This window comes from Psychrobacter sp. NPDC064578 (genome assembly GCF_044901245.1).
Classification (GTDB): domain Bacteria; phylum Pseudomonadota; class Gammaproteobacteria; order Pseudomonadales; family Moraxellaceae; genus Psychrobacter; species Psychrobacter cibarius_C.
The window spans coordinates 115,343-171,947 of sequence record NZ_JBJDPI010000009.1 but is presented as its reverse complement, the minus strand read 5'-3'; the positions used below and the strand labels follow the sequence as shown (position 1 = coordinate 171,947).

44 protein-coding genes and 2 riboswitches (1 of these 46 only partly in view) are annotated in these 56,605 nt (G+C 43.5%); of the genes, 22 read left to right on the top strand and 22 right to left on the bottom strand.

The window, feature by feature from the left end:
• Nucleotides 1-104: 104 nt before the first annotated feature.
• Nucleotides 105-854 carry a cupin domain-containing protein gene (locus ACI2JM_RS11895; RefSeq protein ID WP_201604615.1) on the bottom strand — a complete coding sequence of 250 codons (750 nt, stop codon included), beginning with the start codon at nt 852-854 and terminating at the stop codon, nt 105-107.
• Nucleotides 829-1,569 (bottom strand): gamma-glutamyl-gamma-aminobutyrate hydrolase family protein, encoded by a 741-nt coding sequence (locus ACI2JM_RS11890; protein WP_404644404.1) that lies wholly within the window; start codon nt 1,567-1,569, stop codon nt 829-831. The genes ACI2JM_RS11895 and ACI2JM_RS11890 overlap by 26 nt, the downstream gene beginning before the upstream one ends.
• A gap of 467 nt (nt 1,570-2,036) precedes the next feature.
• Between ACI2JM_RS11890 and ACI2JM_RS11885 the strand changes: the two genes are divergently transcribed.
• The 6 genes from ACI2JM_RS11885 (at nt 2,037) to ACI2JM_RS11860 (ending at nt 10,056) form a co-directional block, all read left to right on the top strand.
• Nucleotides 2,037-3,380, top strand: coding sequence for a glutamine synthetase family protein (locus tag ACI2JM_RS11885; protein WP_404644402.1), 1,344 nt, complete (start codon nt 2,037-2,039; stop codon nt 3,378-3,380).
• A 1-nt stretch (nt 3,381) separates the two neighbouring features.
• The gene (locus ACI2JM_RS11880; protein ID WP_404644400.1) at nt 3,382-4,758 is read left to right on the top strand and encodes an NAD(P)/FAD-dependent oxidoreductase; all 1,377 of its coding nucleotides are present in this window, start codon (nt 3,382-3,384) and stop codon (nt 4,756-4,758) included.
• Between the two features lie 203 nt (nt 4,759-4,961).
• Nucleotides 4,962-6,455 carry a Na+/H+ antiporter NhaC family protein gene (locus ACI2JM_RS11875; protein WP_020443104.1) on the top strand — a complete coding sequence of 498 codons (1,494 nt, stop codon included), beginning with the start codon at nt 4,962-4,964 and terminating at the stop codon, nt 6,453-6,455.
• A 117-nt stretch (nt 6,456-6,572) separates the two neighbouring features.
• Nucleotides 6,573-7,445, top strand: a complete 873-nt coding sequence (gene aguB / locus ACI2JM_RS11870; protein ID WP_404644408.1) for an N-carbamoylputrescine amidase — start codon at nt 6,573-6,575, stop codon at nt 7,443-7,445.
• Nucleotides 7,446-7,497: 52 nt separating this feature from the next.
• On the top strand, nt 7,498-8,634 hold the full coding sequence (aguA, locus tag ACI2JM_RS11865) for an agmatine deiminase (protein ID WP_404644398.1): 1,137 nt from the start codon (nt 7,498-7,500) through the stop codon (nt 8,632-8,634).
• A 48-nt stretch (nt 8,635-8,682) separates the two neighbouring features.
• Entirely contained in the window at nt 8,683-10,056 is a 1,374-nt protein-coding gene (locus ACI2JM_RS11860; protein WP_404644396.1) for an NAD-dependent succinate-semialdehyde dehydrogenase, read from the top strand.
• 97 nt (nt 10,057-10,153) lie between these two features.
• On the opposite strand, the gene ACI2JM_RS11855 is transcribed toward ACI2JM_RS11860, so the two are convergent.
• The 3 genes from ACI2JM_RS11855 to ACI2JM_RS11845 form a co-directional block, all read right to left on the bottom strand.
• Entirely contained in the window at nt 10,154-11,596 is a 1,443-nt protein-coding gene (locus ACI2JM_RS11855) for an APC family permease (protein ID WP_404644394.1), read from the bottom strand.
• Between the two features lie 310 nt (nt 11,597-11,906).
• A complete protein-coding gene (gene gabT, locus ACI2JM_RS11850) occupies nt 11,907-13,169 on the bottom strand; it encodes a 4-aminobutyrate--2-oxoglutarate transaminase (protein ID WP_055123915.1) in 1,263 nt (420 codons plus the stop codon).
• 183 nt (nt 13,170-13,352) lie between these two features.
• A complete protein-coding gene (locus tag ACI2JM_RS11845) occupies nt 13,353-14,828 on the bottom strand; it encodes an NAD-dependent succinate-semialdehyde dehydrogenase (RefSeq protein ID WP_404644391.1) in 1,476 nt (491 codons plus the stop codon).
• 262 nt (nt 14,829-15,090) lie between these two features.
• Here ACI2JM_RS11845 and ACI2JM_RS11840 point away from each other — a divergent pair, with 262 nt between their 5' ends.
• Complete coding sequence (locus ACI2JM_RS11840) at nt 15,091-15,855, top strand: IclR family transcriptional regulator (RefSeq protein ID WP_404644389.1); 765 nt, start codon at nt 15,091-15,093, stop codon at nt 15,853-15,855.
• Between the two features lie 62 nt (nt 15,856-15,917).
• On the opposite strand, the gene ACI2JM_RS11835 is transcribed toward ACI2JM_RS11840, so the two are convergent.
• From ACI2JM_RS11835 to ACI2JM_RS11825, 3 genes are all read right to left on the bottom strand, one after another.
• Complete coding sequence (locus ACI2JM_RS11835; RefSeq protein WP_404644387.1) at nt 15,918-16,967, bottom strand: histone deacetylase family protein; 1,050 nt, start codon at nt 16,965-16,967, stop codon at nt 15,918-15,920.
• 117 nt (nt 16,968-17,084) lie between these two features.
• The gene (locus ACI2JM_RS11830; RefSeq protein ID WP_404644385.1) at nt 17,085-18,284 is read right to left on the bottom strand and encodes a CaiB/BaiF CoA transferase family protein; all 1,200 of its coding nucleotides are present in this window, start codon (nt 18,282-18,284) and stop codon (nt 17,085-17,087) included.
• A gap of 250 nt (nt 18,285-18,534) precedes the next feature.
• The gene (locus tag ACI2JM_RS11825) at nt 18,535-19,719 is read right to left on the bottom strand and encodes an acyl-CoA dehydrogenase (RefSeq protein ID WP_404644383.1); all 1,185 of its coding nucleotides are present in this window, start codon (nt 19,717-19,719) and stop codon (nt 18,535-18,537) included.
• 175 nt (nt 19,720-19,894) lie between these two features.
• Here ACI2JM_RS11825 and ACI2JM_RS11820 point away from each other — a divergent pair, with 175 nt between their 5' ends.
• Nucleotides 19,895-20,722, top strand: coding sequence for an IclR family transcriptional regulator (locus ACI2JM_RS11820; RefSeq protein ID WP_404644381.1), 828 nt, complete (start codon nt 19,895-19,897; stop codon nt 20,720-20,722).
• Nucleotides 20,723-20,795: 73 nt separating this feature from the next.
• Here ACI2JM_RS11820 and rtcR read toward each other — a convergent pair whose 3' ends face one another.
• Together rtcR and ACI2JM_RS11810 are read right to left on the bottom strand one after the other, a co-directional pair.
• The gene (gene rtcR, locus ACI2JM_RS11815) at nt 20,796-22,505 is read right to left on the bottom strand and encodes an RNA repair transcriptional activator RtcR (RefSeq protein WP_404644379.1); all 1,710 of its coding nucleotides are present in this window, start codon (nt 22,503-22,505) and stop codon (nt 20,796-20,798) included.
• A complete protein-coding gene (locus ACI2JM_RS11810) occupies nt 22,495-23,499 on the bottom strand; it encodes a DUF4062 domain-containing protein (protein WP_404644377.1) in 1,005 nt (334 codons plus the stop codon). Before ACI2JM_RS11810 ends, rtcR begins: the two co-directional genes overlap by 11 nt.
• A 332-nt stretch (nt 23,500-23,831) precedes the next feature.
• Here ACI2JM_RS11810 and ACI2JM_RS11805 point away from each other — a divergent pair, with 332 nt between their 5' ends.
• The 5 genes from ACI2JM_RS11805 to ACI2JM_RS11785 all read left to right on the top strand — a co-directional run bounded on the left by ACI2JM_RS11805 (nt 23,832) and on the right by ACI2JM_RS11785 (nt 30,818).
• Nucleotides 23,832-25,064 carry an RtcB family protein gene (locus ACI2JM_RS11805; protein ID WP_404644375.1) on the top strand — a complete coding sequence of 411 codons (1,233 nt, stop codon included), beginning with the start codon at nt 23,832-23,834 and terminating at the stop codon, nt 25,062-25,064.
• A gap of 39 nt (nt 25,065-25,103) precedes the next feature.
• Complete coding sequence (locus ACI2JM_RS11800) at nt 25,104-26,735, top strand: LA2681 family HEPN domain-containing protein (protein ID WP_404644373.1); 1,632 nt, start codon at nt 25,104-25,106, stop codon at nt 26,733-26,735.
• Nucleotides 26,736-26,816: 81 nt separating this feature from the next.
• Nucleotides 26,817-27,920: an RNA 3'-terminal phosphate cyclase gene (gene rtcA, locus ACI2JM_RS11795; protein ID WP_404644371.1), complete on the top strand. Its 1,104-nt coding sequence runs from the start codon at nt 26,817-26,819 to the stop codon at nt 27,918-27,920.
• Between the two features lie 207 nt (nt 27,921-28,127).
• Nucleotides 28,128-29,930 carry an FMN-binding glutamate synthase family protein gene (locus ACI2JM_RS11790; protein WP_404644369.1) on the top strand — a complete coding sequence of 601 codons (1,803 nt, stop codon included), beginning with the start codon at nt 28,128-28,130 and terminating at the stop codon, nt 29,928-29,930.
• A 72-nt stretch (nt 29,931-30,002) separates the two neighbouring features.
• Nucleotides 30,003-30,818: a phosphodiester glycosidase family protein gene (locus ACI2JM_RS11785; RefSeq protein WP_404644367.1), complete on the top strand. Its 816-nt coding sequence runs from the start codon at nt 30,003-30,005 to the stop codon at nt 30,816-30,818.
• Between the two features lie 122 nt (nt 30,819-30,940).
• On the opposite strand, the gene ACI2JM_RS11780 is transcribed toward ACI2JM_RS11785, so the two are convergent.
• The 5 genes from ACI2JM_RS11780 to ACI2JM_RS11760 all read right to left on the bottom strand — a co-directional run bounded on the left by ACI2JM_RS11780 (nt 30,941) and on the right by ACI2JM_RS11760 (nt 36,365).
• Nucleotides 30,941-32,137, bottom strand: coding sequence for a globin domain-containing protein (locus tag ACI2JM_RS11780; protein ID WP_201502300.1), 1,197 nt, complete (start codon nt 32,135-32,137; stop codon nt 30,941-30,943).
• Nucleotides 32,138-32,570: 433 nt separating this feature from the next.
• The gene (locus ACI2JM_RS11775; RefSeq protein ID WP_404644364.1) at nt 32,571-33,794 is read right to left on the bottom strand and encodes a VWA domain-containing protein; all 1,224 of its coding nucleotides are present in this window, start codon (nt 33,792-33,794) and stop codon (nt 32,571-32,573) included.
• Between the two features lie 86 nt (nt 33,795-33,880).
• Nucleotides 33,881-34,744 (bottom strand): MoxR family ATPase, encoded by an 864-nt coding sequence (locus ACI2JM_RS11770; RefSeq protein WP_045451389.1) that lies wholly within the window; start codon nt 34,742-34,744, stop codon nt 33,881-33,883.
• Nucleotides 34,745-35,095: 351 nt separating this feature from the next.
• Nucleotides 35,096-35,737, bottom strand: a complete 642-nt coding sequence (locus ACI2JM_RS11765; RefSeq protein ID WP_404644361.1) for a hypothetical protein — start codon at nt 35,735-35,737, stop codon at nt 35,096-35,098.
• Nucleotides 35,738-36,044: 307 nt separating this feature from the next.
• Nucleotides 36,045-36,365 carry a YcgL domain-containing protein gene (locus ACI2JM_RS11760; protein ID WP_045451381.1) on the bottom strand — a complete coding sequence of 107 codons (321 nt, stop codon included), beginning with the start codon at nt 36,363-36,365 and terminating at the stop codon, nt 36,045-36,047.
• Between the two features lie 235 nt (nt 36,366-36,600).
• A riboswitch (glycine riboswitch) is annotated at nt 36,601-36,738 on the top strand.
• A gap of 54 nt (nt 36,739-36,792) precedes the next feature.
• A riboswitch (glycine riboswitch) is annotated at nt 36,793-36,952 on the top strand.
• Nucleotides 36,953-37,140: 188 nt separating this feature from the next.
• Between ACI2JM_RS11760 and gcvT the strand changes: the two genes are divergently transcribed.
• From gcvT to ACI2JM_RS11730, 6 genes are all read left to right on the top strand, one after another.
• The gene (gene gcvT, locus ACI2JM_RS11755; protein ID WP_404644359.1) at nt 37,141-38,328 is read left to right on the top strand and encodes a glycine cleavage system aminomethyltransferase GcvT; all 1,188 of its coding nucleotides are present in this window, start codon (nt 37,141-37,143) and stop codon (nt 38,326-38,328) included.
• A gap of 69 nt (nt 38,329-38,397) precedes the next feature.
• Complete coding sequence (gene gcvH / locus ACI2JM_RS11750; protein ID WP_198330513.1) at nt 38,398-38,778, top strand: glycine cleavage system protein GcvH; 381 nt, start codon at nt 38,398-38,400, stop codon at nt 38,776-38,778.
• A gap of 259 nt (nt 38,779-39,037) precedes the next feature.
• Nucleotides 39,038-39,820: a nitroreductase family protein gene (locus ACI2JM_RS11745; RefSeq protein WP_404644357.1), complete on the top strand. Its 783-nt coding sequence runs from the start codon at nt 39,038-39,040 to the stop codon at nt 39,818-39,820.
• Between the two features lie 75 nt (nt 39,821-39,895).
• Nucleotides 39,896-42,793: an aminomethyl-transferring glycine dehydrogenase gene (gene gcvP, locus ACI2JM_RS11740; protein WP_404644355.1), complete on the top strand. Its 2,898-nt coding sequence runs from the start codon at nt 39,896-39,898 to the stop codon at nt 42,791-42,793.
• A 337-nt stretch (nt 42,794-43,130) separates the two neighbouring features.
• Complete coding sequence (locus ACI2JM_RS11735) at nt 43,131-43,751, top strand: hypothetical protein (RefSeq protein ID WP_060491436.1); 621 nt, start codon at nt 43,131-43,133, stop codon at nt 43,749-43,751.
• Nucleotides 43,752-43,861: 110 nt separating this feature from the next.
• On the top strand, nt 43,862-44,551 hold the full coding sequence (locus ACI2JM_RS11730; protein ID WP_404644353.1) for an esterase/lipase family protein: 690 nt from the start codon (nt 43,862-43,864) through the stop codon (nt 44,549-44,551).
• A gap of 39 nt (nt 44,552-44,590) precedes the next feature.
• Here the strand turns inward: ACI2JM_RS11730 and ACI2JM_RS11725 are convergent, their stop codons facing one another.
• The 4 genes from ACI2JM_RS11725 to ACI2JM_RS11710 form a co-directional block, all read right to left on the bottom strand.
• Nucleotides 44,591-45,925, bottom strand: a complete 1,335-nt coding sequence (locus ACI2JM_RS11725; RefSeq protein ID WP_270896966.1) for an HRDC domain-containing protein — start codon at nt 45,923-45,925, stop codon at nt 44,591-44,593.
• Nucleotides 45,926-46,255: 330 nt separating this feature from the next.
• On the bottom strand, nt 46,256-46,849 hold the full coding sequence (gene recR, locus ACI2JM_RS11720; protein ID WP_238035459.1) for a recombination mediator RecR: 594 nt from the start codon (nt 46,847-46,849) through the stop codon (nt 46,256-46,258).
• A 119-nt stretch (nt 46,850-46,968) separates the two neighbouring features.
• Entirely contained in the window at nt 46,969-47,298 is a 330-nt protein-coding gene (locus ACI2JM_RS11715) for a YbaB/EbfC family nucleoid-associated protein (RefSeq protein ID WP_045445429.1), read from the bottom strand.
• A gap of 80 nt (nt 47,299-47,378) precedes the next feature.
• Complete coding sequence (locus ACI2JM_RS11710) at nt 47,379-48,668, bottom strand: O-succinylhomoserine sulfhydrylase (RefSeq protein ID WP_404644350.1); 1,290 nt, start codon at nt 48,666-48,668, stop codon at nt 47,379-47,381.
• 479 nt (nt 48,669-49,147) lie between these two features.
• On the opposite strand from ACI2JM_RS11710, the gene ACI2JM_RS11705 reads away from it, so the two are divergent.
• The 3 genes from ACI2JM_RS11705 to dusA all read left to right on the top strand — a co-directional run bounded on the left by ACI2JM_RS11705 (nt 49,148) and on the right by dusA (nt 53,496).
• Nucleotides 49,148-50,788, top strand: coding sequence for a phospholipase D family protein (locus ACI2JM_RS11705; protein WP_270896975.1), 1,641 nt, complete (start codon nt 49,148-49,150; stop codon nt 50,786-50,788).
• 305 nt (nt 50,789-51,093) lie between these two features.
• Nucleotides 51,094-52,395, top strand: coding sequence for an MFS transporter (locus ACI2JM_RS11700; protein ID WP_045451556.1), 1,302 nt, complete (start codon nt 51,094-51,096; stop codon nt 52,393-52,395).
• Nucleotides 52,396-52,524: 129 nt separating this feature from the next.
• Nucleotides 52,525-53,496 (top strand): tRNA dihydrouridine(20/20a) synthase DusA, encoded by a 972-nt coding sequence (gene dusA / locus ACI2JM_RS11695; RefSeq protein WP_404644348.1) that lies wholly within the window; start codon nt 52,525-52,527, stop codon nt 53,494-53,496.
• 66 nt (nt 53,497-53,562) lie between these two features.
• Here dusA and ACI2JM_RS11690 read toward each other — a convergent pair whose 3' ends face one another.
• The 3 genes from ACI2JM_RS11690 to sppA all read right to left on the bottom strand — a co-directional run.
• Nucleotides 53,563-54,351 carry a lysostaphin resistance A-like protein gene (locus tag ACI2JM_RS11690; RefSeq protein ID WP_404644346.1) on the bottom strand — a complete coding sequence of 263 codons (789 nt, stop codon included), beginning with the start codon at nt 54,349-54,351 and terminating at the stop codon, nt 53,563-53,565.
• Between the two features lie 249 nt (nt 54,352-54,600).
• Entirely contained in the window at nt 54,601-55,491 is an 891-nt protein-coding gene (locus tag ACI2JM_RS11685; RefSeq protein ID WP_404644344.1) for an alpha/beta fold hydrolase, read from the bottom strand.
• 135 nt (nt 55,492-55,626) lie between these two features.
• Nucleotides 55,627-56,605: the 3' portion of a signal peptide peptidase SppA gene (gene sppA / locus ACI2JM_RS11680; protein WP_404644342.1), read on the bottom strand. It continues 77 nt past the right edge of the window; only the last 979 of its 1,056 coding nucleotides appear in the window; its start codon lies off the right edge, out of view; it ends in the stop codon at nt 55,627-55,629.

The following is a 56,605-nucleotide window of genomic DNA, read 5'->3' as shown; positions in this document are numbered from 1 at the left end:
AAATAGTTCAATGAGTCTGGTTTGTTTGTACCAACTTAATCTGCTCTTTCTCATATGACTATCCTAGATTATTTTACTTATCTAGGACAGCCCCAAACGTTAATTTAGTAGGTCGTCGGGGTGTGCGCACTAACAATGCGAGTCACGCCATCAGTAGGATTGATAAAAGTATGCGGGCGAATGGTATCAATCACGTAGCTATCCCCTTGGTTTAATAAATACGTCGTCTCATCGATACGGATAAGAATCTTGCCTTCAATAACGGTGCCAATCTCTTCACCTTCGTGGGCAATTTTTTCTTCCGTTGAGCTGTTCGGTTGATACACCTCAATCAAAAAACCCAAATTCTTGGTGGTACTACAGTTATATACCTGTCTTAGTGACACTCTGCTACTCGGTTCGCTCAGCTCCAACAAATCCTTTGGCGTTACCACGACTCTCGCCTTTGGTTCTTTCCATTCATCACTAAAAAACGTGGTTAAATCAGAACCCAATACCGCTAAAATTGCCTTTAGCGTATTCACTGCTGGACTGACTTTATTGCGCTCAATGGAGCTGATAGAAGTATTGGTTAATCCTGACAATTTCGCAAGCTTACGTTGCGAGTAGCCTTTTGCGAGACGCAGCTGATTGATCTTTTTACCGATATCCTCTTCTGGCGACTCGTCATTTTCGGCTGACATCGCTGTCTCAGAGTCTGTCAGCTCATCTTCACTGATATCATCATCTGTATCGATATCAGCCGCTTTATCGCTGGCAACATCAGCGTCAATGCCGTTATTAATATCAATGTCAGTGCTGGCATTGTCTACATTGCCTTCAGTAGTGCTATTCAGTTTGGGGTTTGCTGGCATAGTGAATGAATTCCGTGAATAGAAATTTGGACAAGTCGTCTTGTGCATAATTTAACTCAGGATGCCATTGTACACCAATCATAAATGGATGTTGCAACAAGCTGATGGCTTCGACCAAACCATCAGGCGCTAGAGCCTCAACGAATAAACGCGCGCCTACTCCATTGATTGCTTGTTTATGTAGCGAGTTAACGTGCCATTTTTCACCAAAGGCGGCAAGCCTGCCATTTGCTTGAATAATCACGTCATGAACTGGCTGATACTGCACTTCAAGTGGCTGAGTATTGTCCTCTAAATGTGGCTCATAAAACCCCTCTACTTCCCTCCAATCAGGATGTAGCGTGCCACCAAAATGCACATTCATCTCTTGCAATCCTCGGCAAACCGCCAGTAATGGAGTGCCAGTCTTGTCTGCATAATCCAATAACTTAAAGCTCAGCTCATCACGACCCAAGTCTTGTTTCGCTTCGATATGCGTCGCGCCATAACGCGTTGGTGCCACATTACTATAACTGCCCGTTAACAAAATTCCATCTGCGATATCCAGTAGCGCCTCAAAGTTTTCGCTATCGGCAGCAGTGTTTGGCAGCATTATGGGATTGCCACCATAAAAATTCACGGCATCGATATATTTTTGATACACCGCTTGTGCTGGCTGCCCATCAACCATCTTATGACAAGAAACAATAGCAATAATAGGTCTAGAATTTTTCATACCGTCTTCCCTAGTTATAACAAATAGACCTCATCGTCTATATTGCTCAATCCTTTATTTAGCTGAAATTTAACACAGCACCTCATAAAATGTAAACTATAAACTTCAGTATTGCTGATATTAATAATAAAATCGAATAAATGTATTAATTTAAGATAATTTTAAATAAAAATTGACAACTATATTTTTCACACCTATATTGGAAGTCATCAGCGAGACATTAGACAAGGGTTGACGTTTATATCTCGATGTTAAGAGCTAAGAACAGCGAAATCTAAAGAATTCATATTATTAATAAAATTTGTTTTAAGAAACATAAAGAGACACATGAAGACTGTTTAAATAAGAGGTAATCAATCGCTGTTTTACCAAGCATTGGTCAGAAATATCACTAAAAGACGATGCGCCAGCAGTATCCGTATTGACAATAATCCCAGTAATTCTAAAAATTCATAGGAAGAATAGACATGACGACAACCAATGGAATGGTCGAATCTGCAAACAACACCGAATACGTTTATGTTGCGGCAGGTGATATTAATGGCTTACTTCGTGGTAAGCGCATCCCTTTCAATCAAATGGAAAAAGCAGAAAACAGTGCGATACGACTGCCTTTATCTATCTTGGGCGTTGATATTTGGGGTGCTGATGTCATCGAGTCTTCTCAATGTAATGGCGATATAGATGCCATTGCCCGTCCTACTGGTCGTGCCGCCTATCCACTTCTCAATACTAGTGCGCCTTCATCGCTATTGCCCGTTTGGCTTTATACAGAAAACAACGAACCTTATTACGGTGATGCCAGACACGTTTTGGATTACATTAGCAAAAAATTCAAAGCGCTTGGTTTGACTCCAGTGATGGCCACTGAGCTGGAATTTTATTTGGTTGACTATACTGAAGGCGAAACGCCAAGACCACCTATCCGTCCAAAAAGTGGGCTAAGACTGAATAAAACCTCAATTTTGAGCATCAATGATCTATTACAATTCGATGAATTTTTAGACGAAGTTTATGCACAGTGCAAAAATCTCGATATCCCAGCAGATGCCGCTTTGGCAGAAAATGGCTGTGGTCAGTTTGAGATTAATTTATTACACGTAGACGATCCACTAAAAGCCGCTGACGATGCGATTTTGTTCAAACAGGTCGTCAAGGCCGTCGCTGCTCGCCGTAAACTCACTGCGACATTCATGGCAAAACCTTTTGGTCTACAGTCGGGTAATGGTTTTCATGTGCATTGCAGCTTATTAGATGAAGACGGCAATAATGTCTTTGATGATGGGTCAGATGAAGGCTCAGATATCTTGCGCCATGCAGTCGCTGGATTGTTAAAGACCATGTCAGATTGCACGTTGTTATTTGCCCCACATGTGAATTCTTATCGCCGCTTTACACCTGGTACACTAGCGCCAAACAATGTGTCATGGGGTTATGAAAACCGCACGGCGGCAGTACGTATCCCTGGTGGTGACTCAAAAGCACGCCGTATCGAGCACCGTGTCTCTGGCGCCGACGCCAATCCTTATCTGGTCTGTAGTGCGGTACTGGCAGGTATGCTGTATGGCATCGAAAACAAGCTAGAAGCGCCAGAACCTATCAATAGCATTACTTATGACGAAGCCGAACTTAAGACCTTGCCACTAGACTGGCTCTCAGCCATCCGCAAATTTGAAAGCAGTGATGTGATTGATTCGCTGTTCCCAAGCGAGATGATTGAGCTGTTGATCGCCGTCAAAAAGCAAGAAGCCAAACGCTTTGCTCAGCAAGTGACCAACCTTGAATACCTCACCTATTTACAGGATGTTTGATATGTCAAATAGCAACTCAAGTAGCAATTTACACGGCAACACAGCAACGAACCAAAACCAGCCGCCTAATAACACGCGCAATATCCCGCATTATTCAGACAATGGGCAATATCCTGATAGCTATTATGCAGCCAGCCGTAATCCTAAGCCGGATAGACCAACGCTAAAGAATGACATCCAAGTGGAAATATGTGTGGTGGGTGGCGGCTATAGTGGTTTGTCAACAGCGCTACACCTTATCGAAACCGATCATGAAGTCGTGGTACTGGAAGGCGCGCAAATTGGTTGGGGCGCATCAGGGCGTAATGGTGGTCAAATTGTCAATGGTCTAAATGCTAGCCTACAAAAAATCAAAAAGTCTTATGGTCAAGAAAATGCAGATTTCGTTGGTCAGCTTGTGACCCGTGGTGGCAAAATCATTCGTCGTTTTGTTAGAGACTACGATATCAGCTGTGATCTCAAAGAAAAAAACATCTTTGCGGCATTAAATAATGGACAGCTAAAAGACTTGCAAGAAACGCATGCACTGTGGGAGAGCCATGGTATGCATGATAGAGAGATGCTCGATAAGCGCGGTATCCAAGAGCATATAAAATCAGATGCCTATGTGGGCGGGGTCATCGATCACTCCGGTGGACACTTCCATCCATTGAATCTTGCCCTAGGTGAAGCAGCGGCCATTGAGCAAGGCGGCGGCACCATTTATGAAAACACCTTAGTGGTTGATATTGAGTATGCTGACGATGCTATCAAAGTCATCACCGAGTTTGGCACCGTGACTTGTAAACAAGCGGTGCTATGCGGCAATGCCTATCTCAATAAAGTCATCCCTAAACTGACTGACCGTGTCATGCCTGTATCGACGCAAATTATCGCCACCGAGCCGCTGGGTGATTTAGCAGACCAGTTACTGCCAACCGATGTTTGTGTCGAAGATGTCCGCTACATTTTGGATTACTATCGCCTCTCAGCAGACAAGCGCATGTTATTTGGCGGCGGTACAGTCTACGGTGGTCAAGACCCCGCCGACATCACAGCTAAAATTAGACCAAACATGACTAAGATTTTTCCAGAGTTACGTGATGTAAAAATCGACTATGCGTGGAGTGGGAACTTTGCGTTGTCTTTTTCTCGCGTACCACAAATGGGCAAACTACATGAGCGAGTATACTTCGCCCATGGCTATAGTGGTCATGGCGTGACAGGCTCGCATCTATTTGGACAAATATTAGCCGATGCCATCAATGGTAAAACCAAAGAGTTCGATGCTTTTGCACAAATTCCTTGGATTCCATTCCCAGGTGGTCGAGCGCTGCGAGTCCCTTACTCTGTCATGGGCTCATGGTGGTATGCGCTAAAAGATACCACTGGCATGTAAACGCATAAAAACTTTGAATAATAAACATTGAATAAGGTGTTTTTATTTTAAAAGCGGTCGTTACATTGACCTATCATAGCAACGGATTGTTGTGATGGGGCGCGATAGACAATTGATTCGCTACTGTCCTACTGTCTGTCGCGCGTCAACCATAGAATAGAGCTTGTTTAAAAAAACAATGAGGTTTTACAGGGAGCGTAAATATGAACATGAAGCTCAATGATGCGGTCGAAGGACAGTATCATAATAAGCGAGTATTTCTCACCGTCATAGTAGCCGTCGTTATCTATCTGGCTTTTGCTTGGCTATCTACCAGCCGTGCCCCAGACCAATCTTGGGGCGCCTTATCTTTACTACCAACATTACTAGTATTAGTAACGGCCATTGTCTCTAGGCGACCATTCGAATCCATGATCGCAGGCTGTGTCGCTGGCCTTGTGATGCTCAATCCATTTGATTTGGTCTCCCCTTTTGCAGACAACATGTCGATGGTGCTGGGGAATGAGACCATTATTTGGATTGTTCTCGTCTGTGGTCTAATGGGCGGTCTCATTCAACTGCTTGAGATCAGTGGGTGTCTAGATGGCTTTAGTGAATGGCTACAAAAAATCATTAAGTCGCGCCGTCAGTCATTATTGGCCACCTTTGCTTTGGGCGTGGTGGTTTTCATTGATGATTATTTAAACTGTCTAGCCGTATCAACCTCCGTCAAAAAACTCACTGACGTCTATAACGTTTCTCGTGAGAAGCTTGCTTATATCGTCGATTCAACCGCCGCACCGATGTGTATTATCGTGCCTATTTCTACTTGGGCGGTCTACTTTGCAGGTCTTTTAGAAGAAAACGGCGTGGCTGGCGATGGTGAAGGTATTGGGCTTTATATCAGCGCGATTCCTTATATGGCATATGCTTGGTTTGCACTTTTGATTGTATTCTTGGTCGCCTATGGCATTTTGGGTGACTGGGGTCCGATGAAAAAAGCCGAGGCACGCGCCAAAGCAGGTAATCCTGTTCCTGAAGCCTTTGTCGAAGAGCAACTGATCTCAAACGTCCAAGCCAAGCGTAAACTATCGTTCAAAGCCAATATCGCAAACTTTGCTTTCCCAATGATTTTGTTAATTGTCTCGACGGTCTACTTCGAAATCGATCTATTACGCGGTGCATTATTGACCTGTTTTGTGACCGTCGTTGTCTATTGGATGCAAGGCATTTTAAGTTTTGAGACACAAGTTGAAGCCATCTTTAAAGGCTTTAAAGTCATGCTTTATCCGCTCTCAACCGTCATCGGTGGTTTTTTCTTAAAAGCCATCAATGATGAGCTTGGTATGACCTCATATGTGATTGAGGCTATCACGCCTTATATGACGATTATTATTTTCCCTGCCGTCATATTTGCCGTCATGGCTTTTTTAACTTTTGCCACATCATCAAGCTGGGGACTGTATGTCCTTGCCATGCCGATTGTCTTTCCAATCTCTATTGCACTAGGCGTTAGCACTCCCCTTATGATTGGCGCATTGTTATCAGCATCATCATTTGGTAGTCATGCTTGCTTCTTTAGTGATTCATCGCTACTTGCCGCGCAAGGTGCTGGCTGCTCCCCCATGCAGCATGCCTTTACCCAGTTCCCATATGCCATGCTCGGCGCGGGCTTATCCGTCGTCACCTTCTTAGGATTGGGTTATATGATGGCTTAAGCCAACCTTAGCGCTATTATTTTAATCATTGACTAACGGGCAATGAGAGATGGTTCGTTAGTCAATAAAAACAGCCCTTTTATGTGGTACTCACTAATAAATACGATAAGGATTTAGATCATGCGAAATGTTACCGTTGCTACGACTCAAATGGCATGTGGTTGGGATATACAACAAAATATTGCCACTGCGACTGAGTTGGTCACTAAAGCCGCCAACGCTGGCGCCAATATCATTTTGCTACAAGAGTTGTTTGAAACGCCTTACTTCTGCCAAGTTCATGACTTTGATTACTTTACCCTTGCGACCTCAGTTGAGGATAATGCGGCCATCAATCACTTCAAGCAGTTGGCTAAAGAGCTGCAAGTGGTATTACCGATTAGCTTTTATGAAAAATCAGGCAATACCTTTTTTAATAGCGTGACTGTGATTGATGCCGATGGCGAGATACTTGGCACTTATCGTAAAACGCATATACCAGATGGCATTCCTTATGCCGAAAAATTCTACTTTACCCCCGGCGACACAGGATTCAAGGTTTGGCAAACCAAGTATGCCAAAATCGGTGTCGGTATTTGCTGGGATCAATGGTTTCCTGAATGCGCTCGTAGCATGGCATTGATGGGCGCAGAAATACTGTTTTATCCGACTGCGATTGGTGATGAGCCAACATTGGACATCGACTCAAAAGGCCATTGGCAACGCTGTATGCAAGGTCATGCTGCCGCTAATCTTATGCCAGTCATAGCAGCCAATCGTATTGGCAATGAAACCATCAGCCAGAATGGCAACGATAGCACCATGCAATTTTATGGTGGCTCGTTTATCACGGATGGCCGCGGTGAGATCATCCAAGAAGCATCTAAAGATAAAGGAGAGATACTTAGTACGACTTTTGACTTAGATCAACTGGCTATCGAACGTCAGCAATGGGGTATTTTCCGTGATCGTCGTCCATCGATGTATGGCACGTTGCTGACTCATGGATAAAGTTTGTTAACAAGCAAGCTCACTCGCGCTATCGTCAAATAAGGTGCTCTATATGTCATTATTACCTAACCAATCAATCACTGGCTCAACACCACAGCAAGACGGCTTTTACATGCCAGCAGAATTTGAGCCTATACAAAAAATATGGATGGTATGGCCATACCGTGCTGATAACTGGCGACAACAAGCTATTCCTGCTCATAAATCTTATGCTGATGTTGCATTGGCAATCAACAGATTTTGTGAGGTTGGCGTACTGGTCAATCCTGATGATTATCAATCATGCCGCGATAACCTACCTGCTGACATCGACGTCATATCCATGCCCAGCAACGATGCGTGGGCACGTGATACCGTCCCGACATTTTTAATCAATGAAGCAGGTGAGCTACGCGCCTGTGATTGGACATTCAATGCATGGGGCGGCGACTATGACGGGCTATACTCGCCGTGGGATGACGATGATAAGCTGGCTGAACGCTTATGTGACCATCTAGATATCAAACGCTATCGAACGGATGACTTTGTGATGGAAGGCGGTGCATTTCATGTCGATGGTGAAGGCACGGTTCTGACCACGCGCATGTGTCTGCTAAGCCCTGGACGTAACCCGCACCTAACCGAAGATCAAATTGAAGACAAGTTAAAAGCCTATCTCAATGTACAAAAAGTACTGTGGATTGATGACGGTATCGATCCTGACGAAACCACTGGTCATATTGATGATATTGCCTGCTTTGCACGCCCTGGTGAAGTGGTTTGTTTATACACTGATGATTCTGAGCATCCGTTTTATAAAGCAACACAAAAAGCCTATGAGCAGCTCTCAGATAGGACCGATGCAAAAGGTCGCCGCCTAAAAGTCCATAAGCTTTGCTGTACCAAGCAACTTGTTACTTTACCTGAGAACTATGATATTGAGCAGTCTGACGATGCTAAGGCGCGTCATACTGGCGATGTTTGTATCGCTTCATATGCCAATTTTTTAATTTGTAATGAGGCTATCATCGTACCACAATATGATGATGAAAATGATTTATTAGCCATTGAGCAGCTTGAAAAAGTATTTCCTCAGCATCAAGTAGTGGGAGTACGCACAAAGGAGATTGTCTTTGGCGGTGGTAATATTCACTGTATTACTCAGCAGCAGCCAAAATCATCAATTAAAAGCACGCGCATAAAAATATAGACCCAAATGGATGTTGAACCCAATAATATTTTAAAAAAGGACATAGCTATGAGCGATTATCAAGTTAATAACCCAGCCACTGGCGAAGTAGAAGCCACCTACCATACGGCAACTGAGCAGGACATCCAGAACGCTATTGCACAAGCCGATACCGCTTATCAAGATTGGCGTCAGGTTTCATTGGATGAGCGCAGTGCTATACTTCATAAAATTGCCGATATCTATCTTGAACGTCAAGACGAGCTGGCTCGCATCGTTGCCAATGAGATGGGCAAGCCCGTTGCACAAGCAAAAGGTGAAATCGGTCTAGTTGCCGATATCTATCGCTATTATGCAGACAACGCTGAGCAGCTACTAGCACCCAGTACCATTGATGTTGACTCAGGGTCAGCTTCAGTAGAAAAACGTCCTGTGGGCGCTCTATTAGGTATCATGCCGTGGAACTACCCGCACTATCAAGTGGCACGTTTTGTCGCGCCAAACTTTATGGCGGGCAATACCGTTATTCTAAAGCATGCACCGCAATGTCCTAAGACTGCAGAAGCCATCGCTGATATCCTAAAAGATGCCGGCTTACCAGAGGGTGTCTATAACAATGTGTTTGCCACCAATGAGCAAGCGGCAACAATCATCGAAGACAGCCGCGTACAAGGCGTTTCGCTAACAGGTTCTGAGCGAGCTGGGCAAGCAGTTGCTAAAATAGCAGGCGGCGCGCTGAAAAAAGTCGTGCTAGAGCTTGGCGGTTCAGATGCCTTTATCGTTGCAGCTGATGCAGATATCGAACAAGCTATAAAAGGGGCTATTTCTGGTCGTTTTGGCAATACAGGACAAGCATGTAATGCTGCCAAACGCCTTATCGTCGTCGAATCTGTGTATGATAAATTCGTTGAAGGGTTTACTAATGCCGTCAGTAACATGACACTTGCTGATCCACTTGATGAAGGTACTTTCATTGGTCCAATGTCTTCAAAGGCAGCCGCAGTTAACTTGCAAGAACAGCTCGATAGCGCCATTCAAGCAGGCGCAACCGTATTGGTCGAAGGCGGTATGGTCAAGGACAAGCCGGGTGCGTGGTTTAAGCCTGCGGTATTGACAGATGTAACTGAGTCCATGGATGTTTATCGCGAGGAGCTATTTGGTCCCGTGGCAGTCGTTTATAAAGCTTGTGATATCGATCATGCCATCAAGATAGCTAATGATGTGCCTTTCGGACTTGGTGCTTCTATCCAAACACAAGATGCTGCGCTAGCCGCTGAGATTGCTGACAAATTAGAAGTCGGTATGGTCACTATCAATGCGCCTTCTGGTAGCGAAGCCAATACCCCGTTTGGCGGCGTCAAACGCTCAGGCTTTGGTCGCGAGCTTGGCACCCTTGGTATTACTGAGTTTTTAAACTATAAGTTGATTCGTGATAAGTCGTAATCGATAGAGTCATTTTTAGAAAAATAAAAAGCCTAACATGGACTGTTAGGCTTTTTTTTGAAAGTTGATGTTATTAAAAAATAACCCATCGAAAAAACTATTGCTTAGGTGGATTGTCTTTTAACCATAATTGATTGACGATTTTTAATTCACGTAGTTCTTCTGCCATAATTGACTCGCTAATACCTGGATACTTCACCCTTGCATAGCCATATAACGCAATGCCTAAGACCGTCCAGCCAAAGAAAATCCACCACTCTATAGGGGTTAGTGCGGATGGCATACCTGGCATATACAGCATGAGTATTCCAAAACTTAGCGCAATCGTGACCATGCCAACCAGCTTACCTGCTGGTATTCTAAATGGGCGTACCATATCAGGCTCGCGGTAGCGAAGTACTAAGAATGAGATAGCAACACAGGTATAAGCAATAACGATACCAAAACCACCAGCATCTACGATCCACACCAGCATTTTACGACCAAACAAAGGTGCTAGTGTCGCCAAACCACCGATCAATAAAATGGCATTCGACGGTGTCTTATACTTTGGATGCAGCTTGCTTAAAAATGCGGGCAACATACGTGCTTTTGACATGGCATAAAGTAGGCGGCTACCACCAATCAAGAAGGCATTCCAACTTGATAAAATACCAAGCACACCGCCAATGACTAATAAAATACCTGCCCACTTGCCATGCCAAGCATTGGTCATCGCATCCGCAGTGGAGAGCGTTGAGTTTTCGGCTTGTAAGAGTGGCAAGGTCGTGCCAACACTCCAAGCGATACCCACATACCACATTACCGCAACGACAATCGATAAAATCAAAAATTTACCAATATTAGGACGAGTCAGATCAATTTCTTCTGCCGCTTGCGGAATAACGTCAAAGCCGACAAACATAAACGGCACCATGACAATAACGGCCATCATACCGCCAATACCACCGATAAATGCAGGCGCTTGTACTGAGTTCGAGCCTTCAGGATTAAACATGACTGCGCCAATGAACAGCAACGTACCCACAAATAAGATGCCCAATACGGCCGTCTTTTGGAACCACGCACTGACTTCCATACCGCGGATATTTAGCCAAGTGACGATGACTGAGCCCAGCATCCCAACGCCCACCCAAGTGGCGTAAACATCCCAACCAGCGATGGTCCAGAGATATCCTTGATTGTAATTGGGGATAAAATACTCTACGACTGTCGGCAAGGCAACCGCCTCAAACGCGACCACCGAAAAATACCCAAATAAAATACTCCATGAGCAGATAAAGGAGACATTTACCCCCAGTGCTCTATGCGTATAGGTATGCTCACCGCCCGTAATCGGCATCGATGCGGCAAGCTCGGCATAAGTCACACCAATCAGTATCACTGCCAAACCGCCTATCAAGAACGCCAGCATTGCGCCCCACGTCCCGGCAGATAAAATCCAGCCACCAGCCAAGACTACCCAGCCCCAACCGACCATAGCACCGAATGCTAAGGCGATAATATCTAGCGTCCCTAACGATTTTTTTAATTCAGACATAACCTGCTCCTTGTCTGTGTGTCATCCGTGTTAACCCTTGACGGTCACACTATCTTTTGTTTAGTGGGATAGTACCCATCATAATTATCATATATACCTTTTGATCGAAGCTGTTCGGCACTACTTGTTTCATATTCAAATAGTACAAACAGCAACGGCGTCTTGACTTGCAAGGCGCCGTTGTAAAAAATGTACTCAAAGCGAGTGCCATATGGGCAATCTTGCTGTGCTATTAGAGATAGCCTTTTAACCAAGATCGAGGCTTGATTAAAAGTGATGTATTTCACTATAAATAAATACTGAATACCTATTAAGCGGTTAGGATACCTTTGATAATATCTAGACCTTCTTGGAGCACTTCATCTTCAACCGTCAATGGCACCATCACGCGAATGGCGTTGCCATACATACCGCAAGACGCTAATAATAAACCTTGCTCAAACGCTTTGGCTTTTAGGTTAGTAGTCGCTTCCACATCAGGCTTGCCATCACTATCGATTAGTTCAAACGCGAGCATCGCGCCTTTATGGCGAATATGACCGATACTGCTTAAGTTTAAGCCCTTTAAGAAAGCTTCGATTTTGTCGCCAATCTCAATACTGCGCTCAAGTAGGTTTTCTTCTTCGATGACTTCCATGACAGCGAGTGCAGCCACACAAGCCAGTGGGTTACCAGAGTATGTACCGCCCAAACCGCCGACTTGCGGCGCATCCATGATATCGGCGCGACCGATAACGGCAGAGATAGGATAACCACCCGCCAAGCTCTTGGCACTGGTCATTAAGTCAGGCTCAACGCCCAACTGCTCGGTGGCAAACAACGTACCCGTACGGGCAAAACCACATTGCACTTCATCAAAAATCAAGACAATGCCATGCTCATCGCAGATATCGCGTAGAGATTTGGCAAATGATGGGGTGACTTGATGGAAACCACCCTCGCCTTGTACTGGCTCGATAATCATCGCCGCCACTTCGCTAGGATCGATATCTGCTTGGAAAATCATCTCAAGACTATGCAGCGCTTGTGCTTCTGTGACATTCAATTCTTCAGCTGGGAATAGCGCATGGAATACAGGGCCTGGCATTGGACCAAAGTTCTTTTTGTACGGCAGCACTTTACCTGTCAAACTCATGCACATTAAAGTACGACCATGCCAACCACCAACGAAAGAGATGATACCTGGACGACCAGTTTTCGCACGAGCAATCTTGATACAGTTTTCGACGGCTTCTGCACCAGTGGTTAAAAAGAAGGCTTTTTTCTCACCGCTGATAGGGGCTTTTTCACAAAGTTTTTCGGCAAGATCCACATAGCATTCGTAGTTGATCATTTGCGCCGCAGTATGGGTAAACTTGTCAAGTTGCTCATGCACGCGCTGGGTGATTTTTGGATGGCTGTGTCCCGTATTCAGTACTGAGATACCACCAACGAAGTCAATATAACGATTGCCTTCAACATCCCAAACTTCTGAGTTTTTGGCTTTTTCTGCAAAGATAGGATAGGCAACGCCAAGTCCTGTTGGTAAAACAGCTTTACGGCGCTCAAGTAGTGATTTATTGGTAGTCGTCATGGGAATGTCCTTTTCTTTATTTTTAACATAAGTGCCAATGATTGAATGGCGGTTTTGAGGAATGGTTTATCTAATAGTTAACAGTTATTAATTGCTAGCTATAGAAGGGATTCATGGTGCTGAATCCCGTTCGATACGGTGTGACAATTAAAACCTTAAAAGAGAGCGTATGTCACTAAACGGTTAGCTGACGTCAGAGCACCAGTATTTGGTCACGACATATTCTTCGATGCCGTATTTTGAGCCTTCGCGGCCAAAGCCAGACTGCTTGACACCGCCAAATGGGGCGACTTCGGTAGAAATCAGACCCGTATTATGACCAATAATGCCGTATTCAAGACCTTCGGTAACGCGCCATGAGCGTGCATAACTACCACTGTAGAAATAAGCAGCCAAGCCATAAATCGTGTCGTTGGCCTGACGAATAACGTCTGCTTCATCTTTAAACGTAAAGATAGTGGCAATAGGGCCAAAGATTTCTTCGTGCGCAATATCCATCTCAGCACTGATATCGGTAATGACCGTTGGATTGTAAGTAAGCTCTGAGGCGTCATTGGTGCTGCCGCCAGCGATAAGCGTCGCGCCTTTGTCTAAAGCATCTTTAAGTAGCGCTTGCACTTTTTCTAGCGCCTTTTTATTAATCAAAGGACCAATATCCACGCCTGCATCCATGCCGTTACCAACATTTAATTCAGCGACTTTTTTCACAAACACATCTAGGAATTCATCTTTAATGCTATCTTGCACATAGACACGGTTGGCACAAACGCAAGTTTGACCAGCGTTACGATATTTAGAGGCGATTAAGCCTTCAGCCGCTTTTTCCAGATCAGCGTCATCAAAGACGATAAATGGCGCATTACCGCCCAGCTCTAATGACAGTTTTTTGATGGTTGTCGCACATTGAGCCATCAAGGTACGACCGACTTCGGTAGAGCCTGTGAATGAAAGCTTATGAATACGTGCATCGCCCGTTAGGATATCGCCGATGGTTGAGGATTTACCCGTCACTACTTGGATAACGCCTGCTGGAATACCTGCTTGTTCAGCCAATGCAGCGAGTGCTAATGCAGAAAATGGCGTTTCAATCGCAGGTTTGATAATCATCGTACAGCCTGCTGCCAATGCTGGTGCGGCTTTACGAGTAATCATTGCCGCTGGAAAGTTCCAAGGCGTGATCGCCGCACAGACACCAACGGGCTGCTTGAGTACCACATGGCGCAGTTGTGACTGATTGGCAGGGATAACATCGCCATAAACACGCTTGCCTTCTTCGGCAAACCAGCGGATAAAGCTATTGGCATAGCCTACTTCACCGCGTGACTCGTTTAGAGGTTTGCCTTGCTCAGCGGTCATAATGATAGCCAAGTCTTCTTTATTGGCATCGATGAGGTCTGCCCACTTTTGTAGTAGCTCAGCACGCTCTTTCGGGGTTTTGGCTGCCCAAAGGATTTGGGCTTCATGAGAAGCAGCAACCGCGTCGTTCACATCGTCGGTCGTTAGGCTTGGTACCGTACCGATAATATCGCCGTTGAAAGGATTGCTCACATCAATAGTCGAGTCATCACTAGCGGCATGCCAGCCATCTTTGATGAAACACTGCTGTTTAAGTAGATCTGAGTTCGATAGCTGTAGCGTAGACTGTGACGGTTGTGACATTGTGACGCTCCTTGTCAATTGAGGTTTGCAAATAGGATTCGCAGATTTATAGCGATAAGTGAATAACAATAAATAGAAGGTTATGATTTAAATAATTATTGATAACTTGTTAAGTGTTCAATATACTGAACATCTATTCTATATATGAGACATCATTATAAGAATGATAGCCAGCCATTTGCAACCCCTATTCTCATTTTAATGATGATTTATCGCGTTATTTTTATATTTCCCCAATTCTACTGACTTTTATAGGTTCCTTATGAGCTCAACTGCCGTTCCTGCCTTGGACAAAACCTTTCAGATTTTAGATTTAATTACCGACAGTGCGCAGCCTTTGACGGCAGCTCATATTGCTAAAGAGCTCAATCTACCACGTAGCTCAACCCACAATATTTTGCAAAGTCTTTTGACCAAGCATGTCATCTATAAAGACAGCGATAGCCGCTTTCATCTAGGCTCTTATTTGATGTATTGGGCGGGTAAGTATGAGCAGCAGCAAGGCGTCATCCAGTTATTTAAGGACCTCATTGTCCAGTATCCGATTCTTCTTCAACATACAGTTACTTTATCTAAGCTTGATTTAGGTGAAGTGGTGTTTTTAGCCTGTCATGAAGCGCCTGCCCCGCTTGGCTTTACCTTTCGCGCTGGTGTTCGCGTACCAGCGGTATTCTCTGCCACGGGCAAAGCCATGCTCTCAACCTTTTCTATAAACAGTATAAAATCTATCTACGCTACCGGTTTCCCCGCACCTATTACCCAACACGGTGTTGATAACTTTAGCGATTTGTCCACCGAGTTGACCGCCATTCAAAACAGTCGCATTTCCCTTGACGATGGGCAACTGCGCGAAGGTATGTATTGCTTAGGTACTTATATTCGCAATGCGTCAGGCAATGCCGTTGCAGGTATGGCAGTTAGCTTTTTGCAAGGCGAATATGAGTCCAAGCGTGCTGAGGTCAGCGCAGTATTGATTGAATTGGCGCAGCAAATTGAGCAGCGTTTGGGTTTTATCGATAATAAATAAAGTTAAAACGCTGCTAGTTTCTTGCTTACTTCAAACTCTTTCAGTTATTTTGATGATAACTGTTAATCTTCTGAAATAAGCCCTGATAAAAATGCTTGCAAATTGTCATTGAGCTTTTGCAAGTAATAACCGCCCTCGACTAAAACAATCAGTGGTTTATTTAACGCTTTCATTTTTTGTGCCAACACCTTAAACCCTTCTGTACTGACCGCACATCTGGCTTCTGGGTCATTTTCATAGACATCAAAACCCAAGACATGAAAGATGACATCAGGGTCAAATAGCGTCATCGCTTCGATAGATTTATCAACATACTCAAAAAACCCAGCTTCATCGGTGCCATGTGGCATCGGGAAGTTAATGTTATAGCCTTCACCCTCGCCTGTGCCCCTTTCAAACGCATGCCCTGTCACTGCGGGATAAAAGTTAACGGGGTCACCGTGAACCGAGGTATAAAGCACGTCTTTGCGGTCGTAGAATATCTCCTGAATACCTTGTCCGTGATGCATGTCGGTGTCTATGATGGCGATTTTTTCGTATTTCTGCCGCAGATGCTCGGCGATGATGGCGGCGTTATTAAGGTAACAAAATCCACCTGCTGCGCTCTTGCGCGCATGGTGACCAGGCGGCCGTGAAAAGCAAAGCTGTATATGACTTTCGGCACGCTCGGTGTCTGATAAATCATTGTTCAGCAATGCTTCAGCCGCGTTGAGTGCAGTCTGTGCCGACCAATAAATGGACGTCCAAGAATGCTCGCTGATAGGCGCGCTATCATCCGCTTGATACTTTGCCGCTTTTGCCATGATACCGACACCGGGATTGTCATAAGGCACAAAAATCCCTGTCTGTACCTGCGCGCCCAAGTCTTCCTCGACTGCTATCCAGTTATCATAGCCATGCTTGAGAAACTCAACATAACCGAAGTCGTGAACTGCTAATATAGGCCCAATGCCAATATCGGTAGCTGTCGTCACCTCTAAACCTAATGCTGCTGGTGCTTTTAAAAACTCAACCATACGCTCTGGTACTTCTAACGGCTCATGCATCTTTCCATAAGAAAAATAAGGAAGTGGTCTATGCAGGCTTAGGTTTTCATGGCTATATATTTTCATGCTCAACATTCCTTGTTTGACATTACTCAACTTTAGATTATTTTATTAAAGAAATTCCATTTCCTAGCTTTTGTGTTTAGTTTCTATCACTGTAAATATCAGGCTGCCGACACTACTTTAAACAATCCCATCGGCTTTAAGCTTAGCGATCATCTCGCTGTCATAGCCCAAATCAGCAAGCGTACTATCGGTATGCTCGCTCAACTTCGGTGGCGGTGACCGATAAGTGACGGGTGATGCAGATAGTTTGATAGGATTGCCAAGTGCTCGAACAGGGCTGCCTTGTTTGGCAAAATCAATTACCATCTCACGTGCCAGCGCTTGTGGCATTGCCAAGGCTTCAGCGACATTATGAATCGCCCCACAAGGAATACCCGCTTTATCCAACACCTCTAACCAATAAGTACGTGATTGCTCGGAAAATTTCTTACTCAATTCACCACACAGCAGCTCACGCTGAGCCACACGAGCTGGATTGGTCATAAAACGCTCATCCATATGCCAATCAACTGCAAGCACATCACAAAGTTTGGCAAACTGACTGTCATTCCCACAGGCTAATATAAAGTGCTGCTCACCCTGACCTGCAAACACTTGATAAGGCACGATATTGGGATGCTGATTGCCCAGTCTGGGCGGCACTTTGCCCGATGCCAAATGGTTCATACCCACATTAGCAAGCATCGCAAGCGCACTATCTAAAAGTGCAACGTCTACCTGTTGCCCTAACCCAGTAGTCTCACGAGCAATCAAAGCCGCTTGGATACCAATCGTCAGCTGCAATCCTGCAAACAAATCGACCACTGCCACACCAACCTTATGCGGTTCGCCATCACTCGGCCCTGTAATGCTCATCAGCCCTGACAACCCTTGGATAATGTAATCATAACCAGGGCGCGCGGCATCTGGTCCTGTCTGACCAAAACCCGTCAATGAGGCATAAATCAGGCGCGGATTGTCTTGTTTCAGACTGTCATAATCCAAGCCGTATTTTTTGAGACCACCCACTTTGAAATTTTCTACCAAGATATCACTGTCAATGGCCAGTTTTTTAATGATAGCTTGTCCTGCTGGCATGGTGATATCGACGGTGAGAGATTTTTTATTACGGTTAATGGTAGCGTAGTAAGCAGAGGTATCATCGCTGAATGTTGGCGGTGCCCAATGGCGCGTTTCATCACCGATATGCGGACGCTCAACCTTGATGACTTCAGCGCCCAAATCTGCGAGTACTTGAGTACAAGAAGGACCGGCCAACACTCTCGATAAATCAAGCACCTTGATACCATGCAATGCACCTTTTGGCATATCCGTCATAATAATCCCTTATTGTGTGGCATATTTTTGATAAAAAATTGCTATGCATCATTTATCTTTTGGTACTTTTCATTGAAATTTTTAGATAATAAAGACTGATAAATAAATGATGAATAACAACCATGCATAAAAACGATGTATAAAAATCAGAAACGCACGCTACTATCTATAACAGCTTATTAGAAAGCCAAACAATAACGTACGTTAGTCAAAACTCTCTTTAAATCTCTGCATTTAAATTACATTCAGTTTAAAAGAACGCTTGAATACCAGTCTGCGCACGACCTAGGATAAGCGCATGAATATCGTGCGTACCTTCATAGGTATTAACCGCTTCTAAGTTCATCACATGACGAATAATGTGGAATTCATCAGAGATACCGTTACCGCCATGCATATCACGAGCAATACGCGCGATATCGAGCGCCTTACCACAATTATTACGCTTAATGAGTGAAATCATCTCAGGCGCAGCATTGTCTTCATCCATCAGACGACCAACACGTAGCGCTGCTTGCAGACCCAAAGCGATTTCTGTCTGCATATTGGCAAGTTTCAGCTGTACCAATTGCGTCGCGGCTAGCGGACGACCAAATTGCTTACGATCTAGCGTGTACTGACGGGCAGCTTTCCAGCAGAATTCAGCCGCGCCCATCGCGCCCCATGCGATACCATAACGGGCTTTATTTAAGCAGCCAAATGGACCTTTTAGTCCACGGATATCTGGGAAAGCATTGACTTCAGGAACGAATACTTTATCCATCACAATCTCACCCGTGACTGAAGCACGTAATGAAAATTTACCTTCAATTTTCGGCGCTGATAAACCCTTCATACCTTTATCTAAGATAAAACCACGAATTTCACCAGCATCATCTTTTGCCCAAACCACAAATACATCAGCGATAGGACTGTTGGTAATCCACATCTTATTACCCGTCAGCTCATAACCGCCATCAACCGCTCGTGCACGAGTCGACATCGAGGCAGGATCTGATCCTGAATCTGGTTCTGTCAAACCAAAGCAGCCGACGTACTCACCTGTGGCAAGCTTAGGTAAATAACGCTCTCTTTGCTCTTCGGTGCCGTACGCCCAGATAGGATGCATAACCAAACTTGACTGCACACTCATCGCTGAACGATAACCTGAGTCAACGGCTTCTACTTCTTTAGCAATTAAACCATAAGCAACACTAGATAAACCGGCACAGCCATACCCTTCAATCGTCACGCCAAGTAAGCCCATCTCACCCATTTGACGCATGATATTACGGTCAAAATTCTCATGACGATTGGCTTCAACGATGCCAGGCATCAGTTCTTTTTGAAAAAACTGGCGGGCGCTGTCCGTGACCATGCGCTCTTCGTCAGTAAGCTGATCGCGCAATAAAAAAGGATCTTCCCAATCAAAACTTGGACGCGTAGATGTTGCCATGTAGATCTCCTTGATATCAGTCATCCTGACCGACGAGTAGTAATTAATGAATAAATTAACTTAATAGGTTATTGACTTATAAATTCCGCTGTGCGAAACTTAGTTTCATGATTTATATTCATTAAAACAAAGTTTCGGGTCGCTGTAAACCTTTATCCAAAAAAATGAGCATAAAATGACAAAAAATATATCAGCAGCTCTACCATTACTCACTCGAATGAATAGCATTCTTGAACAGAGTAAAGAAGATAATGACAGACAATTCGTGACTGCATTGGGGCGTGGACTGACTTTGTTATCAGCCTTTGAGCATCATGAGCAGCTTAGTCATCAACAGTTATGTCAGATGACTACCCTACCAAAAGCGACCATCACTCGCCTGATTCACACATTAATAACGCTTGGATTTTTACGCATGACCGAGCACGGACAGTATCAACTAGGCAGTAGTGCTGTACGTCTAAGTGCGACCGCATGGAGTCGCCACGACATGGTCGCAGCGGCTGAGCCTTTACTGCGACAGTTTGCTAGTGAGAATGAAGTATCAATGAATCTGGCAACCGAAGTCGAAGGAGAAATGCGCTATCACGTTTGTTGTCGTAGCCCTGCTCGCTTATCAGTCAATTTGCAAGTTGGCTCAGCAGTGCCGGTCGCTCGCACCGCTATTGGACGCGCTTTTTATGCGGCTAGCTCGCCAGCAAGACAGGCTGTCATTGAAGGTAATTTAAAAGAGCATTTATCTACAGAAGATTATAACCACGCGCAGTCTGCTCTATCTGACGCCGCAGAGCATTATAAAGCGCATGGCTATACGGTATCAGATGGTGAGTTTTCTACTGATATATTGGCAGTGGCCGTTGGTGTCTTTGATGTTGCGACTGGGCAATATGCGTATTCGCTAAATGCCAGTGTACCAAGTGCCAACTGGGAATCAGAAGAATATGCAGCGATGATTGTGCCAAAATTGCAGGCGTTGGCTGAGCGGATTGGTGGTGGGGTTTAAAAGAGAACAAATGATAAATCTATAGTACAAGCATCTTGGCTTAGTCGATGGGTTTTGTCTTATGAAAGATGCTTTATTTTAGCTCATCAAACTTCAAACCAAACTTCAGCAGATACTTACGCAATCTATCGCTATCGTTCGGGCTTTTTAGCTTATCGCGTGAGTTGGCATACAGATAGCGCCCAGCCGCCGCTTGATTTTTATGGTTAATACACACCTCAATCACATACGCCAGTTGCACTGCATCAAACGGATCAATAGTCGCCAGCATATCTTCATCAAGATATTGGCGTAAAACGTTATGGCTACCCTGCTCGATGGTTTCACTATCTAGAGTAGTATCGGGGCTATTATTGCTTGGGCTATTTTTAGTCCTGCCATTACCGCCATTTAAGCTATCAGAGCCATTCAAACTATCAGGTAACGCCCAAAGATGCGTTAAGCGTTCAATCTCCGCTTGCACATCATCATTGCGAATAACTTTACTCTCAGCAAGTGTAGTCAGGCGAATCATACTGGCAGTCAAATCACGAAAATTGCCTTGCCATGTCGCATCCGCACTCATCGCAAAAGATTCATACAGCTGCCTTGCTTCTGGGGCAAATCGATACTGCTGCTGTTGCTCGCTACCCAAGCGCGCCAATTCATAATCGATATTGGCAGGTAAATCTTCCAACTTGTCTTTGAGTGATGGCAAAGAAAACGTCCATGTATTGAGACGCGCAAATAGATCTGCCCGAAACTCGCCATTAGCGACTGCTTGGCGCAAGTCTTTGTTAGTGCCTGCCATCAGCTGAAATGACACGCTAATCGGCGTATCACTGCCAAGCGGATAAAAGCGCTGCTCTTCCAGTGCGGTCAATAGCATCGCTTGCTCATCAAGCCCCAACTCACCGATTTCATCTAAAAATAATAAACCACCATCGGCTGATTTTAGCAGGCCATCACGGCTCGTCGCAGCTCCCGTAAATGCACCTTTGACATGACCGAATAGCACACTCATGGCAGTGTCACCACGTAGCGTGGCGCAGTTGACCTCGACGAATTGTTCAAGCGTGTTTTTGCCTTGCGTACTGTTAGCTTTGGCTTTTTTGAGCGCGTAGATTTGGCCTGCCAGTTGCGACTTGCCCGCCCCTGTTGCGCCCATTAATAATATGGGTGCGGTTGATCGGATGGCCACCTTTTCAATATCGGAGATGAGCTTTTGATAAGCGGCATTTTGGGTGACTAGATTGGCTTGTAAAGTTTGCCAATGCTGCTGTTTTTCTGCTTCAAAGCGTTCACGTAATCCATCATAGCGTGAGACATCCAAGTCAATCACTTGATAGCGACCTTTCGGATCAGCTTGGTCTGGCTTTGGACAAGGCGAGGTTTGAATCAAATCTGCTGGAATAAATCCTGCTTCTACCAACAAAAACCAGCAAATCTGCGCCACATGCGTACCTGTGGTCAGATGCAGTAAGTAGTCGGTATTGTCCTGAAAGTTAAACCCTGCGGCAAAATCATACAGCTCAGCATAAACGTCGGCAAAATCCCACGGACTGCTCAATGCCACATGATGACCAATCACGTTAGTATTAGGGCTAACCTGCGCCACATCATCGGCAACTATTTTAAACAGCCGCTTATCACGCTTGCTATACAAGATATGCAGCTCATCGACCAACAGCTCATCATGCATACCTAAGCTCACGGTTGGCCGCCATCGTTGCCAACGCTTATCATTAAAACCATTGTCTAAAGTAGTACCGAGGAAGCCGATGACGGCGGTTTTATTCATCATTAGTTAGGTCACTCTCATATCTTTTTAAAGCCAATGACCTGACTATTTTTTTTCGCGCACTAGGCATAATCTCCCAGAATATATCCATCGGATCGCCTAATAATCTTATATATTCAAGAGCTAATAATTGAATTTTAATATTCTCAAAGTCTATTGTATCTATTGAAACAATATCAAAATCATCCGGATATTTAGAAGCTATATAACTTGTGAAATTTGCATGAATAGCTCTTTCAGGATAAGGCTGTAAAACTTTAGGAACAATAAACTTTAGTATTTCATTCCATGAAATATAGTATTCTAACTTTACTTTTTCTCTTTTACCTCCTCTATTAACGTTATGTCTAATACTAATAGTCAAAATATCCTCACCTTGAGCTAAGTCTAATATTTCAGTATTATTTGCTTGTAAAACCTGAACCTGTTTTTCAAGCTCATCTTTTTCTTGTCTAAGTTTATTCAGTTGCTTTAATAAATCAGTATTATCAGTTGCTTCATTTCCTCTTATCCATCCAACAGCTGGATAAGTTTTAATCGTTTTGGGCAAACTAAGCGCAACTAAACCAGATAACTCTTTTGCATCATCCCAAAATTTTACCAAACGATTAGTCGTTACCTTCTCTCTAAAAATTTGTAGTTTTTGTCGTGCTTCAGAATCCATTTCGACTTTTTCAACCGCTAATTTTTCAGGACTACCGTGAACTAACGCAACAACCTTAATGCCTTGTTTAATTGCGTAGTCATACTCCATTTCTGTATAGCTAATACCTTTTTCAGACAAACTGCCGTATCGACCACCTACGATAAGTAGGTAGTAATCACTATCATCAATAACTTTCTTTATGAATTCAAACTGTTCTTCATCTAGAGCAGGAAATAGCTCCATCCCAGCGGGTATACAGTCCATTTCCATAAGTGTTTGAATAACATTGCTTCGCTCATCTTGTAAATCTGCAAATGTGGAACTCACAAATACTTGGTATCTCTTATCCATATACACCGTCCTTTTATAGTTAATTTTCTATATTTTTATAAAATATTATATTCACTTAATTATAACTTATGTCAACAATCAGTTCTAATTTTTTTAATTTATTTAAATATATCAACTACTTATAAATAAATTCCAACTATTTTAAAAACTTGGCACACCCTTAGCATTATATAAAGCAAGCATCCTCTTTCATAATATAGTCGATTCAATTTAAAAGTAGTACAAGGCAACCGAGTGTAGATGTATATGTGATACTTCAAGCGAGGGTAACGCTGTAATACTTTTATAGGGGAATGACTATAAACAAACTTTGCAATGCTAAGGAACATAACATGCAACCAACCACTCATAACATCATTCAAGACGGTGGAACGCCGATCAGACTTTGGACCAAGGGCGTGCCTGTTGATCCAAAAGCACACGATCAATTGATCAAAGCATCAAAAATGCCTTTTGTATATAAATGGCTTGCGGTGATGCCCGATGTGCATGTCGGTATTGGTGCGACTATCGGTACGGTATTGCCGACTAAAGAAGCGATTATTCCGGCTGCCGTTGGCGTCGATATCGGCTGCGGAATGATGGCGGTACAAACCACCCTAACTGCAAACGATTTGCCAGACAGTTTGCTTGGTCTGCGTACCGAACTGGAAAAAGCGATTCCACATGGTCGTAGTAAAACGCGTGGTCGCGGGTCACGCCGTGATGTTGGCGCGTGGGCAAACCCTGACGACACCGTAATGAACGGTTGGGGAACGCTGGTTGATGACTTTAATTATATAACCCAAAAGCATCCTCGCCTAAAAAACACCAATAACCTTAACCATTTGGGTACGCTGGGTACGGGTAACCATTTCGTCGAGGTGTGCCTTGATGAAACCAACCAAGTTTGGATCATGCTGCACTCAGGCTCACGCGGTGTGGGTAATGCCATTGGTCGCTATTTTATTGAGCTGGCACGTGAAGACATGCGCAAGTGGTTTATCAACTTGCCAGATAAAGATTTGGCCTACTTTGCCGAGGGTACAGAGCATTTTGATGACTATTGGTTTGCGGTTGGTTGGGCGCAGCGTTTTGCCTTTAAAAACCGCGAAATCATGATGGAAAAAGCGATTAAAGCCCTACGTCACATCATACCTAAGCCGTTTGATGCTGCGGTAAAAGCGGTGAACTGTCATCACAACTATGTGGCTAAAGAAGAACACTATGGCGAGGAAGTATTTGTGACCCGTAAAGGCGCAGTGCGTGCCCGTGTTGGTGAATACGGAATTATTCCGGGGTCAATGGGTGCCAAGTCATTTATCGTGCGCGGTAAAGGAAACGAAGAATCGTTTTGCTCTTGCTCGCATGGCGCAGGTCGTATCATGTCACGTACTGAGGCGAAAAAGGTATTTACAGTCGCCGATCAAATTGCACAGACTGCGGGCGTAGAATGCCGAAAGGACGTGGATGTGATTGATGAGATTCCAGCGGCTTATAAAAATATTGATGATGTGATGCAAGCACAAAGTGATTTGGTAGAAGTGGTACATACCTTGCGGCAGGTGGTTTGTGTTAAAGGATAGGTAGGAACTATTATTTTCTAATATCACAAGGATAAAATTATGGAAGATTCCATCCAGTCTAAGCTTATATATACAAACTTGCAGTTAGATAATGCATCTGAAATGATTAATAAAGGGCAGTTTGAACAAAGCTATAAGTTATGCTTATATTTAAAGGAGCTTCTAGAAAAAGTCCATGATCTCAGTGACCCTAGTTTTTCCTACGCATTTTTTAGACTTGCTGGACTATTTGTTGATTTAGGTAATAGGGATTCCAACCTAGAGTCTTCTCAAATCGGATTGGAAATAATGGAGTCTAATAGCTTTGAACACTGTTTAACTCGTGATAGTTATTACTACTGCTTAGCAAACGCTAAAGGTAATTTGACTCAAAGTGATTCCAATAACTACTGTAAAACTGATGTCAGTAAGATAGAAAGATTTTCAGAAGTAGGGTCATTACTTCTCAAAGCAACTATGATTCGTAGAAAAAATAAAGATGTTTTGTCGCCACAGGTTATGGTTAATATGGGAATAAATCTATATCTGCAGTATAGATTTTCAGAAGCATTAAGTTTGTTTGACAAGGTCAATTGTATGGGATTAGACATTCCAGAATCTTGGGTAAATCGCAGTGAATGTTTAGCACTATTAAATCAGATTACAGAAGTATTCTCGATCCAACAATATAAAGAGGTAGCTCAAGGCTATTATCATGCTAGTGTTTCGAGTGAATTTCCTTATGACTGGCAAAATAACTTTTTCAATAAGGCTAAACACACGGAAAAAGAGATCGAAGATTATTGTTTGGATTTGGGTATAGATATAGAAGATGACAAACATTTAGACGAACAGGAATATCAATCTTTGTCAGAATATCGTAGATGGTGTTTAGATAATTTTTTAAGCCTTAGTGAACATGGTTTATATTGTAAGTGTCATGGAAGTGCGCGTGATAACTTGAATATCCCAGTGCCCACTAGAGCAGTTGCTGGAGATTTTATATTACCGATGGAGAAGGTATTAAATAGGCTTAAATCCGAATTTGGACTTGCTAGATTAATGTTGTATGAACATCAATCTGATAAGAAAGATAACGATATTGACGATGATGCTTGCTATGCGGAGCTATATGACAACGAGCTGCTAGGAACAAACATCGAAAAGCTTCGTACTGCTTTTCGAATTTGCTTTGGTATACTAGATAAGATAGGTAATGCCATTGCTTTGTTGTTTGATTTACAACTTAAAACCAATAAAGGTAAAGTCAGGCCCTCATACTTTCATACCTTTTGGGAACTTGAAAACGAAGACAGACGTCAAAAGTTCGAAGCTTATGATAATGAAGGTTTGATTGGTTTATATAGCATAGCTTGTGATTTAAATCACAAGCTAGAAGGTGAGCTTAGTTTTTACAAGCAGTGGCGAAATGCCTTGGAGCATAGTTTTGTATTTGTTTATGAGAATGAAAAACCTGAAGATATTGAAACCTCATTAGCCTATTATGAAGAACCAGTTTTTATTTCAGAGTCCGAATTTGTTGAGAGCGCCGAGCATGTCCTGCAATTGACACGTTCAGCCATTTTTTCCTTCGTCTTTGCAGTTAGGATCAAAGCTGAGAAAGAAGCTCTTGAAGATATTCCTAATATTTTAAGTCAGGACAAGTTTATCGAGCGAAAGAAATATACTTAGAAAATAAAAAATAAGAGAGAGGGAAACAAAATGAAACTCGCAGAAGCCTTACTCATTTGCCAATAAAGATAATAAATACTCATGACTAAAACAAATCCCAAAACCCTAAAAATAGATGGCAGCACTGGCGAAGGTGGCGGGCAAATCATTCGCACTGCCCTATCGTTATCGATGCTCACAGGCACACCAATCGAGATCACCAATATTCGTGCTGGAAGAGCTAAATCTGGATTGATGCGTCAGCACTTGATGTGTGTACAAGCCTCGCAGCAAATATCAAATGCCACCGTGACAGGTGCCGTTTTGGGCAGTATGGCGTTCACCTTTACGCCAAGCAAAGTGAAATCAGGCGATTATAATTTTGATATTGGCTCAGCAGGCAGCACCAGTCTTGTGCTACAAACGCTTTTACCCGCCCTGCTTTTTGCCAATACTGGTTCAGCATCACCATCTACCGTGACTATCAAAGGCGGCACGCACAATCCTCTCGCACCAACGACAGATTTCCTACAGCAAGCGTTCGTCCCTGCAGTAGCGAAATTAGGTATGCACGTGGATATCGAGTTTGTACAAGCAGGGTTTGCGCCTATTGGTGGCGGCATGATTAAAGCGACGATAACGCCATTTATGCGCCATGCAAGCGCTTCACAATTTAACCTGACTAAACGCGGTAAGCTTAACGGTATAGAGCTGGTCGCGAGCGTGCTCAATCTAGAGTACGACATTTGCAAACGCGAGCTTGCCAGGGCTCAAGCATCATTGGTTGAAGCAGGTATTGATAAGACACTAATTACGACTAAAAGCTTTAAATTGCAAGGCATTGGTGAAGGCAATAGCTGTTATGCACAAGTCACTCATGAGGTTTCTGACACCCAAAATCATAAAGAATATCACGCCGAGGTATTTGCTTTACTAGGAGAGAAACGCAGCTCGGCGGAAAAGATAGGTTGTCGTTTATCAGGCTTAGTCAAACGTTATATATTTAACACCGACTCACTGGTCGATGAATACTTAACCGACCAATTACTCTTACCGTTGGCTTTAGCAGGCGGTGGCAAGTTTACCGCACGTGTCGTTAGTAAGCACGCTGAAACCCAAGCATGGCTCATTCAGCAATTTTTGCCCGTTGAGATTAAGCTTAAAGTGATCGATGAGCAGAAAACTTTGGTACAAGTTGTCTGTTAAAATCACGCCACTAGCAACATCAACAGTAGCACTCTGTTACCCAATTACTGCTATGCAGTGATATCATATGTGTATGATGTAGGCGATAAATCTGAGCGCTTTGTCAGTGTCTAACAATAATGGTCATAAGGGGGTGGTTTTTTCCCTACTCTCTCTTTAAATCATTGTCACCTTTTTAATATTTATGTATTACTGTTGAGTGTAGCCATGCCCCAATCTCGTACCAATCTAAATCCTGAACCTAAAACCAACTCTCCGTATTTGGTCGGCTTATTGCTGCGTTATAGCACCTTTGGCGCTGCCATCTTAATATTTTTAGCAGGTCTACTATTGCTAAATTGGTGGTTAATTATTCTCGGTGGGTTTGGGGTATGCTTGGGAATTTATGACGTCTTACAATCAAAGCATGCTATTTTGAAAAACTATCCAGTTGCCGGACATATCCGTTATGTGCTTGAAGATTTTCGTCCTGAAATTCGTCAATATTTACTAGAAAATGACAAAGAACAAGTACCGTTTTCACGCCAGCAGCGAGCGCTAATCTACCAACGTGCTAAGAATGTCAGTGACACCAATGCCTTTGGTACGCTAGATAATTTATACACCAATGGTAAAGAATGGTTTTTACAATCAGCGATTAGCCAACCTCTAGAAAATAAAGATTTTCGTATTATGGTTGGCGGTGAGCGTTGTCAGCAGCCCCATGATATGTCGGTATTTAATATCTCGGCGATGAGCTTTGGCAGCTTATCGGCTAACGCGATTATGGCGCTCAATCAAGGCGCAAAAATGGGCGGCTTTACTCATGATACGGGTGAAGGGGCTATCAGCCCTTATCATCGCAAGTTCGGTGGTGATTTGATTTGGGAGCTAGGTACAGGGTATTTTGGTTGCCGTGATGATAGTGGCAATTTTGACCCGCAGTCTTTTGCCGAAAAAGCGGTTGATCCACAAGTAAAAATGATTGAAATCAAATTATCTCAAGGGGCAAAACCTGGTAAAGGTGGCGTGCTACCCGCGGAGAAAATCACCCAAGAAATCGCTGATACCCGTCAAGTACCGACAGGTCAAGATTGTGTGTCGCCCTCGTCGCATACAGCCTTTAGCACCCCACGAGAATTGGTGGCTTTTTGGCAACAACTGCGCGAGTTGTCAGGCGGCAAACCTGTGGGCTTCAAGCTTTGTGTTGGTCAGCCTTGGCAGTTTATGGCGATTGTGAAAGCCATGATCGAAACCGATAACTATCCTGATTTTATCGTCATCGATGGCGCAGAAGGCGGTACTGGCGCGGCTCCTGTCGAATTCATGGACAATGTCGGCATGCCGATGGTTGAAGGGTTTTTATTAATACACAATACTTTGGTCGGCGCAGGCATTCGCGATAAAATCAAACTTGGCGTGAGTGGTAAAATCGTCTCTGGTTTCGATATTGCCCGTATGATTGCCTTGGGCGCAGACTGGTGTAATTCAGCGCGCGGCTTTATGTTTGCCGTTGGCTGTATTCAATCACGTTCGTGCCATACCAATACTTGCCCGACGGGCGTTGCCACCCAAGACCCGTATCGTCAAAAGGCGCTGGATGTACCAAGCAAAGCTGAGCGCGTCGCAAGCTTCCATAAGAACACTCTGAAATCCCTAGCCAGTATCGTTGGCGCAGTAGGTTTACAACACCCAAGCCAATTACAACCGTATCATATCGCGCGTCGTCTCGATGATGGGCAGATAAAACTATTATCGAAGTTCTTTTATTTTACCGATAAGGGAGCGCTACTCAATAATAGCGCCCGCGCAGATGTGTTTAATCAGATGTGGGTAATGGCGAACCCAGATAGCTTTTTAGCCAATGATGACGCCCTCATTGCTTATAATAAAGACTCACGGGATAAAGGTAGAGAAACCACCACATCGGTGGAACAGAGCCTTGGTAACTTTGCGAGTATCACTGGCGGTGGGCAGTTAATCGGTAACGTCAATAATACTTTTCGCGAATTTCCGCCTAGCAGTGATTGAGAAATAGCGATTAAAAATCCGTGAGCCCTGACTATTTATATCTCACTCCATACTATAAAAGATATATCATTGATGCCAAATTTCGCTCTTTCCTTACCTTTAGGAGCAGTCGCCCTACTATTGCTAAGTGTCAGTGCTTGCCAACCAATAAGCACTGATGCTGCTGACAACAAGACACAAAACTGGTCGTGCCAGACTCAGGATGCACCATTTTCTTATAGTTTTTGTAGCGTTGACGCTCAAGCCTTGATGAATGGCCGCTACTCATTAAAATTATTTTGGCAGCAGCCTGACAGCACGAAATCGTTGCTAACCTTTGATAGGTTATTAGCGACTTTACCAAAAAATCAAGCTCTTAGCTTTGCTATGAATGCAGGTATGTATAACGAGAACTATGCACCGATTGGCTATACCATCATTGATGGTGAAGAGATCAAATCGCTAAATCTCAAAGAAGGCGGTGGCAATTTCCATTTATTGCCCAATGGTGTGCTGTGGTGGAATAAATCGGGCAACGTGCAAATTACGGAAAGTAACGCCTTTGACGATCAGCTTAACAGTAGTAAGGCACAGCCTTGGTATGCCACCCAATCAGGTCCTATGTTGGTTATCAATAACGAGATACATCCGCAATTTAATCCTGATAGCACCTCACTCAAAATTCGTAATGGCGCAGGTGTTTGCGATGACGGTCACATAAAATTTGTCAATAGTGATGAGCCTGTGACATTTTATCAATTTGCATCGTTGTTTAAGGATGACTTAAGCTGTCCGAATGCTCTATTTTTAGATGGCGGGATTGCATCGGCGTTATACGCGCCCAGTATTGATAAGCATGATAAAAAAGAGATGGGTGTGATGATAGGGTTGGTTGAAAATAAAGATTAGGCGATGTATTTATTTTTAAAATAGTGATAAAAATAAGATAAATCGCATTGAATAAAAAGCACTTGAGACGACTCTGTCATCCAAGTGCTTTTTTTATTAATAGCAACAGTTAATAGCTAAAATTAACCGCCCAAACTCATCTTGGGACCAAACGGTTCGTAATGAACGCTATCAACACCGTGATCTAGCGTCACTAGCCCATCAATCATGCTTTCCATAAATGGCATCGAGCCACAGACATAAATATCAGCAGGCTTAGGTAATTGAGCAAGCCACGCCTCATCTAATAGTTGTCCCGACTCAAAATAGAAGACATGCTTCTCTACAGTCTCAGCCTTTTCTAACAGCGTCTCCACTTCAGTATTGAAAGCGTGATGCGCATCATTTTGGCAAGCATAAACCCAGATAATAGGTCGTTTTGGATTGGCTAATACTTGTGCCTCCAACATAGATAGCACAGGGGTTACACCAACACCAGCACTTATCAATACTAGCGGAATCTCATTTTGCTGTACCAAGTCTTGATTGAGCGCAAAGTCACCTGCTGGTGCCGATAATAAAACCGTGTCACCCACTTCTAATTGGTCGTGCATATAGTTAGAGACCAAACCATGATGCTCATTGCGATTGTCACGTCTGACCGCAAACTGAATGCCTGCATCAGTACTAGCAGAGTACAAAGAGTAATGACGTAGCGCAACATGGTCACTGTCTTTTGGATCTGTTTTCACCGTGATGTATTGACCTGCGGTTAAAGTCAATTTGCTCAGGTCGATCTCTTGATGACTTTCTGCATTATCCTTGGCTGGTACAACTGTAAAGGCCGCAATATCCGTAGCGGCTGCTACCTTTTTAATCACTACAAAAGGCGCAAAACCCTGCCACATCGCCTCCTCATACATGCCATGTTCAATCTGGATAAATACTGAGGCAATCTCATCATAAGCTTCAGTCCAAGCATCGATGATATCGTCATTGGCCGCCTCGCCCAGCACTTCCTTAATTGCACCGATTAAATGCTTACCAACAATAGGATAATGCTCAGGCAAAATTTGTAACGCGCGATGCTTGTGGCTGATTTGCGTGACTTGTGGCAATAACGTCGCCAATTTATCCAAGTGCTTAGCAGCGGCTAACACGGTCGTCGCTAGAGCCGTCTGTTGACGACCCAATTTTTGATTGGTTTCGTTAAATATGTCCAACAGCTCGGGATGCTCTTCAAACATGTTTTTATAAAACACCGTGGTGATTGCCGTTCCATGCTCTTCAAGGACGGGAACAGTTGCGGTGACGATTTCTAAAGTCTTTGGTGAAGCCATACTGTCTCTCTTATTAGTACCAATTCCAAAACATATGAGGAGCGCTGTCAAACTCGTTTAGTCTACTGAATGTAATACTTGCACGCGCTTTTTTGCTACTAAAATGATTGAAAATGGCATAATTTCATTACATTGATTGGTTGATTCACATATGAAAAATGAAGTGCTTAAATAAGCAACGACGACTGATTTTTACAAACAATTATCAAATTCTTGTCATCAAATTTTTTGCCGAACCAGTCAAAACGCCTCTATAAGATTCATTTAAAATGAATGTTATCATATTTTGCTGCTTATACCAATGCAGTGTGACTGCAAAACTGATTATTTTCGACAAAAAAGCAGCCGCTATGCTGTCATAACGGCTGCTTTTATCAGAAAATATAGGGATTAACAGGTTTTATAAGTTAGAGCATTCATCCAAAACTCAAAATTAACGCGCTAGATAATTGGTCATATCTTCTACCCCATGTAAGGTCATCGGATACATTTTATTGTCGAATAGTTTCTTAATTTCAACGATGGTTTGCGTATATTGCCAGTACGCTGGATCTTCAGGGTTGAGCCAAGCGACTTTATCGAAATGCGCGAGCACCCGCTTGAGCCAAACAATACCCGCCTCATTGTTCATATATTCAACGCTGCCACCAACTGTCATCAGCTCATATGGCGACATTGACGCATCACCGACGAAGATAACGCGATATTCGCGACCGTATTTATTAAGCAGCTCAAAGGTAGGCATCGGTGCACTATGGCGACGATTATTATCCTTCCAAACATAGTCATACAAACAGTTATGAAAGTAAAAAAACTCTAAGGTTTTAAATTCATTTCTAGCCGCAGAAAACAATTTCTCAAGTGCTTCAACATGGACATCCATACTGCCGCCGACATCAAACAGCATCAGCACCTTGACGCGGTTACGACGCTCCGCTTGCATATGAATATCAAGCACGCCTTTTTTGGCCGTGCGTTTGATAGTCTCATGAATGTCTAGCTCATCCGCGCTACCGGTACGGGCAAACTGACGCAAGTTACGTAACGCCATCTGAATTTGGCGCGTGCCAAGCTGACTGTCATCATCGAGATTGCGATATTTACGCTGCTCCCAGACTTTAGCGGCGCTACGCTTACGCGATTCACCGCCGACGCGCACCCCTTCCGGATGATCACCATAAGCCCCAAATGGTGACGTACCGCCAGTGCCGACCCATTTATTACCGCCTTGATGCCGCTCTTTTTGCTCTTTGAGACGCTCTTCAAGCGCTTTCATTAGCTCCTCTAACGAGCCATATTTTTTGAGCAGTCGGCGCTGCTCTTCGGTTAGGTTTTTTGGGTCTAATTTTAAGTCAAGCCACTCTTTAGGAATGTCCGTCAATTTAGCCAATAGCTCATCCATATCCAGGCTGTCGACGCCTTCGAAATAATCTGCCATTGCTCGATCGAATTTATCAAAATGGCGTTCGTCTTTGACCATACAAAGCCGAATCAGTCGGTACATATCCTCACGACTGGCAAAGGTAGACAGCTCTGGATTTTCAGGATGCGGCTGCATCATCAGCCCTTGATCTAACGCGGCATTTAGGTCAAGCAGCTCACGCGTACTGACTGGCACACCATAAGTACGTAAGGTATAGAACAATTTGATAAACATAAGAGTCGCATCGCTTATTGGCTGATATGGTGACAAGTGAAGCCGTTTTATTAGGGCGTGTTGTCATTTTGAAAAAAGTCTGTTGCTTAACGCCGCATTATATTAGCAAAGCGTTGCAACAAGCTCACATCGGCTTCGTTTTTTAGCAGTGCACCATATAATGGCGGGATAGACTTTTCACCGCGTAAGTTTTCTTCCAACTCTTCTTGTGCCATATCATCAGCCAGTAGCAACGTTAACCAATCTACCAACTCTGAGGTTGATGGTGGCTTTTTGAGCCCTTGGACATTACGCAGCTTATAAAAAATATCCAGCGCATCATTGACCAGTTTTTCTTGGATATTAGGGAAATGAACGTCGATGATTTGACGCATGGTTTCTTCTTCTGGGAAGTCAATATAATGGAAGAAGCAACGACGCAAGAAAGCATCGGGCAACTCTTTTTCATTGTTTGAGGTGATAATGACCACAGGACGCTGCGCAGCAGTGATGGTTTCTCCCGTCTCATAGACATAAAAAGACATTTTGTCCAGCTCATGTAGCAAGTCATTTGGGAACTCGATATCGGCTTTATCAATTTCATCAATTAGCAACACACTGCGCTCGTTACTGGTAAATGCCTCCCATAGCTTGCCGGGTTTGATATAATTGCCAATCTCATAAACCTTATCATCACCCAGTTGCGAGTCACGCAAGCGCGATACGGCATCGTACTCATACAACCCTTGCTCCGCTTTGGTGGTTGACTTAATGTGCCATGTAATCAGCGGCATCCCTAAGCTTTCAGCGACCTCCTCCGCCAATAATGTCTTACCGGTGCCCGGCTCGCCTTTAATCAATAGTGGTTTTTGTAACGTCATCGCGGCGTTGACCGCCAACTGCAAATCGTCAGTGGCAATATAATTTTGCGTACCAGTAAAGCTTTTTTTCGTTTTATCAGTCGTGCTCATAATCAAGTCTCAGTTATTGTTATAGATTAGGGCTATCAAGAGCCAGGAAAGAATTAAAGGCAATTGATGGCAAATAAATAATCATTTAGATTAGCACAGCATGATTGATTGCCAAAATACTCATGCGTTCGCAGTTGTTGAAAAACAATAGATGCCTTGAACGCCTTTTGACGGTTGGTCGGCACAGTCATAAAACATTTTTTCATAAAAAAAGACACGCATGGTGTCTTTTTTATGGTGCTTTTCATTCACAATATTTTTATTGATAGCGTCTTTTATATAGCTACCATAAAAGCAAAGATCCAATCATCGCTAGCAAAATTTTAATATCATTTTACTGATGTTACTTTACTACTTATCAAGCTTTTCCATATTAGGCTTTTTAGCTAAACTGCTGTCTTTTTTTAAGCTAACGTCTGCTTTAGGATTAGCCGCTACAGGCATTTTATTAGACGGTTCAGCAACAGTGGCGTGATCGGTTAAAGTCGCGCCTTCTGTCAAATAATTACCAGTCGTCAGCTGCATGGTGGCTTGTGTATCTTCTGCAGTACGACTCCGCGCTTTGTCTAGACTTGACTCAAAAGCACCGCGAATAAGCTGCCAGACGAAGCCTACAAACAAGCCGACCACTAACACGACGAGTATCGGCAGCATATTGGTAATCGCGCCAGCCGTGTCCTTCATCATAATCGCATAAACCACGGCGATACTAGCGGGGGCAATCACACTTGGATCGCCAAGGGCAGTACCTGGTGCCAATAACACAGCAAACAATATCATCCAACTCATACCGCCCAACGGCCGCGGCAGCATACGAGCGACCAGCAACCACAATACCAACACAATAACGACACCACCCAGATACGCATACATCGGTAAGTCTGCGGGTGGCACGTCTTTTACCAGCTGTCCCCACCAAATAGCAATTTCGCCGAGAATATCACTAATGGCTTCCAGCGGTAAGCTGTTTATAATACCTTTTAACCAGTCCATGCGTGTGTAGTTACCTGCGTTTATAAATTGTGCAGCGCGTTTACGCGCTTAACGATAGACAATGTGCTGTTTCAACGAACCATAATATCGAATACATTATCGCCAAAAGCCCTTAAGACATAAGCACTTGAAACACGACCTTTTGCCTCGCCACGTATTTTTTGTCTTGTCGCTCATATAGCCTGCTAGTTTATCACGACTTTCTACCAAAATGCATGAGCGCAAATGTGTCGTAAACTTTTTCTTGCTGGCTGTCATGCAACATAGCCAAAAGAGGCTGATTAAAAACTCGCTTCAAAAATACCCATTAATCATAAATATTGTCTTGTGCTTCGCGCGCACGTAATTCCGCTTGGCGGCGCATCACATCTTGCGGTGGCATTTGTACAAAATACCCTTGCGACTGTAATTTTGCCAGTACCTCTGCTTTATCAACGCGCGCAAGCGTCGGCGTATTGGCTAAATCCAAGTGCATCACAAATTTACTGCGCCCTAAACTGGCACGAAAATCTTTTGGTAATACGCCAAGCCAATCTTTAATCTCGTCGGTATCGTCAGGATAATCAGGACGGGCAATATAGACATACATATCGTTATGTTTCGGGAATTTATAAATATCACAATGCATAATAATGACCTATCAGAAACTATCACCATAGATTAGCATATTTTGGGTGAATATCAGTAGTCGCTTTACGTTTTACGATGGGCATTCGTGCTAAATTGACTACTGCCTACCAAACGTAAAACGCTTTACTTATCGATACGGTATTGATTATTCTCACAAAAAATCATTTTTGCCAAAATTATTCACTTTAATCGCGTAGATGACTTGTAAAAGCGCCTTGAACCTTTCATAATAAAAGCGTTTTTCAGGAGAGAGTCTTGAGCACAATATCAGGTGCGTTCATATTAATGAGCTGGCGCTGATAATTGCTACTTGACCACCGAAGGCGCATCCACCCTGCCAATCGCTCAGGTAAAAGGACTGAAAAACACATGTCACGACTGTTTCGCTGTCTACCATCAATTGCGTAGCACACCCAAACATAAGGCATAACAAATCTGGAGAGCGGTAAGGACGGACGACGCCTTACCCACCGAAGGGGAGAAAATGCGACATCATTTAATTTGGTTTTTTAAGGCTGATGCTTTTAAAAACGTGCAATGATGGTTCGTGTTGAAAATCTCAGGTTACAGGACAGATAGGGCTTTTGCTTAAACCGACGTTCGGCGTCTGTTTGGCGGATTGCGCTATTTTTCTGTGCTACCCTTGGTTGCAATGTTTGCACCTTGCAATATTGCTTCTCGCTACTATGATAAGGCACATCAGCCCTCATACTTTGATACTTGTTTTTACGACTGGTTATCGAATGCAGCTGATGTCCACATAAGGATTTGTTATGACCACTACTCAAGATAACACTGCTCAAAGCGCCAACACTTCAGCCGCTAAACGCACACCTCTTTATCAGTCTCACGTTGATAGTGACGGCAAGCTGGTGGATTTTTCTGGTTGGGAACTACCAATCCATTATGGTTCGCAAATCGAAGAGCACGAAGCGGTGCGTACTGATGCTGGTATGTTTGATGTCTCACATATGGTCGTCGCTGATGTCACAGGTAGCGATACCAAAGCATGGCTACAAAAGCTACTGGCCAATGATGTCGATAAACTCAAAACCGTCGGTAAAGCGCTATATTCTGGCATGCTCAACGAGCAAGGTGGCGTCATCGATGACTTAATCGTTTACCTAATGAACGAAGACGCTACTGAATACCGCATCGTCTCAAACGCTGCTACTCGTGATAAAGACATGGCACAATTTGACAAAGTCGCCGAAGGTTTTGACATCAGCATCACTGAGCGTCCAGAGCTTGCGATGATTGCCGTGCAAGGACCAAACGCTGTTGAAAAACTCGCGCAAACCAAACCTAGCTGGGCAGATACTTTAGCTGGTCTTAAGCCTTTCGTTGGTGCTGATTTAACAGACATCGAAGGCGCAGATTGGTTTGTTGCTCGGACTGGCTATACCGGTGAAGATGGCGTCGAAGTCATCATGCATGGTGATGATGCACCCGCGTTTTTTGAGCAATTGAAAGCCAATGGCATTAAACCTGCCGGTCTTGGCGCGCGTGATACCTTGCGTATGGAAGCTGGCATGAACCTTTATGGTCATGACATGGACGACAACGTCAGTCCTTACGAGTGCAACATGGGCTGGACACTTGCGTTAAAAGACGATCGTGATTTTGTCGGTCGTGACGCTTTGGTCAGCAAGCGTCAACAGTCAAAAGACGATAGCTCTGCCATGAAGCAAGTTGGCTTATTGCTAACGACGCGCGGCGTATTGCGTGAAGGCATGACAGTCACCATCAATCAAGGCACGGACAATGAGCAAACTGGCATTATCACCAGTGGTACATTCTCCCCTAGCCTAAAAAATTCGATTGCGATTGCCCGTGTGCCTGCCAGCGTATCAGATGATGATAGCGTTCAGGTCGATCTACGCGGCAAAGGTAAGTTCGTTGATGTTCGTGTTCTTAAGCTACCGTTTGTCCGTAATGGCAAACAGCAGTTTGACTCGTAGGCATTATAAACCCTATTATTAACGTCCACTATTTTTGTTAACCATCCTCTATCACTTAGGAGAGAGACCATGAGCAATATCCCAGCAGAACTAAAATACATCGCCAGCCACGAGTGGTTACGCTTAGAAGACGACGGTACTATCACTGTTGGTATCACTGACCATGCTCAAGACCTATTGGGTGACGTGGTGTTTGTTGAATTACCAGACGTGGGCGACATCATCGCTGTTGATGACGAAATCTCTGTTGTTGAATCAGTAAAAGCTGCTTCTGACGTTTATGCGCCTATCTCAGGTGAAGTCGTTGCGATCAACGAAGCCCTAGAAGACGATCCAGAAATCATCAACTCTGACCCATATGGCGAAGGTTGGTTCTTTAGAATGAAGCCTGACAACATCGCTGACTATGAAGCACTGCTAACCGCTGATGAGTACGAAAGCGAGCTGTAATATCAGCTTCACTCTCTCGCTTTAAAAGCGATGTTTTATTTAAATGCCGCTACTTATAACCTTAAAAAACATAGCTTGTTATGACAGATATTGGCGTCAGCTGATATCTGTACACTTTTTCTTAGAATGCTTATCGCTCAATTTATTGCGTCCAATCGCTATCTGATTTATTCATATCAATTACTTGTCAGGCGCTATTAAAGAGACGTACTCAATACTGCCCCAAGTTGATCACTTAATCTCCAGCATGGATTCTCATATGACCCCTGACACTGATAATCAAGCAAACGCTCAAGCAAGTTCTCAAGAAAAATTTGCCACGCCTGATAATACACCGCAGCTACAAGCGTTTCGCGAGGTGGTTGAATCACGTCGTTCAGTCCGCCGCTTTACCGACACAAAGATACCTGATGATGTGTTAGCAGACTGTTTGCGTTTGGCCATGCTTGCGCCAAATTCTAGCAATCTACAGCCGTGGGAATTTTATGTGATTGATGATGCGGACAAGCGCAAACGCGCGGTGAAAAACTGCATGAATCAAAATGCAGCGAAAACCGCCGCTCGTTTAATCGCAGTCGTTGCGCGCACCGATGTGTGGCATGACCATGCCAAGCAAATATTGCGCGAATACCCTGATAAGCCAGTACCAAAAAAAGTCAAAGACTATTATACCAAAGTCGTTGCCATGGACTTCTTACGAGGACCTGCCAATGTGGTATCAGCGGCTAAATGGGGTGCGACTCAAGTGGTCAGACGGGTAAAAGGTCCGATTAAATCACCTTACTATACTTTTGAAGACACCAAAAACTGGGCAACCAACAATACTGCCCTTGCGGCTGAAAACCTAATGCTTGCCCTACGCGCGCATGGCTTTGATAGCTGTCCGATGGGTGGCTTTGATGAGCCTGCCATGAAGCGCTTATTAAATTTAAGTAACGATCAACATATCATTATGATGATTGGTGCTGGTGAGCGCGCTGATAATGGCGTTTACAACAGCCAGTTCCGCTTTGACCAAAAACAATTTGTTCATTACGTATAAAATCTTAAATCGTCATTAGTTGTTATTACTATTTATTTTAGCCACCCTTTATTACTCCCTTAACCAAGGATTGTCATGACTATCTCGCAAAACCCAACGTTTGATACCTTTAAAGGTTTATTCAACGAAGCTGAATTTGTCTATCGTCATCTAGGCTCTAATGAGACCAAGCAAGCTGACCTGCTCAGTGCCGTTGGTTATCAAGACATGGCGAGCTTCATCAACGATACCGTGCCTGAGCCCGTGCGCTTGCATAAAGAGCTAGATTTGCCAGTGGCGATGAGTGAGCATGCCGCGCTTGCCAAATTGCGTACCATGGCAGATGACATCACTGTTAATAAAAGCTATATCGGTCAAGGCTACTCGCCTGTGCGTATGCCTGCGGTCATTCAGCGCAATGTACTTGAAAATCCAGGCTGGTATACCGCTTATACGCCTTATCAGGCAGAGATTGCCCAAGGTCGCTTAGAAGCCTTGCTTAACTTCCAACAAGTATGTATTGATTTGACTGGTCTTGAGCTTGCTGGCGCATCCTTGCTTGATGAAGCAACGGCTGCCGCAGAAGCCATGGCAATGTCAAAGCGTGTCAGCAAAAGCAAATCAACGCAGTTTTTTGTTGATGACCGTATCTATCCACAAACCTTAGATGTTATTAATACCCGTGCCAAGTACTTTGGTTGGGAAGTGGTGGTTGGTGATTTCGAACTGGCTAAATCAGGCGATTATTTTGGTGCGCTATTCCAATATGTCGGTGTTGAAGGCGATGTTAAAGATTTAACCGACGTCATCGCTGCTGTGAAGAAAAACAAAACCTACGTGAGTGTCGTCAGTGACATCATGAGCTTAGTATTATTAAAATCACCAGCAGATATGGGCGCAGACGTCGCTTTAGGTAGCACGCAGCGTTTTGGTATCCCAATGGGCTTTGGTGGTCCACATGCTGCTTACTTTGCCTTCTCTGACAAAGCTAAGCGCTCAGCTCCTGGTCGTATCATCGGCGTCTCTAAAGACTCACAAGGTAATACTGCCCTACGTATGGCACTACAAACTCGTGAGCAGCATATCCGCCGCGAAAAAGCCAACTCAAACATTTGTACCTCACAAGTATTGCTTGCCAACCTAGCCGGTATGTATGCCGTTTATCATGGCCCAGGTGGCGTGAAGCGTATCGCTACTCGTATCCATGCCTTTGCGACTGCCTTTGCTGATATCATCAAAAATGCCAACGACAGCAACTTAAATGTCGTACATGACCAATTCTTTGACAGCGTCGTCGTTGATTGTGGATCAGAAAAACTGGCCACTCAAATTTTCGAAAATGCTGACAATGTAGGCTATAACTTATGGCGTCTTGGTGAAACCAAATTAAGCGTCGCGTTTAGTGAAACCAGCGATCAACATGACTTTAGCGTATTAACTCAGCTGTTTGTTAGTAAAGCACATGACCTACCAGAAGACGCTCGCGTTTCTCTTGATAGTGCGCACTTGCGTACTGACGCTATCTTGACGCATCCAGTATTTAACTCGCATCATACCGAACATGAAATGCTGCGTTATTTAAAATCGCTTGAAGACAAAGATTTGGCAATGAACCGCAGCATGATTTCATTGGGTAGCTGTACCATGAAACTGAATGCCACCAGTGAAATGCTACCGATTACTTGGCCTGAATTTGCTAATGTGCATCCTTTTGCACCACGTGACCAAGTCACAGGTTATGTTGCCATGATTGATAGCTTGCAAGACCAGTTGAAAGCCATTACTGGTTTTGATGATGTGTCTATGCAGCCAAACTCTGGCGCTTCAGGTGAGTATGCTGGTCTGCTAGCGATTCGCCGTTATCACGAATCATTGGGTGAAACTGACCGTGATGTTTGTTTAATCCCTCAGTCAGCGCACGGTACCAACCCTGCGACGGCTATGATGATGGGTATGAAAGTAATCGTGGTTAAAACTGATGACAATGGTAACGTTGATATCGATGATCTAACTGCTAAGTGTGAAGAAAACAGTGCCAATCTAGGTGCATTGATGATTACTTATCCATCAACGCATGGCGTGTTTGAAGAAGGCATCCGTAAAATCTGTGACCTTATCCATAAACATGGCGGTCAAGTTTATATGGATGGTGCCAATATGAATGCACAGGTTGGCATGATGCAACCGGCTGACGTTGGCGCTGATGTATTACACATGAACTTGCATAAAACCTTCTGCATCCCGCATGGCGGCGGCGGTCCAGGCATGGGCCCTATCGGCATGAAGTCGCATTTAGCACCCTTTATGGCCAATCATACATTGAGCCCTGTGCATAATGCGCAAAAAGACTGCTCGGCCGTATCAGCAGCCCCTTATGGTTCAGCAAGTATTTTACCAATTTCATGGATGTACATTGCCATGATGGGTCGTGATGGTCTGCTAAAAGCCACTGAGCTTGCGCTATTAAATGCTAACTATGTCGCTGCTCAATTAAAAGACCACTACCCTGTCCTTTATACGGGCAAAAACGGTCGCGTCGCGCACGAATGTATCATCGATATTCGTCCGCTAAAAGAAGAGACTGGCATCAGTGAAAGCGATATCGCCAAGCGCTTGATGGATTATGGTTTCCACTCACCAACGATGAGCTTCCCAGTTGCGGGTACCTTGATGATTGAACCAACTGAGTCTGAATCTAAAGAAGAATTAGACCGTTTCATCAGTGCCCTAAAATCTATCAAAGCCGAAGCAATGAAAGCCAAAGCTGGCGAAGAGGGTTGGACGTTAGAAGACAACCCACTAGTCAACGCACCGCATACCGCGGCGATGGTCACCAACAGCGAATGGACGCACCCATACAGCCGTGACACAGCAGCATTCCCACTGCCTTATATCCGCGCCCATAAGTTCTGGCCAAGCGTAGCACGTGTCGATGACGCTTATGGTGATAAGAATCTCATGTGTTCTTGCCCAAGTATCGAAAACTACATGTAGTTTTCAAATAAGTATGAACAGTTGATATAAAAATAAACCTCCAAGTCAGCAGCTGACTTGGAGGTTTTTATTTTGTATGTACTTTATCTGACTTGTTATGCTCTTAGCATGGTTAACTCTAAATAAAACAAAAGATGATCAGAATAGCCTGCTACTAATACATATTTTCCTTACTTGCTGTGCGACTTCGTCACTGTAGATGCTACGTAAAACTTATCTCAGCAGCACTTAATTCTTTTTAAATTTAATCGACTATAGTTAGTTAAAATCATAATTGTGTCTATAAGCAAACGCTTTATAATGATCTTCTCATTTAATCTTATGTGGAATAGCTAAAATGACTCGTGCAAATAAAAATACGACAGTGTCTAATCACGAGCCCATTCAGCTTGAAGGTGTCATACTCATAGCAGGCATCATGTTTTTTGCTGCTCTAGCCACAGTTATCAGTATCTATTTTAATGACTATAAGTTAAACATCAGCTGTGAAAAAAAACGACCTGATGAAATAGCAATCTGCCAAATTGTTAAAGTAAACCTACTTGATCAGAAAACTGTATTATTTGATGACCAACCTATTACTACTGCTAATATATTAGGAGTATTAGTTTTTAACAGAAGTCCTAGCGCAGTTAGTAACAACTTCCAAAAAAAGCTGTGCAAAGCTCAATTATATGGTAGTTATGGAGAAGTAATTTGGAAAACTCAGCATTCTAATGAATGGTGGAAACAAAACTGCTTTGGATATGATGATAGTGGCGCTTTTATAGATTACTTAGAAAATCAAGAAATTGCAGAAAACAGAAAGCTGAATCACAACTACCAACTTGTTATCTATAAACATTGGGATAAGTACTTACTAAGCTTTCTAGGTTGGGCAGTGGTTTGCTCAATTATCCTTATTATATATTGCCATATAAGGTTGGGAATAGAACTCCGTAAAATGAGTCAAACTTGAGCTAGATTTAATATACATAGATTATATGAGTTATAAAGACTGGTTCTTCACGTTTTTAGCATTCTTTTTCATATGTTACCAAAACTATTTTTACTTTGTTGGAAAATGCCATGCCACAAAAAAACTGCGTCATTCTCATCCATGGTCTGCACCAAACCGCTTGGATCATGCGACCACTCGCCAAACGCTTGCAAGCAACAGGATTTGATACTCATCAATTCGGTTATCGTAGTATGCGTGACGGTATCAAAACCAATAGTGCCCGCCTAAATAGCTGGCTAGAAAACCATCATCACCCTGACCAACCGATAGATTTGGTTGGTCATAGTTTGGGCGGTCTGATTATTCGTGATTTTGTCACTGCATATCCGCAGTGGCAGATCGGACGCTGCGTGACACTTGGGACACCGCATGTAGGCAGTGTATGTGCTGACTACATTTGGCGCTTAACCCCAGCTGTGGTAGGGCGCTCATACGTCGATGCCTTAGATGGCAGCGTAGCGCCACTACCAAAACATATTACCCTTGGGGTGATTGCGGGTAATCGCCCCTACGGTTTGGGTCAACTGTTTTTACAATATCATAATCGCAAACTGCGTAAGACAAATAATATGCCATCAGTAGAACATCTACTACACGATGGCACCGTATATATAGAAGAAACCAAAATAGAGGCTGCCACGGATCATATAGTTTTACCAGTCTCGCATACTGGGATGCTGGTCGATAAAACAGTAGCCGCGCAAACCAGATACTTTTTACAACATGGACAGTTCGAGCATAACAAACTTACGTCTTGAGAAAATCATCATCTTTTATCAATGATAGAATCTTATGGCTTATCGAACATTGATACCCATACCCTGCTGCAACTCAGTTTTATGTTTTTTGATGACTGGAATCAGGATGTTCATGACCCAGTCATTCCGCCAGCCTTTTAAACCTTCTGGCAACTCGCTTAACTCCTTATCAAAAGCAATTACTTCATACAATTGCCCGAGCCACTTTTTACGCATCAATACATTGTCAGGTACGCCGATAGCTCGTGCATGATTATCGATCGCTTGCTGCACTGCTTTTGACAGTACTTTATTTTTTGAGCGATACGGCGGTAATAGGCAATCAGGATATTCAGCAGGGTGCAGGTTTTTTGCTTGATTTATCACTTTTAGCAGCTCTTCGCCGTATAAGCGCAACATACTGCGATGCATCGTGGTTTTGTGCGCAAGCTCTCGCATATTACTTGGTTTTTCAGTGATGATCTCACGTACTGCTTGTTTTTTAATCACAAACGTACGCGGCTGATTGGTCGAACGCGCCAGCTCCTCGCGCCACGTCGCAACCGCTTGCAGTATCGCCATCTGCTGTGAAGTATAACGATAATCTGCCATTGTTAGGTACATTGCATTGTCTTCAACATGCTGAGCATCATACAAATCACTGGCATAAAGCTGGCAATCTGCCCATACATAATCGTACAAACCTTGCTTTTTTAACGCATATTCAAGACTTAAGTAGAGTGCTGGCAAAAAGCGTACGTCATCAATCGCATATTGCTCTTGCTCATCTGATAATGGACGTTGCAGCCAGTCAGACTGGCTTTGTTCTTTATCAATGTGCATGTCTAGCTGGTCGTCAAGCGCTTGCTGATAGCCCATTTGCAATTGACCCGTTAAGTAAGACAACGCAATTTGCGTATCAAATATATTGGTCAATGGCGGACAACCAGAGAGTAGATAAAAAATTCCTAAATCCTCACCACAGGCATGCCAAATCGCCACATCCACTTTCATCAGCGCTTGCCACAGCTCAGCCAATTGCAGTTGCGGGGCGTCTAGCAAATAAATATGATCACCCACATTTAACTGCACCAATGCCAAGCGCGGATAGTAAGTATCACGTTTGATAAATTCGGTATCTAACGCCACCCGACCACAAGTTGCCAATGCGTCGATAACTTCAGCCAAACCATTTTGCTCACGCACCCACGTGACAGCAGCTTCGTCGGCACTATCTAGCAGCGCATCAATATCTGGCTCTGACGGCAGATCTGCTGACTCTATTTTAGAATTAATTGATGGTGCTAATAAATCATCAGAAGCAGCAATGTTAATGTTGTCTGCAAGGTTTGATTGGATGGCAGCAGTTGAAGCTGTTGAAGCATGGTTGGACACGGGCAGATACCTGCATAAATAGGAGAAAATAAAACGCTAAAGGGCGTCTCAATAAAAGTAAATAATAAAATACTAGGGCTTGTCCTCATTTTAAAAATGGTGATAAAAATGAGATAAATTGCAGTTAAACAAGGAAAATAGCGCAGATAATATCGAGATATTAGCCAGCTATTTGACGCCGTTTAGCAAGATTTAGCCATTTTTAACCCATTTAGATAACTATCGATTGAATTGAGGACACGCCCTAGTGAATCAATTATAACAATTTCATGAAATAAAATGGACAAGACTTGGTTTTTATAAAGAAGTTATAGAAAAAATGTCAGTGTGCTATAAAAATGAACGATTTTGTATCGCTTGTCCAAGGGTCATGCTATCAAGATATTCAAGCTCGCCGCCCATTGGCACACCTTGTGCCAAACGTGTGACCTTATTAACATGACGACTAACCGCTGCACTGATAAAGTGCGCGGTGGTCTGCCCTTCGACAGTCGTACCAGTCGCCAATATCAACTCTTCAACAGGCTCTTGCTTGACCCGCCAGACCAGTTGTTCAATATTCAAATCATCAGCGCTAATACCATCAATCGGAGATAAATGACCACCTAACACAAAGTAGCGGCCACGGTAGCCTGCGGTTTGTTCGATAGCCATCACGTCTGCTGCGGTCTCAACCACACATAGCAAGGCATCATCACGGCGCGGATCTTGGCACAGCGGACAGATGTGATCATCACTGAAGCTGTGGCAGCGCTGGCATTCGACGATATCGCGCATCGCCTCATCAAGCGCTTGGGCAAGTGCCATGCCTTGTGGACGTTTTTTGGTGAGCAAATGCAGCGCCATACGTTGGGCGCTTTTTTGACCCACACCCGGCAAAATACGCAGCTGTTTAACCAGCTGATCAAATTTGGCTGTCAGCAAAGCATCTTCCTTTATTTAACTTAATTTATAAATCGTAGCTATAAAAATGGGGTCGTATCGTGTCGATAACAACCCCATTTTGTCTTTAATATGTCGTGTTTGGCTTAAAAAATAACGACTTAGAACATACCTTGCATACCAGGTGGTAGACCCATACCTGATGTCGCGCCAGCCATGGTTTCTTCGTATAGCGCATCTGCTTGACGAACGGCGTCATTGATAGCAGCAGCGATAAGATCTTCGATCATATCTGGCTCATCCTCTAGCAAGCTTGGATCGATGGTTAAACGCTTAACCACATGGCGACCCGTCATGGTAACTTTTACCAGACCACTGCCCGCTTCAGCTTGTACTTCTTTATTCGCAAGCTCTTTCTTAGCATTTTCAACGTTTGCTTCGACTTTCTTTTGCATCGTTTGTGCTTGTTGCATTAATGCTTGAATATTCATAGTTGCCTCTTTTGTTTTTTAATCATAAATGATTGATATTTTACTAATATAAAGTGCTAACCGCGATTATACCGTTATCTTTACAAACTGTCTAAACCACGCGCCAAATCTTTGATGATATCTTCTACATCTTCTAAGCCTACTGACAAACGAATAAGACCATCTTTGACGCCCGCTTCTGCGCGCTCTTTTGCACTCAAGCGAAAATGGGTCGTTGTTGCAGGATGGGTAATCGTCGTTTTGGCATCGCCCAAGTTATTGGTGATAGAAACCATTTGGGTGGAATCAATGACATGCCAAGCGGCAGATTTTGAATCACGACTATTTGAATCGGTGCTGTCAGAAGCCTTTACCTCAAAACCCATGATAGCACCATAGCCATCTGTCATATGATGTTGACGCGTCGCAAGCTCATGAGCGGGATGATCACTCAAACCTGAGAAATGTACGGCACTAACATTGGGATGATTGACCAAAAACTCTGCCACTTGATTGGCATTTTGACAATGCGCTTGCATACGCAATTTCAGCGTCTCTAACCCTTTGGTAAATACCCATGCGTTAAATGGACTCATACTGATACCGCCTGAACGTACCACAGTAAACGCCTCTTGCATAAGCTTATCACTGCCGACCAATGCGCCGCCAAGTACTCGACCCTGACCGTCTAGATACTTAGTTGCAGAATGAATCACCACATCTGCACCCAAATCAAGCGGACGCTGCAAAGCTGGGGTAGCAAAACAATTATCCACAACGAGTAGAATATCATTGGCTTTACACAGCTGGCTTAAATAGCCGATATCACAAATCTGTGCCAATGGATTGCTAGGGCTTTCGCAATAAATGACTTTGGTGTTTGGTTGAACGGCGTTTGCCCACGCATCATTATCGAAGCAATCAACGTAGCTGACTTCCACACCGAACTTTGCCATATAATTATTAAATAGACCAATCGATGAGCCGAATAATTGATTGGCAGCAAGCAAATGATCGCCTGCTTTCAGATATGCCAAGCACATAGTCAAAATCGCGCCCATGCCAGAGGCTGTCGCCACTGCACGCTCACCGTTTTCAAGCGCTGCTAAACGACGCTCAAAGGTACGCACACTTGGATTGGTGTGGCGTGAGTAAACGTTGCCCGTCTTGTCTCCATTAAAATGTGCCGCGGCATCTGCCGCTGAGGTATAAACGTACGAGCTGGTAGTAAAGATAGCCTCTGAGTGCTCACCCTCATCGGTACGATGTTGCCCTGCCCGTACAGCAATGGTTTGCATACCATAATCGAGATCTAAATTGAGCGCGTCACTGCGCCAGTTTGGATCTAATTTATCTACATTTTTATCATCATGGGCTTGCGACTGACTCATAAATATTCCGTTGCTTTGATTGGTATTTTGATTGATATAAAATGACTGCTTATTCTTCTGATTATCGACCGAATGCATCAGCGTTATCATATCATGTCAACTTATTCCACACAGCTGGTTTCAAGCGATGGCTAAATATTATTTTTGAATACACATCTATCTCTTTCTCAACAACAGATGAAAGAGAGACGATAAGTAAATAATGACTGGATAAGTCGCTGAATCTAACAAAAATAACGTATTTATAATAGGCATAGATGACGACAGCTGATAAGCTTAGCGGCGATTTAATTTTTGCCTTGGGCGATATTATTATACGCTTCGTAATCAGTGCTATCATCGGTAAAATAAACGATGCACTAGCGCATGTCCTTCATTCAATTGATAGTCTTTTTAATGGGCTAAAACTGAGGACATGCCCTCACGCTTACTTTCTAACAAATACTTCTTTATGTAAGGCTCACTAAGGTAATTCATTTATGTCGATGTTCAGTATAGAACCAAGCAACTTATCGTTGAGTCTAACACTCGGACTAACCTTAGGTCTTAGTGGATGTCAGGTTTTGCCAAAACAGCCGCACTTACCTGAAAGCCAAGCATTATCAGCACGAGTACATGACTTATATCAACAAGAAGACAATCAAGAAACTGGACAAAGTGACACAGTAGCAACCAATGACGTTGATTTGGTAGCATCGATTAGCGAGCAGAATGATATTCACCCAGATTTATCCGGCTATCACCCCATTGTAACTGGTGCCAATGCTTTTGCTTCTCGCAGTATATTAACGGACATGTCCACACGTAATATCGATGCGCAGTATTATATTTGGCATAATGACCAAGCTGGTCAGCTACTATTGAAAGATCTGTGGGAAGCGGCTGAACGCGGCATCATTGTACGCTTACTATTAGATGATTTTAATAATGATGCCACTTTCGATCAGCATTTATTACGTTTTTCCAGTCACCCGAATATTGCAGTACGAATCATCAATCCGCTGATGCATCGTAAGTTTCAAACATTAAACTACGTCACAGGTCTGCCACGTATCAATCGCCGCATGCATAATAAAAGCATGACTTTTGATAAGCAGATTACCATCATTGGGGGACGTAATATTGGCAATGAATATTTGAGCAATGACCAAAATAGTCAATTTGCGGATTTGGATGTTTTACTCATCGGTAAAGTCGTCGCAGATATTGACAACAGTTTTTCAAGCTATTGGTCGTCGCCTTTGTCATTTGACATCGAAACGCTAGTGAAGCCTGACAACAATATAGCGCCTGATTTCCTAGCGGCACTGGACAAGCTCGGTCAGGATGAAAAAGGTAGCGACAATCATTTGACGGTGTATAAAGAAGCGCTAGAAGAGTCAACGATAGATAGTGACTTGGTCAATAAACGCGTGCCTTTTCGCTGGACAGATATGCAGTTTTTGAGTGATGATGTGGGCAAGCTGACCAAAACGGTACCAGCAGATACCAATTTGGTGCATCAATTGCGTACCTTATTAGGCAGCCCAACCAAAAAGCTAACCATCATTTCCTCTTATTTTGTACCCACCAAAGATGGTGTCAATACTTTAGTGCAATTGGCTGAAGCTGGTATCGAGATTAAGATTTTGACCAATTCATTTGATGCGACCGACGTGACTGCTGTGCATTCTGGCTATAGTCAATGGCGACCTAACTTGCTGCGCGCTGGTGTCAAAATATACGAGCTAAAATCCACCGCCTCTGAAGAAAAACGTGAAAACAAGCTTTGGAAAGCTCGTAGTCAATCCTCAACCAGTTTACATGCAAAAACGTTTGCCGTTGATGACTATCAAGTATTCATTGGCTCCTATAATGTCGACCCTCGCTCTGCCAATATCAATACAGAGATGGGTGTGATCATCAATGATGATGAGCTGGCCAAACAATTGCATGGTGCGCTGAGCGATGACCTGCTAAACCAAGCTTATGAAGTCAAACTATCAGATAATGGTAAGCTACAGTGGCATACTATGGAAGACGATAAAAAAGTAGTTTACGATTCAGAGCCACGCGTCGATATCAGCGATCATGTCTGGCTGACTATCATGTCATGGCTACCTATTGATTGGTTGCTATAGCTGCCATCATCAAAAACACTCTAAAACTTGGTCATATTTACATAATAACAGCGCTATTGAGTGATTCTTTGACCCAATTTTTTTTAGTTTGAGCACTTTTTAATTTGGGTGCTTTTCATTTAAGCACTATTCATTCAAGTGCTTTTAACTCCGAGGCTTGTTGCTCAATAACTTTTAGCTCAAACGTCTTTATTTTTTCGGCAAATCATTATTTTTCATATTGATTTGTCGTTTTTTATTATAGCCGGTTATCCAGATAATAATCGGCTTAACGAATACTATTATATGTGGATGCGCGACCTATTATGCCTTCTCGTTCTCAATATGCAATGATGTCTTCTAAAGACAGAAACACCGTACTGTTTATCTGCTTTAGCAGCGCAGTCGCGTTTTTTGATTTTTTGATTTATTTATATCTAGCAGATATCATGGCGACCGCTTTTTTCCCTGCTAATATCGACCCAGCTATTACAAAGGTGCAAGGGCTTGGTCTATTTGCAATTGGCTATTTGGCACGCCCACTTGGCGGTATCATCTTTGGTCGTTATGGTGATATCAAAGGCCGAAAACCCATACTATTGATTAGTATATTAGTGACGGCGGTCAGCTTGTTGGCGATGGCATGCTTACCGACCTATGGGCAATGGGGGCTGATTGCACCAACCTTATTTATAGTCTTGAGGCTGATACAAGGCATGGCATTTGGTCTTTATGTGCCACTCGCTTGGGTTTTTGTGGCAGAGCATGTACCGCGCCAATATTCGTCAGTATCTTGTAGCTATGTCACCGCCAGTTTTTATGTAGGCGTGTTGTTTTCTAATGCCTTTTTTCTTTGGTTAACCAATTCTATGACGACTGAGCAATTGGCTAATTACGGCTGGCGCTTGCCATTTTTCATCGCGGCTATTCTGAGTTTATTACCATTATTGGCGTGGCGATGGATAGATGAGTCACCCTTTTTTCTGGAAATGAAAAACTCAAAACCAAGCGATTATGTTGCCAAACCCTTTAATTTACTCTTTAAGCATTGCAAACATTCGCTATTTATCGGCATGGTTCTCACGCTTATTGTTTCTAGCATCACGACCGTTGTTGTGCTATTGCTACCCGATTTGATTGAATTACGTTTTACCTTAGACAGCGATTTATTTGGATTCTCACACAGTCTGGGTATTGTGTTCATGGTTTTTGGTTGTATTTTTTATGGGATAATATCCAACCATCAAAACTTCGGTAAGATTCTGACGGTTGGCTCTATTCTTTTGATCGCTCAGATGTTTGCCTTTTTCTACCATCTGCAAGCCAGCGGTGACTACATCCTTATTATGTATGCGCTTTTAGGCTTTTGTGCTGGCATCGTTGGGATGATACCTGCCATCCTTGTACAGTTATTTCCGACCAATGTAAGACTAACAGGAATGGCCTTTTGTTATAATATCGCCTACGGTATTGTTGGAGTGCTTGTGCCTTTTGGACTGGGCTATGCCACTTTGTATGTGAGTTTCTCACCAGCGCTCTACATTGCATTTATCGGTTTTATCGGCATAATAATGGGTATTTATTTTTATAATTTGCCTGAATTTAAAAAAATCGACCACATTATTTAGCTAGTTAATGGCTGCCTATTATCTGCTTAACGATTGAAATTAAAAATTAAGGTGCAATCGCATGTCTCATACATTGCACCTTGTTCATTTATTTAAGACACCAATATTAAAATATTAAGGCTCAAAACCATGGTTGATATGACCAACAAACGTCTTTCCGTTGCACCCATGATCGACTGGACAACGACGGACTATCGTTATTTCGCTCGGCTTTTTAATCCGCATGTTTATTTGTACACCGAGATGATCAGTACGGGCGCGCTGATACATGGCAATCGAGCACGGCATCTGCGCTTTGATACGCTTGAGCATCCGCTGGTACTACAGTTGGGCGGAGCAGATATTAGCGAGATGACGCAATGTGCTGAATTTGCGCAGCAGCATGGTTATAATGAGGTCAATATCAATGTTGGTTGTCCCTCTGATCGCGTACAGCATAATAAGATTGGTGCTTGCCTCATGGCAGAGCCGCACACGGTTGCCGATTTGGTCAAGCACATGCAAGCGGCGGTCGATATCCCAGTAACCGTGAAGCATCGTATTGGTATCGATGATTTTGACAGTTATGAGTTTATGGTAGATTTTGTAGAAAAAGTGGCAGCAGCGGGTTGTACACGCTTTATTGTCCATGCACGCACTGCATGGCTACAAGGGCTTAGCCCCAAGCAAAATCGAGAAATACCACCGCTACGTTATGAGGATGTCTATCGTCTCAAACAAGATTTTCCACAGCTTGATATCGAGATTAATGGCGGCATCGATACCGTTAAAGACATCGAAGCACATTTGCAGCATGTGGATGGCGTGATGATTGGTCGCGCGTTTTATCACAACCCCTACCTATTAGCAGAAACCAATAGCTTATGGAACGAACCAGCACCTAAGCGCTCAGATATTCTAGCGCAGCTGTATCCGTATATGGAGGCGCAGATTGCTAAAGGTGAAGCACTGCCAACGATGACAAGACATTATTTAGGGTTGTTTCAAGGACTGACGGGTGCGCGCAAATGGCGACAGGCATTAAGTGGTAAACCTCAGCTAACAATCGACGATATCAAACGGACAGCGGATGAGGTGTTACTACTAAATCCTAATGCTTAAGAAAATTCATTATTATGACGATAGCTATAAAAGTGTAATAATAACGCCGAAATAGCCATTGTTTATTTAGGCGATTTGCGCAATATATTGCCACATCGCCGCCCCATTATTCACGATATGCAATAATATCGGCAGTAACAGCGAACCTGACTTGATACGCGCGTAGCAAAATATCAATGCCAGTACCACAATGGTACTGATTTCATAAATACCATACTGCACATGGATCACCGCAAATATCAAGCTGGTCACGACACTTGCTACGATCGCCCCTCGATGCTTTGAATAAGTTGACGAGGTAAATTGCTCTGCGATCGCTGACCATAATAGACCACGAAATATCAGCTCTTCATAGATTGGCGCGACAATGACCATTGCAAATATCAACAGCCATACTGAGCTGACAGACTGATATAAAGGGTCGACGAAGAGCAATGGCGATTTATCAAGCAAATAAGTCAATGCCTGACTGCCAATCATAAATATCAACAGCAGCCCAAGCAATCCCATACCCACTGCAAATGAGAACGGCTTTAGCGCTAAATACTGACGACTATCGCCCCCTCTTATACGAATAACCAAGAGACTAATAGCAACCAGTAGCACGCAGCCTATCATAATAGAGAGGCTGACCACAGTGCCATCGTTGCTGCCGAAAAAGAAAATATCAGCCATGGTTGAATTTTTAGCAGCCGGTAATACCAGCTTGCCAGCGATATACACGCCTAGCAGCTGACTGATAAAAAATGCCATTAGCATGCTAACAGTCAGTAGAAACACACCCAATCGTGAAAATAGCGGCGTGCGCTTAGGCGGCGTATTAAGATTGTGCGAACCAGTAGCATTTTTTAGCATAAAGTCATTACTCAAACGGATATTTTGTTAGCTCGCATCTAGGACGTGTCCTCAATTCAATCGATTATCCTCTAAATGAGTTAAAAATGGCTAAATTTTGCCAAACATCGTTAAATAGCTTATCAATATCTCGATATTATTTGCGCTACTTTCCTTGTTTGACGGCAATTTATCTCATTTTTATCACCATTTTTAAAATGAGGACACGCCCTAGCATAAGCAATAATGAGCGTAAATGATAATCAGCGATTATGTTGGTAATTGCTGCTCAATTAATGATAATACTTGCTGAGATACGGACTCTGGATACTCAAGTGGGAACATATGACCACCGACATGGGTCTCATAAGGAATATCCAAACGCGACTTTATTTGTTGCGGAAATCGGCGTTTTAAAAAGATACTGTCTTGACCGATAATCAAAGTAACAGGCGGCTTTGGTCCATGATTTGGTGCCAGCCAATACCAAGATGGATTGGTGCGAAAGACAGCGACCTCACTGGCTTTCGGAATCGCCAATGTCACTTTGCCATCCGCACGTTCGTGTAGCCCATGCTCGATATAGCCTTGAAAACTGCGTTCATCAAAGTTTTTGAAAAAGCCTTTGTGCCGCATCTTATCATACGCATCTGCGCGGCTCTCCCAGACATCACGGCGATGCTTAGACACGCCAGCTGGTGACAATTTATCCATCAGGCGGTTATTCATCATCGGCAATCTATCCGCCGTCTTTGCCAAATGCCATAGCAAGCTCACTTTGCCATAAATCCAAGGTGGATCCATGAGTACCGCTTGGGCAAAGTACTGCGGCGCACGATACAATGCCTGCAAGGTACACATCGCACCCAGCGAATGACCCACTGCCACTACTTGCGTTACGCCATGCTTCTCACAGGTATTTTTGACACTATCAATAATCTGCTGTGTAAGGCTGCGCCAATGGTCATCGACTGGATAATCAGGCGTTGCACCCAGCATGGCAATATATTCAATGGTAAAAAATTCTGTTAACTTCTCAAAAAATGGCTGATAAACCGCACTTGGCATCCCATTAGCATGAGCAAAATGCAAGACAGGTTTGTTGGTTATTGTAGAGACAGGTAAAGCAGTAAAAGTTGGCAAATTAATTTCATCACTCATGACAAGCTCTCTTCGATTTAAGTCGCTATTTAGGGTATTTTTTATAACCATTGAATCTCATATACAATTGAGGCTGAGCATAATCATACGCTCAGCCTCAACAATCATACACAGTAAATCTCAAACATAAAACGCTTAACGCATCTGCGCATTACCTTCTTCTTGCGGTAAAACATCAAGGCTGACACTAGAGCCAATGCCCGCACCCAATTTAACAGCAAAGCGGTCCATGAATAATTGGAACGGATCTGTTGGGCTATAATTGATGACATTATCCAGCTCTAACTGCTTTTCTAAGCTAGCGATGCTGCCTTTCTTATCGGCTAAGCCAAGCTCAATCGACTGCTCGCCTGTCCAGAATAATCCTGAGAACAGTTTATTTTGTTCAGGATTTTTGAGACGATCACCGCGACCTTCTTTCACTGCATTAATGAAATGCTTGTGGGTGTTGTCCAATACTTTTTCGACATGTTTTTCTTCATAGTCCGTTAACGGACGTGACAAACTTAAGATGTCTTTGTATTCACCAGCAGTAATCGTCCGATCTTCTACGCCGACTTTATCCATCAAACCTTTGATGTTATAGCTTGGCATAATCACGCCGATAGAGCCAACCAAACTTGATGGGTTCACATAAATCTCATCCGCCGCAGAAGCAATATAATATGCGCCAGAAGCACCCATATCACCAATCACTGCATAGAGTTTTTTGTCTGGATATTCTTTACGCAAATCCATCATAGTCTGCCAAATCTCATCAGACTGTACTGGTGAGCCACCAGGTGAATTGATATCCAAGGCTACCGCCTTTGAATTGCTGTTTTCAAAAGCACGGGTCAATGCCTCATTGACATCATAAGCGTTGGCCACATCGCCACTACTAATGACACCTTGTAGCTCAACCACGGCTAAATGCGGCTTGCTAGTGTCGACACCATCTAGACCCGTTGGCGTGCTGCTGCTGCAACTACGACCAAGCGTCAGAAATATTAGTAAAATATAACCAAAGGTCAATAGTTTAAAAAAGATACTCCAGCGACGGGCGCGGCGTTGCTCGACCACACTAGCCAATAAAGTATTTTCAAGCAATCGCCATTCTTGTCCACTCGGCTGG

Excerpts from the sequence above, each read along its gene's own strand:
- rtcA (WP_404644371.1), top strand. The coding sequence starts at position 26,817 with ATGACTAAAACAAATCCCAAAACCCTAAAAATAGATGGCAGCACTGGC.
- ACI2JM_RS11790 (WP_404644369.1), top strand. The coding sequence starts at position 28,128 with ATGCCCCAATCTCGTACCAATCTAAATCCTGAACCTAAAACCAACTCT.
- aguA (WP_404644398.1), top strand. The coding sequence starts at position 7,498 with ATGTCATTATTACCTAACCAATCAATCACTGGCTCAACACCACAGCAA.
- ACI2JM_RS11710 (WP_404644350.1), bottom strand. The coding sequence starts at position 48,668 with ATGAGTCAGTCGCAAGCCCATGATGATAAAAATGTAGATAAATTAGAT.
- ACI2JM_RS11770 (WP_045451389.1), bottom strand. The coding sequence starts at position 34,744 with ATGAGCACGACTGATAAAACGAAAAAAAGCTTTACTGGTACGCAAAAT.
- ACI2JM_RS11825 (WP_404644383.1), bottom strand. The coding sequence starts at position 19,719 with ATGGCAACATCTACGCGTCCAAGTTTTGATTGGGAAGATCCTTTTTTA.
- dusA (WP_404644348.1), top strand. The coding sequence starts at position 52,525 with ATGGTTGATATGACCAACAAACGTCTTTCCGTTGCACCCATGATCGAC.
- ACI2JM_RS11860 (WP_404644396.1), top strand. The coding sequence starts at position 8,683 with ATGAGCGATTATCAAGTTAATAACCCAGCCACTGGCGAAGTAGAAGCC.
- ACI2JM_RS11835 (WP_404644387.1), bottom strand. The coding sequence starts at position 16,967 with ATGAAAATATATAGCCATGAAAACCTAAGCCTGCATAGACCACTTCCT.
- rtcR (WP_404644379.1), bottom strand. The coding sequence starts at position 22,505 with ATGATGAATAAAACCGCCGTCATCGGCTTCCTCGGTACTACTTTAGAC.
- ACI2JM_RS11715 (WP_045445429.1), bottom strand. The coding sequence starts at position 47,298 with ATGAATATTCAAGCATTAATGCAACAAGCACAAACGATGCAAAAGAAA.
- ACI2JM_RS11805 (WP_404644375.1), top strand. The coding sequence starts at position 23,832 with ATGCAACCAACCACTCATAACATCATTCAAGACGGTGGAACGCCGATC.
- ACI2JM_RS11745 (WP_404644357.1), top strand. The coding sequence starts at position 39,038 with ATGACCCCTGACACTGATAATCAAGCAAACGCTCAAGCAAGTTCTCAA.
- ACI2JM_RS11735 (WP_060491436.1), top strand. The coding sequence starts at position 43,131 with ATGACTCGTGCAAATAAAAATACGACAGTGTCTAATCACGAGCCCATT.
- ACI2JM_RS11705 (WP_270896975.1), top strand. The coding sequence starts at position 49,148 with ATGTCGATGTTCAGTATAGAACCAAGCAACTTATCGTTGAGTCTAACA.
- ACI2JM_RS11855 (WP_404644394.1), bottom strand. The coding sequence starts at position 11,596 with ATGTCTGAATTAAAAAAATCGTTAGGGACGCTAGATATTATCGCCTTA.
- ACI2JM_RS11880 (WP_404644400.1), top strand. The coding sequence starts at position 3,382 with ATGTCAAATAGCAACTCAAGTAGCAATTTACACGGCAACACAGCAACG.
- ACI2JM_RS11890 (WP_404644404.1), bottom strand. The coding sequence starts at position 1,569 with ATGAAAAATTCTAGACCTATTATTGCTATTGTTTCTTGTCATAAGATG.
- ACI2JM_RS11760 (WP_045451381.1), bottom strand. The coding sequence starts at position 36,365 with ATGCATTGTGATATTTATAAATTCCCGAAACATAACGATATGTATGTC.
- ACI2JM_RS11730 (WP_404644353.1), top strand. The coding sequence starts at position 43,862 with ATGCCACAAAAAAACTGCGTCATTCTCATCCATGGTCTGCACCAAACC.
- gcvH (WP_198330513.1), top strand. The coding sequence starts at position 38,398 with ATGAGCAATATCCCAGCAGAACTAAAATACATCGCCAGCCACGAGTGG.
- ACI2JM_RS11830 (WP_404644385.1), bottom strand. The coding sequence starts at position 18,284 with ATGACGGATATGCCAAAAGGTGCATTGCATGGTATCAAGGTGCTTGAT.
- ACI2JM_RS11800 (WP_404644373.1), top strand. The coding sequence starts at position 25,104 with ATGGAAGATTCCATCCAGTCTAAGCTTATATATACAAACTTGCAGTTA.
- ACI2JM_RS11895 (WP_201604615.1), bottom strand. The coding sequence starts at position 854 with ATGCCAGCAAACCCCAAACTGAATAGCACTACTGAAGGCAATGTAGAC.
- ACI2JM_RS11785 (WP_404644367.1), top strand. The coding sequence starts at position 30,003 with ATGCCAAATTTCGCTCTTTCCTTACCTTTAGGAGCAGTCGCCCTACTA.
- gcvP (WP_404644355.1), top strand. The coding sequence starts at position 39,896 with ATGACTATCTCGCAAAACCCAACGTTTGATACCTTTAAAGGTTTATTC.
- ACI2JM_RS11775 (WP_404644364.1), bottom strand. The coding sequence starts at position 33,794 with ATGTTTATCAAATTGTTCTATACCTTACGTACTTATGGTGTGCCAGTC.
- ACI2JM_RS11840 (WP_404644389.1), top strand. The coding sequence starts at position 15,091 with ATGAGCTCAACTGCCGTTCCTGCCTTGGACAAAACCTTTCAGATTTTA.
- ACI2JM_RS11875 (WP_020443104.1), top strand. The coding sequence starts at position 4,962 with ATGAACATGAAGCTCAATGATGCGGTCGAAGGACAGTATCATAATAAG.
- ACI2JM_RS11780 (WP_201502300.1), bottom strand. The coding sequence starts at position 32,137 with ATGGCTTCACCAAAGACTTTAGAAATCGTCACCGCAACTGTTCCCGTC.
- ACI2JM_RS11845 (WP_404644391.1), bottom strand. The coding sequence starts at position 14,828 with ATGTCACAACCGTCACAGTCTACGCTACAGCTATCGAACTCAGATCTA.
- ACI2JM_RS11700 (WP_045451556.1), top strand. The coding sequence starts at position 51,094 with ATGCCTTCTCGTTCTCAATATGCAATGATGTCTTCTAAAGACAGAAAC.
- gabT (WP_055123915.1), bottom strand. The coding sequence starts at position 13,169 with ATGACGACTACCAATAAATCACTACTTGAGCGCCGTAAAGCTGTTTTA.
- ACI2JM_RS11690 (WP_404644346.1), bottom strand. The coding sequence starts at position 54,351 with ATGCTAAAAAATGCTACTGGTTCGCACAATCTTAATACGCCGCCTAAG.
- ACI2JM_RS11885 (WP_404644402.1), top strand. The coding sequence starts at position 2,037 with ATGACGACAACCAATGGAATGGTCGAATCTGCAAACAACACCGAATAC.
- ACI2JM_RS11765 (WP_404644361.1), bottom strand. The coding sequence starts at position 35,737 with ATGGACTGGTTAAAAGGTATTATAAACAGCTTACCGCTGGAAGCCATT.
- ACI2JM_RS11685 (WP_404644344.1), bottom strand. The coding sequence starts at position 55,491 with ATGAGTGATGAAATTAATTTGCCAACTTTTACTGCTTTACCTGTCTCT.
- ACI2JM_RS11810 (WP_404644377.1), bottom strand. The coding sequence starts at position 23,499 with ATGGATAAGAGATACCAAGTATTTGTGAGTTCCACATTTGCAGATTTA.
- ACI2JM_RS11820 (WP_404644381.1), top strand. The coding sequence starts at position 19,895 with ATGACAAAAAATATATCAGCAGCTCTACCATTACTCACTCGAATGAAT.
- gcvT (WP_404644359.1), top strand. The coding sequence starts at position 37,141 with ATGACCACTACTCAAGATAACACTGCTCAAAGCGCCAACACTTCAGCC.